The organism is Bacillus sp. B19-2 (assembly GCF_022832475.1).
In the GTDB taxonomy this organism is placed as follows: Bacteria; Bacillota; Bacilli; order Bacillales; family Bacillaceae; genus Bacillus; species Bacillus paralicheniformis.
Window position 1 is genome coordinate 1 of the sequence record NZ_JALHKQ010000009.1, and the last position, 56,261, is coordinate 56,261.

Genomic DNA, 56,261 nt, shown 5'->3' on the forward strand with positions numbered 1-56,261 from the left:
TCAGGTTGATAGGTCTGAGGTGGAAGTGTGGCGACACATGGAGCTGACAGATACTAATCGATCGAGGACTTAACCTAAATATTTTTGTGAATTGTCTGACCGTTATCTAGTTTTGAGAGAACACCTCTCAGAAAGCCAAAGGCAAGGACACTCGGCTAAAGGCCCTCACATCCTGTGAGGAACGCCCAGTACCTTCGTCCTGAAGGCAAATAGTTTGGTGGCGATAGCGAAGAGGTCACACCCGTTCCCATGCCGAACACGGAAGTTAAGCTCTTCAGCGCCGATGGTAGTTGGGGGCTTCCCCCTGTGAGAGTAGGACGCCGCCAAGCACTTAAAAAAGACCAGCTTATATAAGCTGGTCTTTTTTGTCGGAACTTCATTGATACAAACACCTAACACTTCCCGGCTACATATACTAATCTAACCTTCAAAAACATTCTTAATTTTGTATACAAATGTTGTTCTTTGGGAATACTGAAACCCATGGAGGTGGAATGGATGAGTAAGTCTAATCATGGGGAAACGTGTATCATTTGCGAGGAAAATAAAACCGAAGGCATTCACCTTTATACGAAATTTTTATGTTCGGATTGTGAGAAAAAGATTATATCTACATCAACATCAGACCCCGAGTACTCTGACTATGTCAAAAAATTAAAGAGTCTCCGGACGCCGCCATTATATTCTTAGACCGTTTCAGGTCTTTTTTTTTAGCCTTTTAGTCTGTATGGATGAAAGGTATAATGAAAGTGATGAAGACACGGTTAAGGTGTCTTTTTTGCTATACACACGATTTTCGAGCTGAAACTTTGTTTAGCTGATATCCGTATTAGAAAGTAGTATAAAGAAACGACCGCTTTATCATAAAAAAGAAATTTATATATTAGGAGTAGTGGTGTAATGAAACCGATTCTTCATTTTATGCTTCGTGCAACTGCTGCAAGTGCATTGTCCGTGCTCCTTTGGTTCACCAGCTTCTTCGCGCTTAACCAGACTTTTCTGCTATCTTCCGCTTATGCAGCAGGAACCTGGGTTGCCGTTTATCTTGGCGGGAAATGGTACGGAACCTATTTGTTTTTAAAAGAAAACCAGCTTACACGGCGGGAATATGCCTATATAAAGCAGAATCTGCGGGAAGCTAAGCTGAAAATCGCCCGGTTAAGGAAAGCCTTATTCGCAGTCAAAAACATTCAAACGATTAAACAAAATATAGAAATCCTTCGTATCGTCAGAAAAATTTACAGCATCACAAAGAACGAACCAAAGCGTTTTTACCAGGTTGAACGCTTTTATTATCAAAGTCTTGATTCAATTGTTGAACTGACGGAAAAGCATGCGTTTTTGGCGTCACAGCCAAAGCGTAATGCGAAGCTTGAAGTTTCTTTAAGCGAAACGCGTATGATGATCGATAAGCTTGCCAAGCAATTGGAAGACGACCTTTATGACTTGCTGAAAACAGACATTGATCACTTGGAGTTTGAACTGGACGTCGCGAAGCATTCAATGAAAAAAGGCTGATGGAGGAAAGCTGAAAATGAGCGAATATAAACCATCGTTACACAAAACTGGCGTACAGCTTGAAATTGATGATTTGCTTTCCGATCCTTTTGGACAAGGAGAAAAGTCTGTCACCGGCATGGAGGAAGAACACAGCGGCCAGCAAGTAAATCTGGTCGATACGTTATCCGAAGAAAAACGCCGGCAGGCATTCCAACTGGCCGAACAGATCGATCCAAAACAACATGACAGCATGACTCTGTATGGAACGCAAGCTCAATCCAAGCTCTTGAATTTTTCACACGAGATGCTTGAGCACGTCCAAAAAAAAGATATCGGTGAAATTGGGCAGGTCTTAAGCGACCTAATGAAAAAGCTTGAACAGGTCAGCCCTGATGAATTGAAAACTGAAAAAAGGAACTTCTTTTCCCGTTTTTTCGGAAGAGTATCCCATTCTGTTCAAGAAGTCTTATCAAGGTATCAAAAAACCGGCGCCCAAATAGACAGAATCAGCGTAAAACTTGAGCATTCCAAAAGCGCGCTGATCAATGATAATAAGATGCTCGAACGGCTGTATGAAAAAAATAAAGAATATTATGAAGCGCTGAATGTCTATATTGCAGCCGGCCAGCTGAAGCTTGAAGAGTTAAAACATCAAACCATTCCTGAATTAAAAGAGAAATCGAAAACAGAACATCATCATATGGCCGTGCAGGATGTAAACGATATGATTCAGTTTGCCGACCGGCTGGAAAAGCGGGTTTATGATTTAACATTGAGCAGACAAATTACGTTGCAGAGCGCCCCGCAAATCCGTTTGATCCAACATACAAATCAAGTGCTGGCGGAAAAGATCCAATCTTCGATTATGACAGCAATTCCCCTTTGGAAAAATCAGGTTGCTATTGCGCTCACTCTGTTGAGGCAGCGCCGAGCCGTAGAAGCTCAAAAACAGGTGTCAGCCACTACAAACGAACTGCTCTTGAAAAATGCCGAGATGCTGAAAGCCAACACGATCGAAACGGCCAAGGAAAATGAGCGCGGTTTTATCGATATCGAAACATTGAAACAAGTGCAGGACAATCTGATCGGAACACTTGAGGAGACGCTTAAAATTCAAGAAGAAGGCCGTTCCAAGCGCGTTCAGGCAGAAGAAGAAATAAGGGCAATGGAAGATGGTCTCAAGGCTAAGCTGCTGGACATGAAAGAAAACCAAAACCGTTTATCATAAGCAAGATAAACATTTACCAAAACGTCCGCCCTTTATGTAATCCGCCTTGAAGGGTATAATAAATGCAGAATGTCATACCGTCACGCAGGTGACGAAGAAAATAGAGAAGATGACTAAAGGATCGGTTTATATGAAGACACCTTTATATACAGCATTGGTGAACCATGCTGAAGGACATCATTATTCTTTTCACGTTCCGGGACATCACAATGGAGATGTCTTTTTTGATGAAGCGAAAACTTTTTTCAAAACGATTCTCAAAGTCGATCTGACTGAACTGACGGGTCTGGATGATTTGCATGAGCCATCAGGCGTCATCAAAGAAGCGCAGGATTTAGTTTCGCGGCTTTACGGCGCGGAAGAAAGTTTTTTTCTCGTCAATGGTTCGACCGTCGGGAATCTGGCGATGATCCTGGCTGTTTGTCAGCCGGGCGACACGATACTCGTTCAGCGGAACTGCCATAAGTCTGTATTTCATGCGATTGAACTTTCAGGCGCCCATCCGGTTTTTTTGACGCCGGAAATTGATGAGGCGATGGCCGTTCCCACACATATACTGTACGAAACGGCAAAAGATGCAATTTCACAATATCCGCACGCTAATGGAATCGTGTTGACATATCCCAATTACTACGGACATGCTGTTGATCTGAAGCCGATCATAGAAGAGGCCCATCAACATGACATTCCCGTTCTAGTCGACGAGGCTCACGGCGCTCATTTTGTGCTGGGCCATCCATTTCCCCAGTCGTCGCTGAAAGCGGGCGCCGATGTTGTCGTTCAGTCTGCGCATAAAACGCTCCCGGCGATGACGATGGGGTCTTATCTGCATCTTAACAGCGGCAGGATCAACAGGGACAGACTGGCATACTATCTCTCCGTGCTTCAAAGCAGCAGTCCTTCCTACCCAATCATGGCATCTTTGGATATAGCCAGGGCATACGCCGAAGATATCATGAAAACAAATCGAACAGCCGATATTGAGAAAGAGCTCATCAACACGAGAGAAGTCTTTTCTCAAATGAACGGAGCCGAGATCGTCGAGCCGGCTGATGCCGGTATCCAGCAAGATCCGCTTAAGCTGTCTGTCAGATCAGCGTATGGCCACTCCGGTTTTGAACTGAAATCCATATTTGAAGCAAACGGCATCCATCCTGAATTGGCAGATGAAAGGCAAGTCCTGCTGGTCCTGCCGCTTGAAGGAAAAAATAAGCCTGCGCCGGAACTGATCAGCACAATCGGCAAAGAAATCAAAGATACAGCTGTTCAACACGATCATCCTGCCGGAATCGGAATCCCTTCTGAAAAAGTCACAGCTTTGCCTTACCGGAAAAGCAAGTTGTCAGCCTTTAAAAAAGAATCGGTGCCTTTTGCGGAAGCCGCGGGCAGAATAAGCGCAGAACCGGTCATACCTTACCCTCCGGGTATTCCGTTGATCATGGCGGGTGAGAGAATAACAAAAGAGACGATCAGCCTGCTGACGCGGCTCGTCGATCTGAATGTACACATTCAGGGCAGCAATCAGCTCAAACAAAAGCAATTAACTGTATATATAGAAGAGGAGAAATCATGAACGGATTATTTATTACTTTTGAAGGGCCTGAAGGTGCGGGGAAAACGACAATCCTTCAGGCTGCGGCAGACCAATTGACGAAAAACGGCTATTCTGTTCTTGCGACAAGAGAACCGGGCGGCATTGAAATATCTGAACGAATTCGCGAGGTTATTTTAAATCCAAGTCATACGGCTATGGACCCGAAAACAGAAGCCTTATTATATGCAGCCGCCAGAAGGCAGCACCTTGTCGAAAAAGTAAAACCGGCGCTTGAAGAAGGAAAAATCGTCTTATGCGACCGGTTCATCGACAGCTCGCTTGCTTATCAGGGGTATGCCAGGGGACTTGGCATTGATGAAGTATTTTCTGTTAATCAATTTGCGATCGGCAGTATGATGCCGAATATGACGATTTATTTCGACATCGACCCGAAAGAGGGAATGAAGCGGATCAATTTAAATCATGCCAGAGAAAAGAACCGGCTTGATCTGGAAAAACTCCATTTTCATCAGCTTGTTCAAAAAGGCTATGAAGAAGTTATGAACCGGTTTCCGGGCCGATTTCGGATCGTGGATGCCAGTCAGAATGTTGAACATGTGTTAAAAAGGGTAAATAACATCATTGAGGAAGCATTAAAAGAAAATCAGTTGTGACCTGTTTACCATTCATTGTTATAATGGTAGCAAGAGTATCCTTAAGTGTTTCCATCCAAAAGGGGGCTTTTCAAATGAAGTTAATTATCGCTGTTGTTCAAGACCAAGACAGCAACCGGCTTTTAAAGGCTTTGACCGATCACAATTTTCGCGTGACTAAACTGGCGTCAACCGGCGGCTTTCTGAAATCGGGAAACACAACCTTCATGTTGGGTGTAGATGATATTCGAGTAGACAAAGCTTTAAGCTTGATAAAAGAAAACGGAAGCAAGCGCGATCAGCTGATTGCCCCTGTTTCTCCAATGGGCGGAAATGCCGATTCATATGTTCCTTATCCCGTTGAGGTTGAAGTGGGCGGAGCAACAGTTTTTGTACTGCCGATCGAGCAATTCCATCAATTTTAAGGGTTGAGGATATGAAAATAAGTCAAGAACTGCGTACAATGATAGAGAAACAACAGACTCCGCCTGCAAGAGGAGAAAACGTTTCTGCTTCATTTAAAGAGAAGATGAATATACAAAGCGGCAAGCTTCGAGTTGAACAGCTGACAATGCTTTTAACAGATATTGAAGCGTTCGGAAAACGCCTGTCAAAGTCGAGAAACTTCAAAGATTTGGCCAGGTTCAAAGGCTTGATCAAACGATTTGTAAAAGAGACCGTTGAAAACGGTCTGACGGTGGAGAATTCAAGAAGCTTCGATCTGTACGGAAACAGCAGGACATTGAGCATTGTAAAAGAACTGGACGAAAAGCTTGTGCAATTAACAGAGGATCTGATGGACCAAGAAAAATCCTCTATCGAACTTTTAGAACGCATTGGCGAAATCAAGGGTTTACTGATAAACCTTTACACATAGAGAGTGATGGTATGGCTACAACCTGGACAGAAATGCAGAAGCTTCAGCCACGTGTCATGAAGCTTTTGCAAAATAGTATAGAAAGAAACCGGCTCGCCCACGCCTATTTATTTGAAGGGCGCAAAGGGACGGGCAAATTAGACGCAGCAACCCTTCTCGCAAAAAGCTTTTTTTGCCTTGAAGACGGAGCGGAGCCATGTGAGTCGTGCAGGAACTGCCAGCGGATTGAATCAGGAAACCATCCGGACGTTCACGTTGTGCATCCGGACGGACTTTCCATTAAAAAGGGACAAATTCAGGCGCTTCAGGAAGAGTTTTCAAAGACCGGTTTGGAATCGCATAAAAAGCTGTACATTATCTCCCATGCGGATCAAATGACGGTCAATGCGGCGAACAGCCTTCTGAAGTTTTTAGAGGAGCCGAGCAGCGATACAATCGCTGTTCTTTTAACGGAACAGCCGCAAAAATTGCTCGATACGATCATATCGAGATGCCAGGTTTTATCCTTTCAGTCGTTGCAGCCCGAATCAATTGAAAAAGAACTGATCAAACAAGAGGTCTTACCGAATATGGCAGCCCTTTTGTCGAATATGACAAATAATTTATCGGAAGCGCTCGAATTGAGTCGAAATGATCAGTTTGCAGAGTCGCGAGCGAAAGTGATAAAATTGTATGAAGTCTTACACCAGCGAAAAGGACATGCTTTTTTCTATATTCAAGATCAGTGGATGCCCTTTTTCAAGGAGAAAGACCATCAAGAAATGGGTCTTGATATGCTTTTATTTATATATCGCGACGTGTTGTCCATTCAGTTGGGACATGAAGATAAAATACTATTTCAGGACTTATTCCAATCATTAAAACAGCATGCGCTGCAAACAACACAACAAAGAGTGACAAACCAGATACTTGCTGTTTTAGAAGCAAAAAAACGGCTTTATTCCAATGTGAATGCTCAAGGATTAATGGAGCACTTGGTTTTAATGCTGCAGGAGGGATAAGCTTGTACAACGTTATTGGTGTCCGCTTTAAAAAAGCGGGCAAAATATATTATTTCGATCCGAACGGATTTCAGATAGATAAAGACAGCTGTGTGATCGTCGAAACGGTTCGCGGTGTTGAATACGGGCAGGTTGTCATCGCCAACAAGAAAGTAGACGAGAACGATGTCGTGCTGCCTTTAAGAAAAGTGATCAGAGTTGCTGATGAGCGCGACCGCCTGATCGTTGAAGAAAATCAAGAAGCTGCGCTGTCCGCCTTTGATGTCTGCCAGAAAAAGGTTAACGAGCACGGCCTTGAGATGAAGCTGGTCGATGTGGAATTCACTTTTGACCGCAACAAAGTCATTTTTTATTTTACGGCTGACGGAAGAGTCGATTTTAGAGAACTCGTCAAAGATTTGGCATCTATCTTTAAAACGAGAATCGAACTGAGGCAAATCGGCGTCAGGGATGAAGCGAAGATGCTGGGCGGCATCGGACCGTGCGGAAGAATGCTTTGCTGTTCCACATTTTTAGGTGATTTTGAGCCTGTGTCTATTAAAATGGCAAAGGATCAAAATCTGTCGCTGAATCCGACGAAGATTTCCGGACTATGCGGACGGCTGATGTGCTGTCTGAAATATGAAAACGATGAATACGAAACAGCAAAAGAACAGCTTCCGGATATCGGGGAAGTGATCGCCACGTCCAGCGGCCCGGCAAAAGTCGTCGGCTTGAATATTCTCGAACGCATTCTTCAAGTCGAATTGACAGACTGTGACAAAGTCGTTGAATATACGTGGGATGAGCTGTTGCAAGAAGGTGTCGTATCTGCACAAACCACAGATTAACGAGGTGTGAAACCTTGGATAAAAAAGAATTGTTTGATACAGTGATAAGTTTAGAAGAACAAATCGGGTCTCTTTACCGCCAGCTTGGAGATCTCAAGCAGCATATTGGGGAAATGATTGAAGAAAACAATCATTTACAGCTTGAAAACGAGCATTTGCGCAAGAGGCTGGAAGAAACGGATCAGAGGCTAAAAAACGCAAAATCCGATGAAAAAGAGATAAAAGCAGAAAAGACAGGGCATGCTGATATTGGAGAAGGCCATGATAATTTGGCGCGCCTGTATCAGGAGGGCTTCCATATTTGCAATATCCATTACGGAAGTGTTCGCAAAGAAGGAGACTGCCTGTTCTGCCTCTCGTTCTTAAATAAAAAATAAGAAAGGCTTCCGGCGGAACGGAAGCCTTTTTAACGGTACAATGTGTTTAGGAAAGGGAAAAGACATGATTCAACTAAAAGACGATGAACGACTGGATTATTTACTTGCTGAAGATATGAAAATCGTGCAAAGCCCGACAGTTTTTGCATTTTCCTTAGACGCCGTTCTGCTGTCGAAATTTGCATATGTTCCGATACAAAAAGGAAACATCATTGATCTGTGCACAGGGAACGGGATTATTCCGCTGCTTCTCAGCACCCGCACAAAAGCCGCCATTACCGGGGTGGAAATTCAGGAAAGGCTGTATGACATGGCCCTCCGCAGCGTGGAATACAACAATCTGCAAAAACAGATTCATCTCATCAGGGACGACTTGAACAATATGCCGCAGGTGCTCGGATACAATAAGGCTGATGTCGTCACATGTAATCCTCCTTATTTCAAGACGCCGCAAAAAACAGAGCAAAACTTAAATGAACATCTGGCCATTGCCAGACATGAAATTTACTGCACGCTTGAAGACGTCATTCGCGTCAGCAGCAAGCTGTTAAAGCAGGGCGGCAAACTTGCTCTCGTTCACCGGCCGGGGAGGCTGCTCGAAATCTTTGAATTGATGAAAGCCTTCCAAATCGAGCCGAAACGCGTCCAATTTGTTTACCCGAAAAAAAGCAAAGAAGCCAACACCATTTTAGTGGAAGGAATAAAAGACGGACGGCCTGACCTGAAAATTCTGCCTCCTTTATTCGTGTATGATGAACAAGATCAATATACACCTGAAATAAGGAAGATTTTATATGGAGACGAGTAGCCATTACTTTTACGTGCTTTCGTGCCGGGACGGCAGCTTGTATGCCGGCTATACAAACAATATCGAGAAGCGCCTGAAAACCCACAATGACGGGAAAGGCGCGAAGTATACGAGGGCAAGGCTGCCGGTTCAACTCCATTATGCAGAATGCTTTTCAACGAAGCGAGAGGCGATGCAGGCCGAGTACTATTTTAAAAAATTATCGAGAAAGAACAAAGAACGTTATATAGAAGAAAAAAGACGGGAGGGTGTTGATTATCAACCGGCAAAAGAGCTTTGACCAAAAATCAGACATGGGTATGTTATATCTCGTTCCGACACCCATCGGCAATTTGGAGGATATGACATTTCGAGCGGTTTCTGTGTTAAAAGAGGCGGACATTATCGCTGCGGAGGATACGAGACAGACGAAGAAATTGTGCCATGTATACGAAATCGATACACAGCTTGTCAGCTACCATGAACACAATAAAGAAAGCAGCGGACACAAAATTTTGGAATGGCTGAAAGAAGGTAAAAATGTCGCGCTGGTCAGTGACGCCGGAATGCCGACAATATCTGACCCCGGGGCTGAAATCGTCCGCGATTTTATCGAAATGGGCGGCTATGTCGTGCCTTTGCCCGGTGCAAATGCCGCTTTGACCGCACTGATTGCCTCAGGCATTGCCCCGCAGCCGTTTTTCTTTTTCGGTTTTTTGGACCGTAACAAACGGGAAAGGAAAAAACAGCTCGAGGCTTTGAAGAACAGACAGGAGACGATGATTTTTTACGAGTCCCCGCATCGGCTGAAAGAAACCTTGTCAGCCATCAGAGAGGTATTCGGCAACCGGCAAATCGCATTGACAAGGGAACTCACGAAAAAATTCGAAGAATTTATCAGAGGTTCGATCGAAGAAGCGCTCACATGGGCTGAACAGGAACAGGTGCGCGGAGAGTTTTGCCTTGTAATCGAGGGAAGCCGTGAAGAAACGATCGAAGAATCGTTCTGGTGGGAGCACCTTTCAGAAAAAGAACATGTCGAGCATTATATCAGCGAAGGATATCATTCAAAAGAAGCCATTAAAAAAACCGCGGTAGACCGCGGCGTTCCGAAGCGGAAAATTTATGACGCTTATCATATTCAAAACTAAAAAAACCGCCCTTGCTTCGGCAAGAGCGGTTTTTGTATAATCAATATAATTATTTTTGAGATTGAAGTTGTGCTTGAATTTCGTTAATGATTTGCTCAGCGCCTTCAGGGCTAAGAACCAATTTACCGCCTGCAAGTTTAAGGTTGTCATCAGAAACTTCACCTGTAACTTGGCAAGTCATGTTTGGTTTATATTTTTTCAAGATGATTTTTTCGTCATCTACATAGATTTCAAGAGCGTCTTTTTCCGCGATTCCAAGCGTACGGCGAAGTTCGATCGGAATCACCACGCGTCCTAGCTCATCAACTTTACGTACAATACCTGTAGATTTCATATTCATTCTCCTCCCGAAAGATTGTTATTTTTATAGGTGTTTATTATCTTCGTCATTATTCGACAAAATCCTTACAGTCCTAGCATAACAAGGTTTCCAATAAACGTCAATCATTTTCTTTTCTATTGTTTGTAAAAATTAGATCATATAGTCAAAAGACCTTGGAAGAACTGATGTAACAAGGGAAATGAAGATGATAAAACAGTAGGATCAATCAAAAAAAAGCCCTTAAATCAAGACTTTCGAACTAAGGTTTTTTCTCATATCGATTATATACGACATTATTCGACAATGAAAGCATTTTTTTGTCGAAGTATAATATTTCTTTCTGTTAAAAAATTTGTAATCGACCGTATTCATGATGGATCGACAATGTATATTTTCTTGAACTTGAAGGCTAAGATGGTATCATATAAAGAGGGATTATATATTGAGTATATACTGAATGAATACACATGCCGCTCTCGTCCTTTGGGCGGGAGTTTTTTGACATTTTAATTGGGAGGTTCCATCATGCCGCAAGAAAAAAATACGTTTTACATCACTACACCCATTTATTACCCGAGTGGAAAGCTACATATAGGACATGCCTACACAACCGTTGCCGGTGATGCGATGGCTCGGTATAAAAGACTGAGAGGCTTTGATGTCAGATACTTAACAGGTACAGATGAGCACGGACAAAAAATCCAGCAAACAGCGGAGAAGGAAAATATCACTCCGCAGGAATTGGTCGATCGTGCGGCAGAAGACATTCAGCAGCTTTGGAAAAAGCTCGACATATCCAATGACGACTTCATTCGGACGACAGAGGAACGTCATAAAAACGTGATCGAAAAGGTTTTTCAGAAGCTGCTTGACAATGGTGATATATATCTTGACGAATATGAAGGCTGGTACAGCATACCTGACGAAACGTTTTACACCGAAACCCAGCTCGTTGATGTTGAGCGAAACGAGAAAGGCGAGGTGATCGGAGGAAAAAGTCCTGACAGCGGCCATCCCGTTGAGTTAATCAAAGAGGAATCTTACTTCTTCCGCATGGGAAAATACGCGGACCGGCTGCTCGCTTTCTATGAAGAAAATCCTGAATTCATCCAGCCTGAATCCCGCAAAAACGAAATGATCAACAACTTTATCAAACCGGGTCTTGAAGATTTGGCTGTTTCCCGGACGACGTTCGACTGGGGAATAAAAGTGCCCGGCAACCCAAAGCATGTCATCTATGTTTGGATAGACGCGCTGTTTAATTACATTACGGCACTTGGCTTTAATACGGCAAACGATGAAAATTATCAAAAATATTGGCCGGCAGACGTTCATCTTGTCGGTAAAGAGATCGTCCGTTTCCATACCATTTACTGGCCGATTATGCTGATGGCATTGGATCTTCCGCTGCCGAAAAAAGTTTTTGCCCACGGATGGCTGCTGATGAAAGATGGAAAAATGTCTAAATCAAAAGGAAATGTGGTCGATCCAGTCACATTAATCGACAAATACGGGCTTGATGCATTGCGTTATTATCTTCTTCGCGAAGTGCCGTTCGGTTCTGACGGCGTATTTACACCGGAAGGATTTGTCGAACGGATTAACTATGATTTAGCGAATGATTTAGGCAATCTGGTGAACAGAACGGTCGCCATGGTCAACAAATACTTTGACGGCCAGGTTCAGTCGTACGAAGGCCCGATTACCGCTTTTGACGAAACGTTGTCATCATTCTCGCAAAAGACAATTGAAGCGTACGAACAGGCGATCGAAAATATGGAGTTTTCTGTAGCGCTTTCTTCATTGTGGCAGTTTGTCAGCAGAACGAATAAATACATCGACGAGACGGCCCCATGGGTACTGGCAAAAGATAAGGACAAAGAAAAAGATCTTCAATCGGTCATGTACCATTTGGCAGAGTCATTGCGTATCACTGCTGTATTGCTGCAGCCGTTCTTAACGCAGACGCCTGAAAAGATTTTTGCACAGCTCGGGGTTACGGATGCGTCATTGAAAACCTGGGACAGCATTAAAAGCTTCGGCCAGCTGAAATCGGTAAAAGTTCAAAAAGGAGAACCGTTGTTCCCTCGTCTAGAGGCCGAAGACGAAGTCGCTTATATCAAATCGAAAATGCAGGGGACGGCTTCAAAAGAAGAACCGAAGCAAGAGGAAAAAGCAACTGAAAGGCTTCCGGAAATCACGATCGACGATTTTATGAGCACGGAACTGAGAGTGGCTGAAGTCATCCATGCCGAACCCGTCAAAAAAGCGGACCGTCTGTTAAAGCTTCAGCTTGATTTGGGTTTTGAAAAACGCCAGGTCGTTTCAGGAATTGCCAAGCACTACAAACCTGAAGAGCTTGTCGGCCGGAAAGTCATTTGTGTAACAAACTTAAAACCGGTCAAACTAAGAGGAGAACTTTCTCAAGGGATGATATTGGCTGGAGAAGACAACGGCGTTCTGTCGCTTGCAGCGGTAGACAGTTCATTATCAAACGGAACGCGAATCAAATAAATGTTGGCAAAGGGTGTTCCACGTGTAACATTTCGTCGAACACCTTTTGTTTTTTCGACAATATCTAAAAAAAGGTGGCATTTTGATGTTATTTGATACACATGCACATTTAAATGCCGAGCAATTTAATGAGGATTTGGAAGAAGTCATTGCTCGGGCAAAGGAAGAAAAAGTGGAGCACATTGTTGTTGTGGGGTTTGATCGTCCGACGATCAAGCGCGCAATGGAATTGATTGAAGCATACGATTTTATCTATGCTGCCATCGGGTGGCATCCGGTTGATGCAATTGATATGACCGATGAAGATTTGGCTTGGATCAAAGACCTCTCGGCCCATGAGAAAGTTGTGGCGATCGGTGAAATGGGACTTGATTATCATTGGGATAAGTCGCCGAAGGACGTTCAAAAAGAGGTGTTCAGAAAACAGATCGCTTTGGCAAAAGAAATCGGCTTGCCTATTGTGATCCACAACCGTGATGCAACAGAGGATGTCGTTTCCATTTTGCGGGAAGAAGGGGCCGAGGAAGTCGGCGGAATTATGCACTGTTATACCGGAAGCGCCGAAATTGCACAAGAGTGCATTAATATGAATTTCTACCTATCTTTCGGCGGACCCGTCACATTTAAAAATGCCAAAAAGCCGAAGGAAGTGGTCAAACAAATACCAAATGACCGACTTTTAATTGAGACGGACTGCCCGTATTTAGCGCCGCATCCATACAGAGGAAAGCGGAATGAACCAAGCTATGTCAAGCTTGTCGCCGAACAGATTGCTGAATTGAAAGGGATGACTTATGAAGAAATAGCGGCCGTCACCACAGAAAATGCAAAAAAACTTTTCGGCATCAGCTGACACGATTTGATATCGAGCCTTGTTTAAGCTTGTCTCTTCGGGGGACGGTTCTAAAAAGTTCTACATGTCTGTTTGCACTCATAGGATATCTTTGTCGACAAGTCTTTCTTTCTTTTATGAGGTGGTTTTCCCATAATAAAAGAGATGGCGGGCTTGCGGAGAAATAGAGAGGAGGGTTGACAGGCTTGTAGATACTCTATATAATCTCCCCGAGGAGAAGGAGGCGTTTTTCATCATACAAAAAATGAAAAAGCTGTTTTCCGTAAAGCTTAGCAAAAGCAGATGGATACTGATTGCTGCTGGACTGCTTGTCGCAGGAAGCGGAACTGCTTACGGAGCACATGAGCTCGCTAAACAGCAAGTCACCATTTCGATAAACGGGAAAAAGCAGGATGTTCGCACGAATGCTGAATCCGTAGGTGAACTGCTGAAAAGCTTAGACATCGAGACGAGGAAAGAAGATCACATCTCTCCCGCTGAAGATACAAAATTAACGGCGAACATGAATGTTGAGTATGTTGCCGCAAAACCTGTTCATTTCGCGGTCGACGGACAGGAAAAAGAAATATGGACAACAGCGGGTACTGTCGGCAAACTGCTGAAAGATTTAAATCTAGAGTTGGCGGAACACGATCAAATTGAACCCTCAGTTGATAAAGAAATAACGAAAGATATGAAGCTGACTTTGCAAAGGGCTTTTAAAGTAACCGTAAAGGATGCCGGAAAACATAAAGATATATGGACGACTTCGACTACGGTCGCTGACTTTTTAAAACATCATAAGATCAGCATAAAAGGCGATGATGAAGTTAAGCCTGCGCTTGATAAAAAGCTGACAAAAGATCAGGCGATTCACATTACTCGTATCAAAAAAGTCACCGATGTAGTGGAAGAGAACATCCCTTTTGAAGTCCGGAAAAAAGAGGACGATTCACTTGAAAAGGGGAAAGAAAAAGTTGTACAGGACGGTAAACATGGCAAGCTTAAAAAGCACTATGCCGTTGTTATGAAAAACGGCAAGGAAGTTTCCAGAGAACTGGTTAAAGAGGAAACAGCAGCTGAAAGCAAAGCCAAAATCATCGCTGTCGGTACAAAGCAAGCCGCAGTGGCTACAGTCAGCGCGAATGTATCGCGCGGAAATCAATCCTCAGGAAAAGAATTTTATGTATCCTCTACAGCTTATACGGCAAGCTGCAACGGATGCTCTGGCCACACTGCGACCGGCGTTAACTTAAAAAATAATCCGGGCGCTAAAGTGATCGCTGTCGATCCGAGCGTCATTCCGCTGGGTTCTAAAGTACATGTAGAAGGATATGGCTACGCGGTTGCAGCGGATACAGGCTCAGCCATCAAAGGCCGTAAAATCGATGTATTCTTTCCGAGTAAGTCTACAGCTTACCGCTGGGGCAACAAAAGAGTTAAAATCAAGGTGTTGAACTAAATATCATTTATTATGCTTCTTATATAAGCAGAGGGATTTTGCGCCCTCTGTTTTTTTGGTTATAATAGATCCATCTTGTTTTCTAATAAATTAGACGGTTTTATTACAAAAAGGTTTCAATCATTTTAAAAATGTAATAAAAGGTTTTTCACCATACGGAGGAAGAAATGAAGATTAAAGAAATCATTGTTGTCGAAGGCCGTGATGACACAGCAAAAATCAAATCGGCTGTTGATGCTGATACGATTGAAACAAACGGATCTGCCATAGGGGAAGATGTCATCAAACGGATTCGGCTTGCCCAGGAAACGCGTGGGGTCATTATTTTAACCGATCCTGATTTCCCGGGGGAAAAAATCAGAAAAACGATTGCAGAAAAAGTCCCCGGCTGCAAGCATGCATTTTTGCCCAAGCATTTGGCAAAGCCTAAAAATAAGCGCGGAATCGGTGTTGAACATGCTTCGCTTGAGGCAATCCGCGAATGCTTAAAAACCGTTCAGGAGGAAATGGAGGCGACGGAACCTGAGATTGAGGCTCGGGATTTAATCGAAGCCGGCCTGATCGGAGGCCCTCTGGCAAAACAAAGGCGGGAGCGGCTCGGCGAGATATTGAATATCGGCTATACAAATGGGAAACAGCTTCAAAAGCGGCTGCAAATGTTTCAGATCAAAAAGAGTGATTATTTAAGCGCACTGGATGTTGTGCTGCGGGAGGAAGAGCATGAATAAAGATATCGCCACCCCAATTAGAACGAAGGAAATTCTCAATAAATACGGATTTTCATTCAAAAAAAGCCTGGGGCAGAACTTCTTGATTGACACGAACATATTGGACAGAATTGTCGACCATGCCGGGGTGACGGAGCGTACCGGCGTGATTGAAATCGGTCCGGGGATCGGGGCATTAACCGAGCAGCTGGCAAAGCGTGCGAAGAAAGTGACGGCCTTCGAAATCGACCAAAGGCTCCTGCCGATTTTAAAAGATACGCTTTCTCCGTATGATAATGTGACTGTCATTCACCAGGATGTCCTGAAAGCCGATGTCCGGGCGGTAATGGACGAGCAGTTTCAAGACTGCGATGAGGTGATGGTTGTCGCCAACCTCCCGTATTACGTCACGACTCCCATCATTATGAAGCTTTTAGAAGAAAATCTGCCGCTGAAAGGGATCGTCGTCATGCTTCAAAAAGAGGTGGCGGACCGAATGGCTGCGAAACCTTCTACAAAGGAATACGGGTCACTTTCTATCGCGGTTCAGTTTTATACGGAAGCCAAAACGGTCATGAATGTGCCAAAGACTGTATTTGTCCCTCAGCCTAACGTGGATTCTGCGGTCATCAGGCTGACGCTGAGGGGGGAACCGGCTGTCGCGGTTCAAGATGAAGCCTTTTTCTTTCAAGTCGTAAAATCAAGCTTTGCACAGCGCCGAAAAACGCTTTTCAACAACCTTGTTAACAACCTGCCGAATGGCAAAGAGAAGAAATCAGAAATTGAAAGAGCGCTTCAGGATTCACAAATCGACGGAAAGCGACGCGGGGAATCGCTGAGCATTGAAGAGTTCGCCGTCATATCTGACCGCTTGAAAGCAGTCCTTCTTTAATGGAGGGCTTTTTTTATTTGAAGCCGGGCTTTAAGCCTGATCAGGCTTGTCATCCGTTCACCACTTGAAGGGCGGGCACATAGGCTAAAGAAGCACCTTTACTTTTCATTGCTTTATATTCATCAGGATGGGGCTTAGTCTATGTGTGGAGTGAAAAGCATGCAATTTAAAATAGGCGATATGGTCGTCAGAAAATCTTATCGAAGAGATATTTTATTTCGAATCATACGAATTGATCAATTGGCAAATGGAGAACCTGTGGCTGTTTTGCACGGAGATGAGGTCAGATTAATCGCTGACGCGCATTTAACGGACCTGGAGATCGTCCGCGAGGCTGAGCGGCAGATGAGAAAGCAGGAAGAAGAATCGAGAATGAAGGAATCCCTCGATCTTCTCCGCCAGGATTACAAACTCCTTCACAATAAACATGAGTACCGCGCCACAAACCAATATAACAATCAACAGCAATACTTTCATATGCCCGGAAGAGTCCTTCATTTAGACGGGGATTCGGCTTATTTAAAAAAATGTCTGGCGCTCTATGAAAAGATCGGGGTTCCTGTATACGGTATTCATTGTTATGAAAAGAAAATGTCATCGGTCATTGAGGAACTGATCGATGAGTACCGCCCGGATCTTCTCGTCATCACCGGACACGATGCCTATTCTAAGCAGAAGGGTGATATTAACAATCTGGATGCCTACAGGCATTCAAAAGATTTTATCGAAACCGTTCAAAAAGCGAGAAAAAAAATTCCCCATCTTGATCAGCTTGTCATTTTTGCCGGCGCATGCCAGTCCCATTTTGAATCACTGATCAGAGCCGGTGCAAATTTTGCAAGCTCTCCGTCAAGAGTCAACATCCATGCGCTTGATCCGGTCTATATCGTCGCGAAAATCAGCTTCACTCCGTTTATGGACCGCATTAACGTCTGGGAAGTGCTCAGAAACACACTGACGAGAGAAAAGGGACTCGGAGGCATTGAGACGCGCGGCGTATTGCGAATCGGAATGCCATATAAAACAAAAGAAAACGATTAAACGAGCCCGCCGGATGGCGGGTTTTTGCCATGCAGCCGAATGTTTTTTACCTTTTTTTTAAAAAACATACATAATGAAACGAAAAATGAGGAAAATAAGGGAAAGTCGGCGTATAATTTGTCACAAATATTTTATTGACAGAGGCTTATGAACGTTGATATAATTTAAATTTTATTTGACAAAAATGGGCTTCTGGTGTATACTGAATATAGTGAGGTGGATGCAATGGCGAAAACGTTGTCCGATATTAAAAGATCGCTTGATGGACATTTGGGAAAAAGGCTGACGTTAAAAGCAAACGGTGGCCGCCGAAAAACGATTGAGCGTTCGGGCATTTTAGCTGAGACGTACCCTTCTGTTTTTGTGATACAACTAGACCAAGACGAGAATTCGTTTGAAAGAGTTTCATACAGTTATGCGGATATTCTTACTGAGACGGTTGAATTGAGATTTTCTGATGATAAAACCAGCTCAGTAGCCCTTTAATAAGCAGTGGACTTTATGTTTGCTGCTTTTTGTTTTGCCTTTTTTTATCCAGAATTTTTCGGGGAAGTTCTGCACAAATCGAGCAAAGCTAATACATGTCACTTGTTTTATGATGAGTCAGACGGATGGTATGATACTTGAAAGGGGCTGTTTCGCATGGGCAGACGTCGAAGCATCATGTCAGAGGAATTCAAAAATGAATTGGCTAAGGATCTTGGATTTTACGACACGGTAAAAACCGAGGGCTGGGGCGGAATTCGGGCCAGAGACGCCGGTAACATGGTGAAGAGGGCCATTGAATTAGCCGAACAGCATATGGCTCAAAATCAGCAAAATCATTAAAACAGTGACATACGGAGGGCGCTTCTGTCCTCCGTTTTTTTCATTGATCCGTTTTCAGCCGACCAGGTGCTGCAAGCGCCTTGAGGATTCACGGCAGAGGGCAATCGCGATCTGCCGAAATGGCCGCATGCTAAAGCCGCGACGTCCTGCACGGGCGCATGCATTTGTACTTGCAGGGAAGGACCGCATGCTAAAGTCGCGACGTCCTGCACGGGCGCATGCATTTGTACTTGCGAGGGATGACCGCATGCTAAAGTCGCGGCGTCCTGCGCGGGCGCATGCATTTGTACTTGCAAGAAATGACCGCATGCTAAGATCGCGGCGTCCTGCCGCAACGCATGCATTTGTACTTGCGAGGGATGATCGCATGCTAAAGTCGCGGCGTCCTGCCGCAACGCATGCATTTGTACGTCCTGTACTTCAAAATATGTTACAATGTGGATACTTATGTTTAGATGGAGAAGTAGGTGAATGGATTGCGTATTTTAGAGAAGGCGCCGGCTAAAATTAATTTGTCGCTCGACGTTCGCCGCAAACGTCCAGATGGGTATCATGAAGTAGAGATGGTCATGACGACAATTGATTTGGCGGATCGGATTGAATTAACCGAGCTGGCAGAAGATAAAGTAACGGTTTCGTCGCATAACCGCTTTGTTCCCGACGATCAGCGAAACCTTGCTTATCAGGCTGCAATGCTCATGAAAGAACGATACGGCATTAAAAAAGGTGTTTCTATATTTATTACGAAAGTGATTCCCGTTGCTGCGGGGCTTGCGGGGGGAAGCAGCGATGCGGCTGCCGTGTTCAGAGGGCTGAACCGGCTGTGGGATTTGAAGCTTTCGATGAATGAACTGGCTGAGCTTGGCGCTGAGATCGGATCTGATGTCTCCTTTTGCGTACATGGAGGAACGGCTCTTGCAACGGGAAGGGGAGAGAAAATCCGTCATATCGAGACTCCGCCGCACTGCTGGGTTGTGCTGGCAAAGCCGACGATCGGCGTATCAACTGCAGAAGTGTACAGGCAGCTGAAAGTCGACGAGATTGAACATCCGGATGTTCAAGGTATGATTTCTGCGATCGAAGAGAAGAACTTTCAAAAAATGTGCGACAAACTCGGCAATGTTCTCGAATCTGTTACATTGAATATGCATCCCGAAGTCGCGATGATCAAAAATCAAATGAAGCGGTTCGGCGCCGATGCTGTGCTGATGAGCGGGAGCGGCCCCACCGTGTTCGGATTGGTTCAATACGAATCAAAAGTACAAAGAATCTATAACGGATTAAGAGGGTTTTGCGATCAAGTTTATGCGGTGCGGATGATCGGAGAACAAAATGAACTTGATTAAATCCGTATGTTAAGTTATATTATTTTTAAAAATATTCGGATTTTGGAGGTAAGTGCATGAAGTTTCGTCGAAGCGGCAGATTGGTGGATCTGACAAATTATTTGTTGACCCATCCGCATGTCTTAGTGCCATTAACCTTCTTTTCAGAACGGTATCAATCTGCTAAATCATCCATTAGTGAAGATTTAACCATTATTAAGCAGACCTTCGAGCAGCAGGGAATCGGGACGCTTCAGACCGTGCCGGGAGCAGCAGGCGGCGTTAAATACATTCCAAAGGTAAAACGCGATGAAGCGGAGGAATTTGTAAAGTCGCTCGGTGAGTCATTGATCGATTCGGAACGGATATTGCCCGGCGGATATTTGTATTTAACCGATATCCTTGGCAAGCCCTCTGTATTAACGAAGGCCGGCAAGATTTTTGCTTCAGCTTTTTCAGACAGGGAGATCGATGTCGTGATGACGGTGGCGACAAAAGGTATTCCTCTGGCATATGCAGTAGCCAGCTACCTTGATGTGCCGACGGTGGTCGTCAGAAAAGACAATAAGGTAACTGAAGGTTCAACGGTTAGCATTAACTATGTGTCTGGATCTTCCAACCGCATTCAGACGATGTCTCTTGCAAAACGCAACTTGCAGACGGGCTCGCGTGTTTTGATTATAGACGACTTTATGAAAGCGGGAGGAACGATCAACGGTATGATCAATCTTCTCGAGGAATTCAATGCCCATGTAGCGGGCATCGGTGTTCTTGTCGAGGCTCAGGGAGTCAAGGAGCGGCTGGTCGATGAGTATATGTCCCTTTTGACTCTTTCTGAAATTGATATGAAGGAAAAAAAGGTGGAAATACAAAACGGAAACTTTCAGCGTTTTTTTGCAGACAATGAATAGGAAATGGGGAGTTTGAGATGACAAAGGTTGTTCAGACAAAAGAAGCACCGGCGGCGATCGGACCGTATTCACAAGGAATTGTTGTCAATAATATGTTTTACAGTTCAGGGCAAATTCCGCTGACCCCGTCGGGTGAAATGGTGACTGGAGACATCACAGAACAGACGCATCAAGTTTTCCGCAATTTAAAAGCCGTGCTGAAAGAAGCGAACGCCTCTCTGGAGACTGTCGTCAAAGCAACCGTGTTTTTGGCGGACATGAATCAGTTTACAGAGGTGAATGAAGTTTACGGCCAGTACTTCGATACCCACAAACCGGCGAGATCATGCGTTGAGGTGGCAAGGCTGCCGAAAGACGCGCTCGTTGAAATAGAAGTCATCGCATTAGTGAAATAGAAAAAACGCCGAAAAGATGGTTTTGATCTCAAAATCATCTTTTTTGTTTGGAAAATTTGTCAATTCAGTGTTTTTTTATCCCAATATTACAAAAATATTTTTAATTATGCAGGAAAACAAAAAAAACCGTTGAATAGTTACACTAATGTTTTTATATTGGGAAAAGGTGGTGAACTACTGTGGAAGTTACCGACGTAAGATTACGCCGCGTGAATACCGATGGTCGCATGAGAGCGATTGCATCCATCACGCTGGATCACGAATTTGTAGTGCATGATATTCGTGTAATTGATGGAAACAATGGTCTTTTCGTTGCGATGCCAAGTAAGCGTACACCTGATGGAGAATTTCGTGATATCGCTCATCCAATCAACTCAAGCACCCGCGGAAAAATTCAGGACGCGGTGTTAAATGAATATCATCGTTTGGGTGACGTTGAGGAAATAGAATATGAAGAAGCTGGAGCTTCTTAAAAAAAGAAGGGCTTATGGATAAGCCCTTTTTGTTTTGAAAAAAATAATCTTATCATAATAAAATGACAATATATGGTTGGTGATTGCGTATAACAGTAACAGAAGGTAAAACATATGACGTTTTGAGAATCCCATCCCGAAGGAATCAATTTGTCTCCCTGATCAGTGAATCCTAAATATACTCTGAATATCCAGAATATGCTGTCTTGATTTCCCGATTTCTCATTTTGGCTTGCTTGAAATCAACTCATATTTAGGATATATTTTTCTATGGATAATAGGGATAATGGAGGCCAATACATGGATAAGCGGTTTGCAGTTGTGTTAGCAGCTGGTCAAGGAACAAGAATGAAATCAAAGCTTTATAAAGTTCTTCATCCGGTTTGCGGAAAACCTATGGTCGAGCATGTTGTCGATGAAGCTTGCAAGCTATCATTAGAAAAACTTGTCACAATAGTTGGACATGGTGCGGAAGATGTCAAAAAACAGCTCGGGGAAAAAAGCGAATATGCCCTGCAGGCTGAACAGCTCGGAACAGCCCATGCCGTTAAGCAGGCCAAGTCGATTCTTGGAAGCGAAAAAGGAACGACAATCGTCATTTGCGGAGATACCCCGCTTTTAACTGCCGAAACGATGGAAGCCATGCTCACGGAGCATCAGAAAAAAGCAGCAAAGGTGACGATTTTAACCGCTGTAGCGGAGGATCCGACAGGCTACGGACGGATTATTCGCAATGAAAACGGCGATGTTGCAAAAATTGTCGAACATAAAGATGCAACAGACGAGGAAAGACTTGTCAAAGAAATTAACACAGGAACTTATTGTTTTGACAACGAAGCTCTTTTTCAAACGATCGAGCAGGTTTCCAATGACAACGTACAAGGGGAATATTATCTTCCGGATGTCATTGAGATCTTGAAAAATCAAGGTGAAACTGTAGCCGCTTATCAGACTGGCAACTTCCAGGAAACGCTCGGAGTCAATGACAGAGTCGCCCTTTCACAAGCCGAAATCTATATGAAGCAGCGGATCAATAAACGCCACATGCGAAACGGCGTCAGCTTAATCGACCCCGACAACACATATATTTCACCGGAAGCCGTCATCGGCAGGGATACCGTGATTTATCCCGGCACCGTTATTAAAGGGCGGGTTGTCATCGGTGAGGATACGGTCATCGGACAGAACAGCGAACTGGAAAACAGTACGATCGGCAGCAGAACGGTTATTAAGCAGTCCGTTGTCGTGAACAGTGAAGTCGGTGACGATGTTACGATTGGACCGTTTGCTCATATCAGACCCGATTCAAAGATCGGCAATGAGGTAAGGATCGGGAATTTCGTCGAAGTGAAAAAATCGGAATTTGGTGATCGCAGCAAAGCATCTCATTTAAGCTACATAGGGGACGCGGAAATCGGAACGGATGTCAATCTTGGCTGCGGGTCGATTACCGTAAATTATGATGGGAAACATAAGTTCAAAACGAAGATTGAAAATGGGGCATTTATCGGCTGCAACTCCAATTTGGTCGCTCCGGTGACAATCGGCGAAGGCGCATACGTAGCTGCGGGTTCAACGATTACCGACGATGTACCAGGCAGGGCTTTGTCTATTGCCAGAGCAAGACAAGTCAACAAAGAAGACTACGCTGAGAACATACACAAAAAATAATCCTAAATCGGAGGTTTACCATGTCTAAATATGAAGACGACAATTTGAAGATTTTTTCTTTAAACTCAAATCCGGGTCTTGCGAAGGAAATCGCAGATGCCGTCGGAGTTGAGCTGGGAAAGAGTTCTGTTAAACGCTTTAGCGACGGTGAGGTCCAAATTAATATTGAAGAAAGCATCCGCGGCTGCGACTGCTATGTCATCCAATCGACAAGCGCACCGGTGAACGAGCATATTATGGAGCTTTTGATTATGGTGGATGCGCTGAAACGCGCGTCTGCGAAAACGATTAATATCGTGATGCCTTACTACGGCTATGCCCGTCAGGACCGTAAAGCCCGTTCCCGTGAGCCGATCACAGCAAAACTGGTGGCAAACCTGCTGGAAACCGCCGGAGCTACCCGTGTGATTGCACTTGATCTTCACGCGCCGCAAATCCAAGGTTTCTTTGATATACCGATCGATCATTTAATGGGTGTTCCGATTTTAGGTAATTATTTTGAAGAGAAAAATTTCAAGGATGTCGTGATCGTGTCCCCTGACCACGGCGGTGTGACGCGTGCCCGGAAATTGGCAGACCGCTTGAAAGCGCCGATTGCGATTATCGATAAACGCCGACCTAAGCCGAATGTAGCCGAGGTTATGAATATCATCGGACATATTGAAGGGAAAACTGCCATTTTAATTGATGATATTATTGATACGGCAGGAACGATTACGCTAGCGGCCAATGCGCTCGTCGAAAGCGGCGCAGAGGAAGTGTATGCATGCTGTACACACCCGGTTCTTTCCGGTCCGGCAATCGAAAGAATCGACAATTCGAAAATTAAAGAGCTCGTTGTGACCAACAGCATTGAGCTTCCTGAAGAAAAGAAAATCGCGAAGTTCAAGCAGCTTTCTGTTGCACCGCTTCTGGCAGAAGCGATTATTCGTGTGCATGAAAAACAATCTGTCAGCTTCCTGTTCGATTAATTTGCTGATTCTGGTTTAAAGTTTTGTCGTTATGGGTATGGTTTTAGAAAGACCAATCTAACGATAGGATGGTGCTGAACATGGCAATTTTAAAAGCGGAAGAAAGAACGGATTCCAGACGGTCTTCTTTAAGGAAGATCCGGCAATCCGGGTATGTGCCGGGTGTCATTTACGGAAGAAACCTGGAAAACAAATCCGTTGCGTTAGACAGTATCGAGCTTTTAAAAATCTTGCGCGCTGAGGGCAAAAATACGATTATCAACTTGGATGTAAACGGAGACCAGCACTCTGTTATGGTGACTGAGCTGCAGACGGATCCATTAAAAGATTCAATCGTACATGCTGATTTTAAAGTGGTTGATATGGAAGCGGAAATGGAGGCGACGGTTCCTGTAAACCTTACGGGTGAAGCAGAGGGCATTAAACAGGGCGGTGTTCTTCAGCAGCCGCTTTACGAGCTGTCTGTCACAGCGAAGCCGAAGAACATTCCGCAAACGATCGAGGTCGATATTTCCAGTCTCGAAGTCAACGATGTTCTAACCGTCGGCGATATTCCGTCTAAAGGCGATTATTCATACAACCATGAGCCTGATGAAGTTGTTGCATCCATTCTTCCTCCTCAAAAGCAGGAAGAAACGGAAGCCGAATCAGCCGCTCAAGACGTTGAGGAACCAGAAAAAGGAACTGAAGAGGAAAAAGAAGAATAAATACGCAAGACGTAATCCTCCCGCGGTTACGTCTTTTGTGCTAGAATGAGGGGAAATTAGGATGCTCCCCCTCAGTATGCTGAGGCAGGGTTTTGCTTAAGGGAGGATATAGAATAATGCTTGTGTTTGCAGGATTGGGCAATCCGGGTAAAACATATGAAAATACGAGACATAATGTAGGATTTATGACAATCGACGAGCTCTCAAAAGAGTGGAACATTCCGCTTGATAAAACAAAGTTCAACGGTCAATACGGAATCGGATTTGTTTCCGGCAAAAAGGTTCTACTTGTTAAGCCGCTTACATATATGAATTTATCGGGAGAATGTTTGAGGCCGCTTTTGGACTATTATGAGATCCCTGTTGACAATTTGAAAGTGATTTACGATGACTTGGATCTTCCAACCGGAAGAATCCGTTTGAGGACGAAAGGAAGCGCAGGAGGCCATAACGGCATCAAATCGATGATTCAGCATCTGGGAACAACGGAGTTTAACCGGATCAGAATCGGAATCGGACGTCCGGTCAACGGCATGAAAATCGTCGACTATGTGCTTGGCGCTTTTACAGATGAAGAAGAGCCGGCGATACAAGAGGCCGTCAGACAATCGGCCAAGGCCTGTGAAGCTTCTTTGGAAAAACCTTTTTTAGAAGTTATGAATGAATTTAATGCAAAGGTATAAGGCAAACGGGAACGGAACATACTAGTTTTAAAAAGACTCGGTATGGAGGTTCCTTTATGGCTTTACATTATTATTGCCGGCATTGCGGCGTTAAAGTCGGAAGTCTTGACCATTCTTATGTAAACAGTGAACAGTTAGGCTTTAACCACTTAACAAACGATGAAAGAAACGATATGATTTCTTATATGGATAATGGGGATTTACACGTAAAGACGATATGTGAAGATTGTCAAGAAGCGCTTGAGCGAAACCCGGATTATCACCAATATCATTCGTTTATTCAATAAATAGCTTTGGTGTAGAGACTAGACCAAAGCATTTTTCTATTTGAGGAAGAGAGGAGGGGCTCATTTGAACAATATTCAATCCTATATTACACAAAGCGATGATTTTAAATCCATCGTCAACGGCTTAAACGAAGGGCTGAAGGAACAGCTGCTTGCGGGGCTCTCCGGATCTGCCCGGTCGTTATTTACAGCCGCTCTTACAAAAGAAACGAGACGGCCGGTATTTTTAATTACGCATAACCTTTATCAGGCTCAAAAAATTACAGATGACTTGACAGGGCTGATAAAAGATCAGCCTGTCCTTTTATATCCTGTCAACGAATTGATTTCTTCTGAAATTGCGGTGGCAAGCCCTGAGCTGCGCTCGCAAAGGCTTGATGTCTTAAATCGGCTTGCAAGCGGTGAAACGCCAATTGTTATTGCTCCGGCAGCAGCCGTCAGAAGAATGCTGCCCCCTGTCGAAGTATGGCAAAACAGTCAGATTCGCATTGAGACGGGGCGCGACATCGACCCGGAACAGCTGCTTCAGAAGCTTGTTCAAATGGGGTATGAGCGTACGGATATGGTGGCGGCTCCAGGCGAATTCAGCATTCGCGGAGGGATTATCGATGTCTATTCATTGACCGAAGAAAACCCTGTCCGGATTGAATTGTTTGATACAGAAGTTGACTCGATTCGTATATTCAATACGGATGATCAGCGCTCATTGGAAACGCGCGATGAAGTAACGATCGGCCCTGCGAAGGAACTGATCGTGCGGGATGAAGATCGGCAAAGAGCGCTTGAACAAATCGATAAAGGCCTTGCCAACAGTCTTAAAAAGCTGAAGCTTGATAAACAAAAGGAAATTCTTGACCAAAATATCGCGGAAGATAAAGAGCGGCTCAAGGAAGGGCATATCGGCCAGGAAATGGTTAAATACCTTTCTTATTTCTATGAGAAGCCTGCTAGTTTACTAGATTATTTCCCGAAAAATACTTTGCTGATACTAGATGAGATCAGCCGTATTCATGAAATGGAAGACCAGCTGCAAAAGGAAGAGGCAGAATGGGTGACGAGCCTGCTGGAAGAAGGGAAAATCCTTCATGATACGGCAATGTCATTTCCTTTTCACAGCCTCATTTCAAAACAGTCCCGCCCAATTTTGTATTACTCGCTGTTTTTAAGGCATGTGCAGCACACCAGTCCGCAAAACATCGTCAATGTTTCAAGCAAGCAAATGCAGAGCTTTCACGGACAAATGAATGTGCTCAAAAATGAGATTGAACGGTTTAAGAAATCGAAATATACAACGGTTTTTCTAGGGGACAGCAAAGAGCGCGTCGAAAAACTTGCGTCAGTATTGTCCGATTATGACATCGAAGCCGCCCAGGCCGACCAGGATGCAGCGCTTGCCCAAGGCCAGATTTACATTATGGAAGGCGGTCTTCAATCCGGCTTTGAACTTCCGATGATCAAGCTGGCCGTCATTACCGAGGAAGAGCTGTTTAAAAAGCGTGTCAAAAAGCAGGCGCGCAAACAAAAACTGACCAATGCCGAACGGATCAAAAGCTACTCGGAGCTTCAGATCGGCGATTATGTCGTCCATGTGAACCACGGTATCGGAAAGTATTTAGGGATCGAAACGCTGGAGATCAACGGCATTCATAAGGATTACCTGAATATTCACTACCAGGGAAGCGACAAGCTTTACGTACCGGTTGACCAAATTGATCAGGTGCAAAAATACGTCGGTTCCGAAGGCAAAGAGCCGAAGCTTTATAAACTCGGGGGAAGCGAATGGAAACGGGTTAAGAAAAAGGTTGAAAGCTCTGTCCAGGATATCGCCGATGACTTGATCAAGCTTTATGCCGAAAGGGAAGCAAGCAAAGGTTACGCGTTTTCTCCCGACCATGAAATGCAGCGTGAGTTTGAAGCCGCATTTCCTTATCAGGAGACAGAGGATCAGCTGAGATCGATCCATGAGATTAAAAGAGACATGGAAAAAGAAAGACCGATGGACCGGCTCCTTTGCGGCGATGTGGGCTACGGCAAAACCGAAGTGGCGATCCGCGCCGCCTTTAAAGCGATTGCAGACGGAAAACAGGTCGCGCTCCTTGTGCCGACTACGATCCTCGCACAGCAGCACTATGAAACGATAATGGAACGCTTCCAGGACTACCCGATTAATATCGGTTTGCTCAGCCGGTTCCGGACGAGAAAAGAAGCAAATGAAACGATCAAGGGCTTAAAAAACGGAACGATTGACATCGTAATCGGCACTCACAGGCTGTTGTCCAAGGATGTCGTGTACAAAGATCTTGGACTGCTTATCATCGATGAAGAACAAAGGTTTGGTGTCACGCACAAGGAAAAGATTAAACGCATTAAAGCGAATGTCGACGTTTTGACATTAACGGCAACTCCGATACCTCGAACCCTTCATATGTCCATGCTCGGTGTCAGAGATTTGTCAGTCATTGAAACGCCTCCGGAAAACCGCTTCCCGGTACAGACGTACGTTGTCGAATACAACGGAGCCCTGGTCAGAGAAGCGATAGAACGCGAGCTGGCCAGAGGCGGTCAGGTTTACTTTTTGTACAATCGGGTGGAGGATATTGAAAGAAAAGCGGAAGAAATCTCGATGCTTGTGCCTGACGCCAAGGTGGCCTATGCCCATGGGAAGATGACAGAAAACGAACTCGAATCGGTCATGCTGAATTTCTTAGAGGGAGAATCGGATGTGCTCGTCAGCACAACGATTATTGAAACGGGCGTTGATATTCCAAACGTCAATACCCTGATCGTATTTGACGCAGATAAGATGGGGCTTTCCCAGCTGTACCAGCTGAGGGGCCGCGTCGGCCGCTCAAACCGTGTAGCTTACGCTTACTTTACGTACCGGAAGGACAAAGTCCTTACGGAAGTGGCCGAAAAAAGGCTTCAGGCGATTAAAGAATTTACAGAACTCGGATCAGGATTTAAAATCGCGATGCGCGATTTGACGATCCGCGGCGCCGGAAATCTTTTAGGTGCGCAGCAGCACGGGTTCATCGATTCTGTCGGTTTCGATTTATATTCGCAAATGCTTAAGGAAGCGATAGAAGCTCGTAAGGGAGATGTACCGCAAGCTGAAAAATTTGAGCCGGAAATCGATTTGGAACTTGACGCATATATTCCGCAGACTTATGTGACAGACGGCAAGCAAAAAATAGATATGTATAAACGGTTCAGAGCGATTTCAACCATTGAAGAAAAGAGCGAGCTTCAAGATGAGATGATCGACCGCTTCGCCGAATACCCGAAAGAAGTCGAATATTTATTCGCCATCGCAGAGGCGAAGGTATATGCCATCACAGAACGCGTCGAGCTGATCAAACAGGATAAAGACGCCGTCAGACTGACGATTGACGAAAAAGCGAGTGCCGAAATTGACGGCCAAAAACTGTTTGAACTCGGCAGCAAGTACGGCAGACAAATCGGCCTCGGGATGGAAGGAAAGAAATTGAAAATTTCGATTCAAGTGAAAAACCGACAACCGGAAGAGTGGCTTGAAACGCTTCTCGACATATTGAAAGGCCTTCAAAACGTTAAAAAGCAAACGATCGCTTCATCATAAAAATTTGTTGTTTCTCGCGTATATTACATTTGATGTGAAGGATACTAAAACCAATCAAGAGTGGAGAGTGTTACATAAGTACACAGCTCTATTTATATCCACCAGATATATCATCAAATGAAAGAGAGGCAGCAGAGATGAAAGCAACTGGTATCGTACGTCGAATTGATGATTTAGGCCGGGTCGTGATCCCGAAGGAAATCCGCAGAACTTTGCGCATTCGTGAAGGAGACCCTTTGGAAATATTTGTGGACCGGGATGGGGAGGTTATTTTAAAAAAATATTCTCCGATCAGCGAGCTCGGCGACTTTGCAAAGGAGTATGCTGATGCGCTTTATGACAGCATGGGCCATTCCGTGCTGATTTGCGACCGGGATGTGTATATCGCAGTATCCGGGGGGTCTAAAAAAGACTATTTAAACAAATCAATCAGCGACATGGTCGAAAAGGCGATGGATCAGCGCAGTTCTGTTTTGGAAGGAGACGCGAAGACAATTCAGCTTATTGATGGTATTGACGAAGAGGTTGCTTCTTATACCGTCGGTCCGATTGTTGCAAACGGTGATCCGATCGGAGCGGTTGTCATTTTTTCGAAAGACCAGTCAATCGGCGAAGTGGAACATAAAGCGGTTGAAACCGCCGCCGGTTTTTTGGCCCGTCAAATGGAACAATAGGTCTCATTCCTTTTATTTTGACATTCCTGCTCGAACGAGCTGGAATGCCGAAAGCGTTTTTCTCAGCTTGAATCAGCATCAGCAGTTGGAACAGCACCTTTTGGGCTGTTCTTTTTTAGTTCACAGTTGCAGGCGGGGTACGAGCCCTGAATATGGTATAATAAGCACGTTTCGTGCGCTTTTTAGAAAGCGGAGAGAAAGCGCATTGGAAGGAGCTTAAAGGAATGGGGTTTTTAAGAGGCCAAAGACAATGGATTTGGCAAGGTGCCTTTGTATTATCATTGGCGGGGATATTATCAAAGATATTAAGCGCTGTATATAGAGTGCCTTTTCAAAATATAGTTGGAGATGTCGGTTTTTATATTTTTCAGCAGGTGTATCCGATGATCGGAATATCTGTGATGCTTGCCACCTCCGGGTTCCCGGTCATCATTTCAAAGTTGTTGAATGATTACGGGGCGGCAAACCGGGCAAAAATTCTCCGGGTGTCTATGATTTTTTTATCGGCTGTGGGCCTTGGCTTTTTTCTTCTCTTGTTTGCCGGAGCCGGAGCCATCGCAGGATTTATGGGTGATCCCGACCTTGCCGGGGTGATCCGCGCCGTGTCGTTTTCTTATTTGCTGCTGCCGTTCGTGTCTTCGCTGAGAGGCTATTTTCAAGGAGGCGAACAGATGCTTCCGACGGCACTTTCTCAAATTGGAGAACAGACACTCCGGGTTGGGGCGATCCTCATTTTGACGTGGTGGCTCGTCAAAAACGGCTTTTCCTTATATGACGCCGGGGCAGGGGCTGCTTTTGGCTCCCTTGTCGGCGGCCTTGCGGCGTTTTCCATTCTCGCCGTGTTTTGGGCCAAGCGTGAAAAGCATCCCGCGGCCGCCGGGATAGAGGCCGGTACAGGCGATATTTTGAAACAGCTGTGTCTGTACTCGGTTACGATTTGCACCGCCGGCCTCATGCTGATTCTCATCCAGCTCGTCGACGCATTGAACTTGTATTCATTGCTGGCCGGACAAGGAATGGACGAACTTCAGGCGAAACATACAAAAGGGGTGTATGACAGGGGACAGCCGCTTTTGCAGCTGGGAACCGTTTTTGCTGCGAGCATTGCGACAGCTCTTGTCCCGTCCCTTACAAAAGCGAAGAAAAAGGGAGAAACGGCGGTTCTGGAGGAAAAGATCCGGTATTCACTAAAAATGAGCTTCGTCATAGGGACTGGAGCAGCCGCCGGTCTGATATGCATTTTGGAGCCGGTGAATGTCATGCTGTTTAAGAACAGCGATGGAACGGCTGCTCTTCAAATTTTCAGCGTGTCGATTCTGTTTGCATCGTTGGCGATCACGATGACTGCTGTTTTGCAAGGACTCGGCCATACATGTCTTCCAGCTGTTTCCGTCTGCTGCGGCTTTTTTGTGAAAGTCGTATTGAACGAGCTCCTGATCCCCGGTTTCGGCATTTCCGGCGCCGCTTTTGCGACTATGATGTCATTCGCCACTGTCGCAGGGCTCAATTTTTTTCAGCTGAAAAGGAAAGGCTGGATCAAGCTGCCTGAATACAGGATTGCCGGTGTTTTGCTGTCGGCTGTGATCATGTCGGCTGCTCTGGCTATGTGGCTTTTTGCTTTTGAAGCGGCCATACCTCATAAAAGCAGATGGATCGCGGCGGCGGAAAGTCTTAGCGCCGTTTTCGTCGGCGGCGTTGTCTTTTTGTCCGGTATCTTCACATTACGCGTGTTTTCAGAAAAAGAACTTGAGCTTGTACCTTTTGGCAGCAAGCTCCTGACATTAAAACGAGAAAGGGGCGGCAGGCATGGCCGGTAAAATCACGGTAGTCGGCCTGGGGGCAGGCGATATGAATCAATTAACCCTCGGTGTTTATCAACGGCTTACACAAGCGGAGGTTCTTTTTGTCAGGACGAAAGACCATCCATTAATAGAAGACCTGAAAAAAGAAATAGCGGAAATTCATTTTTTTGATGAGATCTATGAAAAGCATGATCAATTCGAAGATGTTTACGAGGAGATCGTAGATAGGCTGTTTGAGGAGGCGAAGCAGCGGGATGTGCTCTATGCCGTTCCGGGCCATCCGTTCGTCGCTGAAAAAACGGTCCAGCTTTTGCTTGAGAGGCGGGGCGCTCATCAGGCCGACGTCGTTGTCGAGGGAGGCCACAGCTTTATTGATGCGACGTTAAATGCTTTGCAGATCGATCCGATTGACGGGTTTCAGTTTGTCGACGCCGTCCGGTTTTCCGCTGACGAAGTCGAGCTCCGTCATCATTTGATTATTTGCCAGGTGTATGATCAAATGACGGCATCAGAGGTCAAACTGACGTTGATGGAAAAGCTTCCTGATGACTATGAAGTCGTCATTGTCACAGCGGCAGGAAGCAGCATGCAAGACATTCGGACGGTGCCTCTTTACGAATTAGACAGGAGTGTCGGCATCAACAACTTAACGAGTGTCTACGTTCCGCCTGTCAAAGACGAAGAGATTCTGTACCAGGAATTTTCGATGTTCCGCAGCATCATCAGGAGGCTGCGCGGACCGGACGGCTGCCCGTGGGATCAAAAACAAACCCATGAATCGCTCAAAAAATACTTAATTGAGGAATGCTATGAGGTGCTCGAGGCGATTGATGAAGAAGATCCGGACCACCTTGTGGAAGAGCTCGGCGATGTGATGCTCCAGGTTCTGCTGCATGCGCAGATCGGCGAGGATGACGGCCTTTTTGCAATTGACGATGTGATTCGCGGGATCACCGCAAAAATGATCAGAAGACATCCGCATGTCTTCGGAGAAGTATCTGTTCGTGATGAGGCCGACGTCATGGTAAACTGGGAAGAGATCAAGAAGCAGGAGAAACAAGCGGACGATCCATCCCTCCTCGACGACATTCCAAAGCCGCTTCCCGCTTTGTCAAAAGCGAACAAGCTTCAGAAAAAGGCGGCAAAGACCGGATTCGACTGGTCGAATGTCCAGGATATTTGGGATAAAGTCCACGAGGAAATGAAAGAGTTTTCTTCAGAAATTTCCGAAGCCGAACAGACCAGCAAAAAAATGAAAGAAGAGTTCGGCGACCTTTTATTCGCGCTCGTCAACATCGGCCGGTTTTATAAAATTGAACCGGAAGAGGCCCTTGCGATGACAAATGCCAAGTTTTACAGAAGGTTCAGGCATATTGAACAATCTGCAAAGCGCATGGGCAAGGATCTGGAAAGTATGACGCTTGAAGAGATGGACGAATTGTGGAATGAAGCGAAAGACATTGAAAGGAGCTGACAAGTGATGAGACTCGACAAATTTCTCAAAGTATCAAGGCTGATTAAAAGACGGACGCTTGCAAAAGAAGTGGCTGACCAGGGAAGAATTTCGATCAATGGCCAGCAGGCGAAAGCAAGCTCTGTTGTCAAAGCGGGAGACGAGCTTGCGGTGCGTTTCGGCCAAAAGCTTGTAACCGTCAAAGTCAATGAATTGAAGGATACGACAAAAAAAGAAGAAGCCGCTGATATGTATACCGTTCTCAAAGAAGAGAAGCTGGGAGGAGAATAGGCTTGTTCTAAAAAAATCCCCCGTCTCATACAATGCAGTATCGAATCTTTAGTATGAGGATATGGGGGATGAATCGATGAATGTATATTATGATCAGCACAACCCTTCCGGCGGGGCATCTGGTCCTGAACATAATGTGACGATGAAGGGCCGCAAGCTGCTGGATATATCCGGTGTCAAACAGGTCGAGAGCTTTGACAATGAGGAATTCTTACTTGAGACGGTCATGGGCATGCTGGCGGTCAGAGGCGAAAACCTGCAAATGAAGAATCTCGATGTGGAAAAAGGCGTTGTCTCCATCAAGGGAAGAGTGCTTGATCTCGTCTATTTGGATGAGCAGCAGGGGGAGAAAGCTAAAGGATTTTTTAGCAAGTTGTTTAAATGACGCTGACCACGCAGTTCTATACGATGCTGGCCATGGCCGGAATGGGGGCATGGCTTGGCGCTTCCCTTGACACCTACACCCGTTTTGTCGTTCGCTCGAAAACAGCAAGGTGGCTGTTGTTTCTCCATGACTTTTTGTTTTGGGTGGTACAAGGTCTCCTTTTTTTCTATGTTTTGCTGAGCGTGAATGAAGGGGAATTCCGAATTTATATCTTTCTGGCGGTCATGCTTGGATTTGCCGCTTATCAAAGCCTTTTTAAGCAGATCTATATCAAGCTTTTGGAATGGATGATTTCCTTTTTTATATTCATCTCCAGGCTGGTCTCAAAGATGATGCGGATGATGGTGTTTCGGCCTGTTGTATGGACGTTTCAAGCTATTTTAGCCATCATTCTCTTTACAATGAGAAATATCTATGTTCTTTTTCGTTTTTTTGCGGTATGTTTATATAAGATATTAAAATTTGCAGGATATCCGATTTATTTTATACTATATCAATGCTGCAGGCTTCTTCCCGCCCCGGTTCGGGGATTGTTGAGACGCTTTTTGCAAAAAGGAGCAGGATTTTTCGAAAAGGGGAAGAAACTATTCATAACCATTAAGGCAAAACTTTTAAAAAAATGAAGGGAGGCCGTCTGGAATGAATGATCCCACGAGACGCAACATATCGCAAATACAGAACGAATACAAAGAGCAGATGGAGCGAAAACAGCAGCAGCTGATAAGAAAAAGACGCGGTCTATACAGACGGTTGATTGTTTTCGGCGCCGTTGTGCTGCTGTCGGCGATTGTGATTGTCAGTTCGCTTTGGTCGCAGACTTCGGATATCAGCGCGAAGCAAGAGAAGAAAGCAGAGCTTTTGAAACAATTGGAACAACTGGAAGCAAAAAAATCGGATTTGAAAGATGAGATCGTGAAATTAAAGGATGAGGACTACGTTGCAGAGCTTGCCAGAAAGGATTATTACCTCTCAAAAGATGGCGAAATCATCTTCAAGTTTGAAGATAAGAGCAAGTAGCCTTGTTGACACTTAATTTTTTCTTTATGTATAATTAAACAAATGATCTTTTTTAAGTCTAAGGAGGAGCACTTTTTTTATGTCGATTGAAGTTGGCAGCAAGTTGCAAGGGAAAGTAACAGGTATTACAAATTTCGGAGCGTTTGTTGAACTGCCTGGAGGATCAACAGGTCTTGTTCATATTAGCGAAGTAGCCGATAACTACGTGAAGGACATTAATGATCATCTGAAGGTTGGTGATCAAGTAGAAGTTAAAGTCATCAATGTTGAGAAAGATGGGAAAATCGGCTTGTCGATCAAAAAGGCTGTAGACCGTCCTCAATCATCAAGACCTGCGAGACCTAAAAATGATTTCCGCTCTAAAGAAACGTTTGAACAGAAAATGAATAAGTTTTTAAAAGACAGTGAAGATCGCTTATCGTCTCTAAAACGCAACACGGAATCAAAACGTGGAGGGCGCGGAGCAAGAAGAGGTTAACTTGCTGCTTTCTATATATACGAAAGGCATTCGTCTTATCCCAACGGATGCCTTTTTATTTTCTCTCATAAAATTTTTATTAAAATTTCTATTGACGGATAGGACAATCCTTTGTATTATAGAACTTGTGCGTTAAAAGAAATCAACAACATGGCGGTGTAGCTCAGCTGGCTAGAGCGTACGGTTCATACCCGTGAGGTCGGGGGTTCGATCCCCTCCGCCGCTACTTATATGAAGGCCCGTTGGTCAAGTGGTTAAGACACCGCCCTTTCACGGCGGTAACACGGGTTCGAATCCCGTACGGGTCATTCCGGAAACCGGCTTCTTCTGAAGCCGGTTTTTTTGCTGCATAAAAATACGCAAAATAACGGGAATGGACTCGACTTATCAAGAGTGATTGAAGCATGCTACAAAAAGCGTCGAACAGTTCTTTGAATTCATTACCTTCTTTTGACAAAATCCTATTTCATCTTTCGCTATAATGGCAAGCAACGAATAAACGAGTGGGAGATGAGAGCATGGAAAAAGCGGAAAGAAGAGTGAACAGCCCAATAGCTGGACCTGCTGTTCAAAAATTGTATTCATGGTTTGGCAGCACGACGAAGCTTGTGATGCAGCATTTATATTCCCTCTTTTTTTATAAAGGGCTGATCTATATGATCATCGGTTTTTTATTGGGACGAGCCTTCATTCTGTCAGAGGTCATTCCCTTTGCTCTTCCATTTTTCGGAGCGATGCTTTTAATTAAAAAAGATAAAGCTTTTCTTGCGTGCCTGGCGCTTCTTGCCGGGGCTCTGAGCATATCGCCTCAGCATTCGCTGTTCGTGCTTGCGGCTCTGGTTGCATTTGCGATATGTTCCAAAATGACGTCTCTTATTATAAAAGACCGCGTCAGAACGCTGCCTGTCGTTGTCTTTTTGGCGATGGCTGTGACAAGATGCGGATTCGTATATGCCGAATACGGAACGGTTTCGGGTTATCACTATATTATGGCTTTTGTTGAAGCCGGGTTATCGTTTATCCTCACACTGATTTTTTTGCAAAGCCTGCCGATTGTCACCTCAAAGCGGGCGAAACAGTCGCTGAAAATCGAAGAGATCATTTGTTTTATGATTTTAATCGCTTCTGTTCTCACAGGTTTGACAGGCGTTTCTTTTCAAGGCATGCAGGCTGAACTGATATTGGCCCGTTATGTCGTGCTCGCTTTCGCGTTCATCGGGGGCGCGAGCATCGGCTGTACAGTCGGAGTTGTGACCGGGCTGATCCTCAGCCTCTCAAATATCGGCAATTTATATCAGATGAGCCTGCTGGCTTTTTCAGGTCTTCTCGGCGGTTTGTTAAAAGAAGGAAAAAAGTTCGGTGCAGCGGTCGGCTTATTGATCGGATCTCTATTGATTTCTCTGTACGGAGAAGGTTCAGCTGAACTTGTGCCGACACTTTATGAATCACTGATTGCAATCGGCCTGTTCCTTTTAACCCCTCAGTCGATTACGAAAAAAGTGGCTAAGTATATACCGGGAACGACTGAACACGCTCAGGAACAGCAGCAGTATGCAAGAAAAATCCGCGATGTCACCGCGCAGAAGGTCGATCAGTTTTCGAGTGTTTTTCACGCATTATCCGAAAGCTTCGCTACCTTTTATCATTCGATTCCAGATGATGAAGGAAAAGAAAAAGAGATCGATTTGTTTTTGAGCACGGTGACAGAACACTCCTGCCAGTCCTGTTATAAGAAAAACAAGTGCTGGGTTCAGAACTTTGATAAAACATATGACTTGATGAAACGAGTTATGCAGGAAACAGAAGAAAAGCAATATTTTAAAAACCGCAAGCTGAAAAAGGAGTTTCATCAGCACTGCTCCAAATCAAAGCAAGTAGAAGCGCTGATGGAAGACGAGCTGTCTCATTTTAGGGCAAATCAGACATTAAAACAAAAGGTGCATGACAGCAGGCGTCTCGTCGCAGAGCAGCTGCTCGGAGTTTCTCAGGTTATGGCGGACTTTTCTCGGGAAATAAAAAGGGAGAGGGAGCAGCATTTTATTCAAGAAGAACAAATTCGGGATGCGCTGCAGCATTTCGGCATTGAAATTCAACAAGTCGAAATTTACAGTCTTGAGCAGGGCAACATCGATATCGAAATGAGTATCCCGTATTGCAACGGCCACGGGGAGTGTGAAAAAATCATCGCTCCGATGCTGTCCGATATTTTGGAAGAACAAATTATCGTCAAAGCGGAACAGTGTGCCGGCCATCCGAATGGATATTGTCATGTTGCTTTCGGTTCGGCGAAGTCATACAGGGTGGTGACGGGAGCCGCGCATGCAGCAAAAGGAGGAGGGCTTGTCTCCGGCGACAGCTACAATATGATGGAGCTCGGCACCGGCAAATATGCGGCCGCCATCAGCGATGGTATGGGAAATGGCGCAAGGGCCCATTTTGAAAGCAATGAGACGATCAAGCTGCTGGAAAAGATTCTTCAGTCGGGCATCGACGAAAAAGTGGCGATTAAAACGATCAACAGCATTCTTTCATTAAGGACGACAGATGAAATATATTCGACATTGGATTTATCGGTCATCGATCTTCAGGATGCGAGCTGCAAGTTTTTGAAAATCGGCTCTACCCCGAGCTTTATTAAAAGAGGCGATCAGATTATCAAAGTGCAGGCCAGCAATCTGCCGATCGGCATCATTACAGAATTCGATGTTGATGTAGTCAGCGAGCAATTAAAAGCGGGAGACCTTTTGATCATGATGAGCGACGGAATCTTTGAAGGGCCTAGACATGTTGAAAATCATGATCTGTGGATGAAGCGGAAATTGAAATCTCTGAAAACCGAGGAGCCGCAGGAAATCGCCGACTTGATCATGGAAGAAGTGATTCGGACAAGGTCGGGTCTGATTGAGGACGATATGACGGTGATTGTTATCAAGCTGGATCATAATACGCCAAAGTGGGCCTCCATTCCGGCGCCGTCTTTTTTCCAAAAGAATCAAGAGATTTCTTAGCTTTCGTATAAATCAAATTTCTTCTGGCGATGATGGAACTAAATCAAGATATCTTTGTCCAGGAGGAATAAAAACGATGAAAAAGGGGCACTTGAATCAAATCCTGCTTTTGACGGACGGCTGTTCAAACCGCGGCGAAGACCCGCAGGCCATGGCCGCCTTTGCGAAGGAGCAGGGGATTACCGTGAATGTGATTGGGATTATGGACGAGCATGAAATGGATCAGGAAGCGATGAAAGAAGTTGAAGGGATCGCTCTCGCAGGCGGGGGAGTTCACCAGGTTGTTTACGCGTCGCAGCTGTCGCAGACCGTTCAAATGGTGACAAAAAAGGCGATGACGCAAACCCTTCAAGGCGTTGTTAATAGTGAGCTCAAACAAATTCTCGGCAAGCATACCGAAATGGATGAACTGCCTCCTGATAAACGCGGTGAAGTCATGGAAGTCGTAGACGAGCTCGGCGAGACCGTACATCTTCATGTATTGGTTCTTGTCGATACAAGCGCGAGCATGAATCCGAAGCTGCCGACCGTTAAAGAAGCATTGATAGACCTTTCCATCAGTCTCAATTCAAGAATCGGCGAAAACGAATTTGCGATGCTTATATTTCCCGGGAAAAAACAAGAGGTCGAGCTTGTGCTTGATTGGACCCCGAAGTTTGAATCTCTTTCTTCGATATTTTCCAAGCTTTCAGCCGGCGGCATTACGCCGACAGGACCCGCAATACGAGAGGCGATTCAGCATTTTAACAAAATCGGCTCAAGAAGGAGAATGTTAGAAGACAATGAAAAACGCTTCGACGAGTTTGGCGGCTAGTCTAAAGCCGGGTGCAGCCGTTGTTGGAAAGTGGAACAATCATTCCTACAAGATCATCAGACATCTTGGAAAAGGGGCGAATGGCGTTGTGTATCTGGCCGATTCAGGAAAGGGCCGCGTTGCATTAAAAGTGAGCGATGACAGCCTGTCCATTACCTCGGAAGTGAATGTTCTGAAATCTTTCTCAAAGGCCCAGGCAAAAGCAATGGGGCCTTCTTTTTTTGATGTGGATGACATGGTTGTTGCGGGCACGGGCAAAAAACTCTCATTTTATGTGATGGAATATATTGAAGGTCCGCTTCTTCTAAGATATGTAAACGAAAAAGGCGAGGAATGGATTCCGGTGCTGATCAGCCAGCTTCTCTCAAGTCTGTCGGCCATTCATCGCGAAGGATGGGTGTTTGGGGATTTAAAGCCCGAGAATTTAATCGTGACGGGCCCGCCGCCGCAAATCCGCTGCATTGATGTGGGCGGGACGACAAAAGAAGGCCGGGCAATCAAGGAATATACTGAGTTTTTTGACAGAGGCTATTGGGAATTCGGAACCCGTAAGGCTGAGCCGTCGTATGATCTGTTTTCAGTCGCCATGATTATGGTGAACTGTGCGGTGAAAAAAGAATTTAAAAAGACAGCAAGACCTCAGGAACAGCTTATGTCAGTCATCGACGGACAGCCGTTTTTAAAGCGGTATAAGCCGGTTCTTGCTTCTGCTTTAAAAGGAAGCTATCGAACAGCTGATGAAATGAAGGGAGACCTCCTGGAAATCGGCCGGCCTGCCCGAATGCAAAGCAGCCGCCAGTCGAGAACCGCCCGTTCTTCATCGGCATCCGCCCCGTCTCAAGGCCCGCGGCATAAGCGGGGGACGCCTCAGCAGCAAAGGTTAAGGAGCGGGCGTAGAAAGCAAAGAAACAGTTCTAAATCCGGCGGTGTTTTTGAAACGCTGCTAATCGTCGTAAGCGTTCTTGCCCTTTACTTTGCGTATATCGTTCTCTTTTTTATTTAGCTCTGCTTTGCCGGCGGATAGCTCTTCTTTGCAGGGACCGATTGAAAGTGTTAGGATATTTATATCTTTTGAAATACACCCTGCTCTTAGTGGGAGGACATTGTGAAAAGTATTGAAGATTTCATGAAAAAATACGAACTGTCATTTGATGGATCGACACTGGTTGCAGGTGTCTCCGGCGGGCCTGATTCGATGGCGCTGCTGCATGCTCTGCACCGTACGGTTCCTGCCTCGGCGACGCTGATTGCCGCACACGTCGATCATATGTTCAGAGGCGAAGAGTCTGAGCAGGATATGCGGTTCGTTCAGGACTACTGCGAGGCGGAAGGCATACAATGCGAGGCGGTGCAAATCGATGTCCTGACATTTGCCGCGGAAAACAATCTGAATAAACAGGCTGCTGCGAGAGAATGCCGGTATGCGTTTTTTCAAGAGTTAATGAAAAGGCGTCGGGCTGAATATCTGGTTCTGGCTCATCACGGAGATGATCAGGTGGAAACGATGCTGATGAAGATGGCAAAAGGCACTGTCGGGCTCGGGCTTGCGGGAATTCAGCCAAAGCGCCGTTTTGACAGCGGCTGGCTGCTCAGGCCGTTTCTAAGGCTGTCAAAGGATGATCTTTTGGCTTACTGCAAAGAGAATCGAATACCGTATAGAACCGATCCGAGCAACAGTGAGGATGATTACACCAGGAACCGGTTCAGGCACCATGTTCTCCCTTTTCTGAAGAAAGAGTCGGAAGATGTCCATAAAAGGTTTCAATCCGTCAGTGAATTCCTGACAGAAGACGAATTATACTTACAGGCATTAACGAAAGATAAAATGAATACAGTAATCACAAGCAAGTCAAGTTCCGGTGTCGAAATCAGCATCGATCGGCTTCTTGCACTCCCTATGCCTTTACAAAGAAGGGGAGTTCATCTAATATTAAACTATCTTTATGAAAACGTTCCATCAGCGTTTTCAGCCCATCTTATTCAAGTGTTTCTGGATTGGATTTCACAAGGTGGACCATCCGGTTCCCTTGATTTTCCGAATGGGTTAAAAGTTGCAAAATCTTATCATACATGTTTGTTTACATTTCAGCGTTTACAATGTGAAAATGTTTCCTATCATTATGAAATAAGCGGGGCAGACGAAGAAGAACTGATGCTTCCCGACGGCTCCTCCCTTCATGTGAGCGGACCCGGTTCAACCCGGAAGCTGCAAGGAAACGATGTTTTTGCAACAAGTCCCAAGCAGGTTCAATTTCCCCTTTATGTACGGACAAGGCAAAATGGAGACCGAGTCAAACTTAAAGGGATGAACGGCTCAAAAAAGGTTAAAGATATATTTATTGATGAAAAAGTGCCTCTTGCGAAAAGAGACAGCTGGCCCATTGTAACAGACGCGGTTGGAAACATTATTTGGATACCTGGTCTGAAAAAAACCATTTTTGAGGAACTTGATGTTACAAACAATGATCGCATTGTATTACAATATAGACAGCATGAAAAGTGTAGGGGGCTAGCAAAGAATGAAACATGATATTGAAAATATCTTGATCTCAGAAGAAGAGATCCAAAAGAAAGTCAAGGAGCTGGGCGCGACTCTGACAGAAGAGTACAGCGGCAAGTTTCCGCTGGCAATCGGTGTGTTAAAGGGAGCCATGCCGTTTATGGCTGATCTTTTGAAGCATATTGATACATATTTGGAAATGGATTTCATGGATGTATCAAGCTACGGCAGTTCAACGGTTTCTTCCGGAGAGGTAAAAATCATTAAGGATTTGGACACATCTGTAGAGGGCCGTGACATCTTAATTATTGAGGATATCATCGACAGTGGGCTGACCTTGAGTTATCTTGTAGAGCTTTTCCGATACCGCAAAGCTAAATCGATTAAGATTGTAACCCTTCTTGATAAACCAAGCGGACGAAAAGCGGATATCAAAGCGGATTACGTCGGCTTTGAAGTTCCCGATGCTTTCGTTGTCGGATACGGTCTCGATTATGCTGAACGCTATCGTAACCTTCCGTACATCGGAGTGCTGAAACCTGCGGTTTATGAGAGCTGATTCGGGCTTGTTAGCGAAAGGGATATCTGTTGTATTGGAACGATTTTCTATGATACTATTGAACATAGTTGTGCTTACTGTGGGAGGAGGTAAGGAATGAATCGGGTCTTCCGTAATACCATTTTTTATTTACTTATTTTATTAGTTGTGATCGGAGTTGTGAGCTACTTCCAAACCGCAAATCCGAAAACAGAAAATATGACGTATAGTGACTTTGTTTCAAACCTAGATAACGGGAAGGTTGAAAATGTCTCCATCCAGCCTGTCAGGGGTGTGTACGAGGTTCGGGGGCAGCTGACGACCTATGAGAAAGATCAATATTTCCTGACCCATGTTCCTGAAGGAAAAGGGGCAGATCAAATCATTGATCAAGTGAAAAAAACGAAGATACAAGTAGAACCTGCACAGGAAGCAAATGGATGGATGACGTTCTTTACCACCATCATCCCTTTTGTTATTATCTTCATTCTTTTCTTCTTCCTGCTTAATCAGGCTCAAGGCGGCGGAAGCCGTGTTATGAACTTTGGAAAAAGCAAGGCGAAGCTCTATACAGAAGAAAAGAAACGCGTCAAATTCAAAGATGTGGCAGGAGCGGATGAAGAAAAGCAAGAGCTTGTGGAAGTCGTTGATTTCCTCAAGGATCCCCGCAAATTCGCCGAACTCGGAGCAAGGATTCCGAAAGGCGTGCTTTTGGTCGGACCTCCGGGTACCGGTAAAACATTGCTGGCGAAAGCTTGTGCCGGTGAAGCAGGGGTGCCTTTCTTCAGCATCAGCGGATCTGACTTCGTTGAAATGTTCGTCGGGGTTGGTGCATCACGTGTTCGCGACTTGTTCGAAAACGCCAAGAAAAATGCGCCTTGTCTGATTTTCATCGATGAAATTGATGCTGTCGGACGCCAGCGGGGAGCAGGCCTTGGCGGAGGGCACGATGAACGTGAACAGACGCTCAACCAGCTTCTTGTTGAAATGGACGGATTCAGCGCCAATGAAGGAATCATCATTATCGCTGCGACAAACCGCGCCGATATTTTAGACCCTGCATTGCTGCGTCCGGGACGTTTTGACCGTCAAATTACAGTTGACCGCCCAGATGTCAAAGGTCGTGAAGCTGTACTTCAAGTACACGCAAGAAACAAGCCGCTTGATGAATCCGTAAACTTAAAAGCGATCGCGATGCGGACGCCTGGTTTCTCAGGTGCGGATCTTGAAAACCTTCTAAATGAAGCGGCTCTCGTAGCGGCGCGTCAAGATAAGAAAAAGATCGATATGCGAGACATCGATGAAGCGACAGACCGCGTCATCGCCGGACCTGCAAAGAAAAGCAGGGTAATTTCGAAAAAAGAACGCAATATCGTGGCTTATCACGAGGCGGGACACACCGTAATTGGACTTGTCTTGGATGAAGCGGATATGGTGCATAAAGTAACGATCGTACCGCGCGGCCAAGCGGGCGGATATGCCGTCATGCTTCCTAAGGAAGACCGTTATTTCCAAACCAAACCCGAACTTCTTGATAAGATCGTCGGCTTGCTTGGAGGCCGTGTAGCTGAAGAAATCATCTTCGGTGAGGTCAGCACGGGTGCCCATAACGACTTCCAGCGCGCTACAGGCATTGCCAGACGAATGGTAACCGAATTCGGTATGTCTGAAAAGCTCGGTCCTCTTCAATTCGGACAATCGCAAGGCGGGCAAGTGTTCTTAGGACGCGATTTCAACAATGACCAGAACTACAGCGACGCGATTGCGTATGAAATCGATAAAGAAATTCAGCGCTTCATTAAGGAATGTTATGAACGTGCAAAAACAATCCTTACTGAAAATCGCGACAAACTTGAGCTGATCGCTCAAACGTTGCTGGAAGTTGAAACGCTCGACGCTGAGCAAATCAAACATTTGTCTGAGCACGGAAGACTTCCTGATCGCACATATTCTGATGATCAGGAAAAGACAGACGATGTGAAAGTTAACATCAATAAACGAGATGACGAAGAGAAAAACGAGGATGAAAAAGAGTAACGACTCTATTCCGTCTCTTCAAGAAAACTGCCAAGCGCTGCTTTTGGCAGTTTTCTTTTTTATGGTTGAAAAACCTCTTTGGAAAATCTTTGTTCACTACGATTTGATTCGTTTACAAACAGAATCGGCATCGTGTATTGTATGATGGTAGAATGTTTTATGCCCAAGTAAGAGAAACTAGTCAAAAGTGGTGATCAGAATGTTGCTTGTTATAGATGTGGGAAATACAAACACCGTCCTCGGCATCTACCACGAGGGAGAGCTCGAATATCATTGGCGGATTGAGACAAGCCGTCATAAAACGGAAGATGAATTCGGCATGCTTCTTCGTTCTTTATTTGATTATGTCGGACTGATGTTTGACCAGATCGAAGGAATTATTATTTCATCAGTTGTACCTCCGATCATGTTCTCCCTCGAAAGAATGTGTATTAAATATTTTCAGATCGAGCCTCAGATTGTCGGTCCGGGAATGAAAACAGGATTAAACATAAAATACGATAATCCGAAAGAAGTCGGAGCAGACCGCATTGTAAATGCAGTGGCGGCTATTCATCTCTATGGAAGCCCCCTGATTGTCGTTGATTTTGGAACCGCTACAACGTACTGTTATATTAACGAGCGCAAGGAGTACATGGGCGGTGCGATCGCGCCGGGCATCACGATTTCAACTGAAGCGCTTTATTCGAGAGCTGCCAAGCTTCCCAGAATTGAAATTGCACGGCCAGATCATATTGTCGGCAAAAGTACGGTCAGCGCGATGCAGTCCGGAATCCTTTACGGTTATGTCGGACAGGTTGAAGGCATTGTCAAACGGATGAAGTGGCAGTCCAAGAAAAATCCGAAAGTCATTGCGACGGGCGGTCTTGCTTCATTGATAGCAGACGAATCGGACTGCATCGATATCGTTGACCCGTTCCTTACGTTGAAGGGACTAGAGCTTATTTATGAACGGAATCGTGTTGAAAGTGTATAGGAGGATGAGGTATGGATTATTTAGTGAAAGCCATCGCATATGACGGCAAAGTGAGAGCATATGCAGCGAATACAACAGAAACGATTCATGAAGCCCAAAGAAGGCATAACACATGGCCTACCGCTTCCGCCGCTTTAGGAAGAACGATGACGGCGGCTGTCATGCTCGGTGCCATGCTGAAAGGCGAAGACAAGCTTACCGTCAAGATTGAAGGAGGCGGACCGATCGGCGCGATTGTTGCTGACGGAAATGCAAAAGGAGATGTCAGGGGCTACGTGTCCAATCCGCACGTTCATTTCGACTTAAATGAACACGGCAAACTGGACGTCAGAAGAGCCGTCGGTACGTCCGGCACACTAAGCGTAGTAAAAGATCTCGGTCTCCGCGATTTATTTACAGGCCAGGTTGAGATCGTTTCCGGAGAAATCGGCGAGGATTTTACATATTATCTTGTATCTTCTGAACAGGTTCCTTCTTCGGTGGGTGTAGGGGTGCTCGTCAATCCCGACAATACGATTTTAGCTGCAGGCGGATTTATCCTTCAGTTGCTGCCGGGCACGGACGATGAAACCATCACGAAGCTTGAAACAAACCTTTCTCAAGTGGAGCCCATTTCAAAGCTGATACAGAAAGGTCTGACACCTGAGGAAGTGCTGGCTGCGGTATTAGGAGAAAAACCGGAAGTACTGGAAACCGTTCCTGTCCGGTTTGCATGCAATTGTTCAAAAGAGCGTTTCGCAAGAGGCATCATCGGTCTTGGCAAAGATGAAATTCAACAGATGATTGATGAAGATGGCCATGCTGAGGCTCAATGCCATTTTTGCAATGAAACGTATCTGTTTACAAAGGAAGAGCTAGAAGCGATTCGAGATGAAATATAAGCCCGCTATGCAATAGCGGGTCTTTTACAATGGGGAAAGGGGAGACACCATATTGAAATCAAGAACACTTTGGCCGATTATTTTAGGTGCGATTTTTGTCAATTGTATCGTGATCGCGTATGTTTTGACGAAATCGCAGACAGCTTCTTCACCGTCCGCTCAAGAAGTCATTGCACATATCGGAAAAAACGGCATCACTCGTGAAGAATGGCTGAGCGAAATGGAAGAGCGCTACGGAAAATCAACGCTTGAAGATATGATCAACGACCGCGTTGTCACCCAAATGGCCGAAAAAAATAAGATCAAAGTGTCTGATGAAGACATTGAAAGAGAATTTCTGCTGATTAAAGCTGTATACAATTCCTTCTACGAAGACGAAGGCACGACAGAAAAAGAATGGAAAGAGCAGATTAAGCATAATATTCTTCTTGAAGAGCTTCTGACAAAAGATATTGTGATTTCTGACAGCGAATTAAAGTCATTCTATAACAAAAATAAGGACTTATATAAATTCGATGATTCTTATCGCCTCAAGCATATCGTTGTCAAAGATAAAGACGAAGCAGAACAAGTTCTTAAAGAGCTGAAAGAAGGATCCAGCTTTGAAGCGGCCGCGGCTGAACACTCGACTGACCGGTACACGGCTCCTTACGGCGGCGACCTCGGGTTCGTCAATGATCAGCACGAAAACATTCCGGCCGAATATTTAGAGAAAGCTCAGCAGCTAAAGGAAAATCAATGGGTGGATGAACCGATAAAAACGAGCCAGGGCTATGCAATCATCCAGCTCAAAGAGAAGCTCCCGGGGCAAGCTTTCACTTACAGCGAAGTGAAAGATCAAATCAGAAGACAGATCGCGATGGATCAATTAGGCGACAAAGCTTCGGTGAAGACGCTTTGGAAAGATGCGAAAGTATCTTGGTTTTATGACGATAAAAAATAAAGATTGACAAAATATTTTGATATTGATAAATTAGATATAATCCCAATAAAATTACTCGGAAATTGAGGTGTTCAAATGGTTCGCGTTGCAAACTCTGTTTATGACTTAATCGGAAATACACCTGTCGTTAAATTAAATCGACTAGTTGATGAAGACAGTGCTGAAGTATATGTGAAACTGGAGTATATGAACCCTGGAAGCAGCGTAAAAGACCGGATTGCGCTTGCCATGATAGAAGACGCTGAAGAGAAAGGCCTTCTGAAAGAAGGAGATACACTGATTGAACCGACCAGCGGAAATACGGGAATCGGACTTGCCATGGTCGCTGCAGCGAAGGGCATCAAAGCGATTCTTGTTATGCCTGATACAATGAGTTCTGAGCGCCGCAACCTTCTGCGTGCATATGGAGCTGAGCTTGTGCTGACTCCGGGTGCAGAAGGAATGAAAGGCGCGATTAAAAAAGCGGAAGAACTGGCTGAGGAACACGGCTATTTTATGCCTCAGCAATTTAACAATCCTGCGAACGCAGAAGTTCACCGCCGCACGACGGGAAAAGAAATCGCCGAACAATTCGGAGACGGTTTAGATGCATTCATTGCAGGTATCGGAACCGGCGGAACGATAACAGGTGCCGGAGAAGTCCTGAAAGAAAAAAATCCGTCCATCAAGATTTTCGCGGTGGAACCGACTGATTCTCCTGTTCTTTCCGGTGGAAAACCAGGTCCGCACAAAATTCAGGGAATCGGAGCGGGATTCGTTCCGGAAATCTTGAATACGGAAATTTACGATGAAATCATCACAGTGAAAAACGAAGAAGCCTTTGAATTTGCCCGTAAAGCGGCGAGAGAAGAAGGTATTCTCGGAGGAATTTCTTCGGGCGCGGCGATTTATGCTGCTCTTCAAGTCGCTAAAAAGCTTGGGAAAGGCAAAAAAGTTCTCGCTGTGCTTCCTAGTAACGGAGAGAGATACTTAAGCACGCCTCTTTATCAATTTGAATAGGCTCCAGCTGAAACGGGAGGCTGCCGACGATGTCGGCGGCCTTTTGTTATTCACGGGCGAGGCCATTTTAAAAGCTCGGTGTCCTTGAGTGAACATGCTCAAGGACTTTTTTCTATATTGGAAATGAAATTCTCTTTTCCTAGAAAAAAGATATGCATTACAATAAGGACATTAGACTAACGGCAGAGGAATGATATGATGAGACAACGAAGGCCTGTAGCCAGAGCGTTCCCATTTTCCAATCAAAGGTTTTTAGAGCAATTTGAAAGCCTGTCGAAAGGAAAGCAATACCGCGTTCTGCTCGAAAGCGCGAGAGGCGGAGAATACAGCATAGCCGGGCTCGACCCTGTCGCAATAGCAAAAGGGAAAGACGGCATCACGACGATTCAATACAAAGGGGACATCATATTCAAAGAGGGGGATCCGTTTCTGCAGTTTTCTCAGTGGTTTGAAACGCTGAAAACGGAGACGGTTGCAGATTTTCCCGACTTTCAGGGCGGGGCTGTCGGTTTTCTAAGCTATGACTATGCCCGATATATTGAGAAATTCAAAATCCTGTCTATCGATGATCTGCAAACGCCGGATTTATTCTTTCTCGTATTTGATGATATAGCCGTCTATGACCATAAGCAGCAGCAGCTTTGGGTGATTACCCACACCGATGAAGAAACGCCGGCCGCTGCGGAAGAGAAATTGGACAGGCTTGAGCAAATATGGAAGGCGGAACATCCGAAGACCGCTGGCGGTCATCAACCAAATGATAATAAAAGCCTGTCATTCGCGGCCTCATTTACAGAAGCCGGATTTTCACAGGCCGTTGAGAAAGTGAAGCAATACATTGCAAGCGGCGACGTATTTCAGGTGAACCTTTCTGTTCGCCAGTCGGAGCGCCTGTCTGCGCCTCCTTATGAGGTGTATAAGATGTTAAGAGAAATCAATCCTTCTCCGTACATGTCCTACTTGGAAACCCCGGATTTTCAAATCATCTGCGGGTCGCCCGAACTGCTCATTAAGAAAAAGGGCACCAGGCTTGAAACAAGACCGATTGCCGGGACGAGATCCCGCGGGGCGAATGAAGCGGAGGATGAAGCGCTCGCGAACGAACTGATCATGAATGAAAAAGAGCGCGCCGAACATGTAATGCTCGTTGATTTAGAGCGTAATGACCTCGGCAGGGTCTCCAAGTACGGTTCGGTCAGGGTCGATGAATTCATGCTGATTGAGAAGTATTCCCACGTTATGCATATCGTCTCTAACGTGTGCGGTGAACTAAGGGACGAATGCGATGCCGTGGATGTCATCCATGCCGTGTTTCCCGGCGGTACGATTACAGGAGCGCCGAAAGTCAGAACGATGGAAATTATAGAGGAGCTTGAGCCGACGAGACGGGGGCTTTATACTGGTTCTATAGGATGGTTCGGATATAATCAGGATATGCACTTTAATATCGTTATCCGAACGATTTATGTGAAAGCGGGCCAGGCGTTCATGCAGTCCGGAGCTGGAATCGTCATCGATTCCAACCCTAAGCATGAATATAAAGAGTCAATTAAAAAGGCCCTGGCGATGAAAAAGGCGCTGCAGTTGAGTGAAGAAGAGAAAAAAGAGCAGAGGAGAGCTGAGATATGATTCTAATGATCGACAATTACGATTCATTTACGTACAATTTGGTTCAGTATTTAGGCGAGCTTGGCGAGGAGTTAGTCGTCAAGCGGAACGATGAGATCACGCTTCAGGAAATAGAGGATATGTCGCCTGACTTTTTGATGATATCTCCCGGTCCTTGCAGTCCGGATGAGGCCGGGATCAGCCTTGAAGCGATCCGCCATTTTGCCGGGAAGATACCGATTTTCGGAGTCTGTCTCGGACATCAGTCGATCGCCCAGGTTTTCGGCGGCGATGTTGTCAGGGCGGAACGGTTAATGCATGGGAAAACTTCCGAGATTTTGCACGACGGGTTGACGGTCTTTAAAGACTTGGAACATCCGCTCACGGCCACGAGGTATCATTCGTTGATCGTAAAACCGGATACGCTGCCCGGTTGTTTTGTGACATCGGCTTGGACGGAAGAAGGGGAGATTATGGCCATCAGGCATAAAGAACTGCCCATTGAAGGCGTTCAGTTCCATCCGGAGTCGATTATGACTGCCTCCGGAAAAGAAATGCTGAAGAATTTTATTGAGACTTACCGAAAGAAAGTGAACACATGATCATTTACATGAACGGTCAATATGTGAAGGAGGAGGAAGCAAGACTTTCTCCTTTTGACCATGGTTTTTTATACGGAATCGGGGTATTTGAAACGTTCCGCCTTTATGAAGGGGAGCCCTTCCTTTTAGACCGTCATATGGACAGACTGAACAACGCTTTGGAACAGCTGAGAATTGAGCTGGAGCTGACAAAAAGCGAAGTGCTTGCCATTCTTGACAGGCTGCTTCAGTTGAATCAGCCCCCGAATCTGGATGCCAAGGTCCGGTTAAATATATCTGCCGGTCCCGGCGGCTCAGGCCTTTTTCCTGATTCATACAAAAAACCCGGTGTTATGGTGATGATGAATCCTTTTCATCCTGCATCGGTTCCGGTTGAAAAGGAAGGCGTCATCTTACAGGTCCGCCGCAATACGCCAGAAGGTCCGTTCCGCTTGAAATCACATCACTTTTTAAATAATTTGTTCGGAAAAAGGGAGCTCGGACCCGACCCTGCCAAAGAAGGGATTTTTCTTACCGAAGGCGGAGCTGTAGCCGAAGGGATCATTTCCAACATTTTTTGGCAAAAAGACGGTTGTGTATATACACCTTCTCTTGATACCGGCATATTAGGCGGCGTCACCCGGCGTTATGTCATCGAGCGCCTTGAAGATATGGGAATCGAAGTCATGCAGGGAGTATACCCTTTAAAGGAGCTTCTCTTTGCGGACGAAGCATGGATGACCAATTCCGTACAGGAAATCGTTCCATTCCGGAGAATCGGCAGCACTGAATTTCCGGGAAAGGATGGAAATTTGTCGAAACGTCTGCAAGAGGCATACACTAACGATAGAAAAGCAGCAAAAGACTATATTTCAATTAAAGGGTGAAGGATATGGCGCTTCAAACAGCGGTGCGTTCAAAGAAGCTGATCGCAAAGCAATACACATTGTCTTATGAAGATAAAACATTGATCATGGGGATTTTAAATGTGACGCCCGATTCTTTCTCAGACGGCGGAAAATATAACAGCATCGACCGCGCCGTCATTCATGCAAAGCAAATGATCGAAGACGGCGCCCATATCCTTGATATCGGAGGAGAATCGACAAGGCCGGGAGCGGAAAAGGTTTCTCTCGATGAGGAGCTGTCAAGGGTCATACCTGTAATTGAAAAACTTGTTCAGGAAATCGACGTGCCGATTTCCGTTGACACTTATAAAGCAAAAGTGGCGGATGAAGCGCTTAATGCCGGTGCAGCGATTATCAATGATGTCTGGGGAGCGAAAGCAGACCCTGACATGGCCCGGGTTGCGGCCGCTCATAATGTGCCGATTGTCTTGATGCATAACCGCGAGGAACGGAATTATAACGACTTGATCCCGGACATGCTGTCTGATTTGATGGAATGTGTGAGCATCGCAAAATCAGCAGGCGTTCAAGATCATCACATCGTCCTTGATCCCGGTATCGGCTTTGTCAAAACGTATCATGACAATCTGGCGGTCATGAACCAGCTTGAGAAATTCAGCGAACTCGGATACCCGGTTTTATTGGGGACGTCACGCAAAAAATTTATCGGCCGCGTCCTGGATCTTCCGCCTGAGGAGAGGGCGGAAGGCACGGGCGCGACGGTATGCCTCGGTATTCAAAAAGGGTGCGATATCGTCAGGGTGCATGACGTCAAGCAAATTTCCAGGATGGCAAAAATGATGGATGCCATGATTGATAAAGGAGGCGTTTATCATCGATAAAGTGTATGTAGAGGGCATGGAGTTTTATGGATATCACGGTGTTTTCAAAGAAGAAAACAAACTTGGCCAAAGATTCCGCGTTGATCTGACAGCTTTTCTAGACTTAAGCGAAGCCGGAAAAACGGATCGTATTGATGCCACCATTAACTATGCAGATCTGTATAAGCTGTGCAAAGAGGTTGTGGAGGGAGAGCCGGTTAACCTTGTCGAGACCCTCGCAGAAACGATTGCCGCAAAGGTGCTGAAGCATTTTGAAGCGGTTCAGGAATGTACGGTCAAAGTCGTCAAGCCTGATCCGCCTATACCGGGACACTATAAATCGGTGGCCATCGAGATGACGAGGAAACGACAATGAACAACACGGCATATATAGCGCTCGGCTCGAATATCGGCCAGCGGGAAGAATATTTAAAAAAAGCTGTCTCTCTCCTCCATCAACATCCGTCTGTACAGGTGACGGACATCTCGTCGATTTATGAAACAGATCCTGTCGGGTATACAGAACAAGATCTATTTTTAAACATGGCTGCAGCTGTTAAAACATCTCTTTCACCGTTTGAATTGCTTGAGTTGACTCAGCGTATTGAAAAAGAACTCGGCCGCAAACGCGACATCAGATGGGGGCCGAGGACTGCAGACCTTGACATTTTGTTGTATAATCGTGAAAATATTGAGACAGAGCAACTTATCGTTCCTCATCCTAGAATGCATGAACGTTTGTTTGTGCTCATCCCGCTGCTGGAGATTTATCCGGAGCTTGAGGGAGCTGTCAATCATGCGAAAAATCAAGAAGGTGTAAGAGTATGGAAGCAGAAATCTGGGGTAGACGAATTCGTGCATATCGAAAGCTGAAGGGTTATACTCAAGAAGGGTTTGCAAAAGCATTGGGTATATCCGTTTCTGTGCTTGGTGAAGTAGAACGCGGGAATCGTTTGCCGTCGGAAAGCATGCTCAGGGATGTAGCCAATACTTTAAATATAACAGTGGAGGAATTATCTCCATCAGAAGAATAAGAAAGGAGGACTAGAAATGTTTAAAATCGGTGATATAGAATTAAAAAACAGGGTTGTGCTTGCGCCGATGGCCGGTGTCTGCAACTCCGCCTTCCGCTTGACGGTTAAGGAATTCGGAGCGGGGTTAGTCTGCGCCGAAATGGTCAGCGATAAAGCGATCCTTTACAATAATGCAAAAACGATGGGAATGCTTTATATCGATGAACGTGAAAAACCGCTCAGCCTGCAGATCTTCGGCGGCGAAAAAGAAACGCTTGTCGAAGCGGCGAGGTTTGTTGATCAAAACACAACTGCGGATATTATTGATATAAACATGGGATGTCCGGTGCCAAAGATCACAAAATGTGATGCAGGAGCCAAATGGCTGCTTGATCCGAATAAAATTTATGAAATGGTTTCAGCAGTAGTGGAGGCCGTTGACAAGCCGGTGACCGTCAAAATGAGAATGGGCTGGGATGAAGACCATATCTTTGCCGTTGAGAATGCGAAAGCTGTAGAGCGCGCCGGCGGAAAAGCCGTCGCTCTTCACGGACGGACCCGCGTGCAAATGTACGAAGGAACGGCGAACTGGGATATTATCAAAGAAGTGAAGCAGTCCGTTTCAATACCGGTAATCGGAAACGGTGATGTCAAAACTCCGCAAGATGCAAAACGCATGCTTGATGAAACAGGGGTTGACGGTGTCATGATCGGCCGTGCAGCGCTGGGTAACCCGTGGATGATTTACCGTACGGTTCACTATTTGGAAACAGGCGAATTGAAAGATGAGCCAAAAGTGCGTGAGAAAATGTCTGTCTGCAAACTTCACCTTGACCGATTAATCGGGCTGAAAGGAGAAAATGTTGCGGTCCGCGAAATGAGAAAGCACGCAGCCTGGTATCTAAAAGGCATAAGAGGAAACGCAAAGGTCCGGAATGAAATCAACCATTGCGAAACGAGGGATGAGCTCGTTCAGCTTTTAGACGCGTTTACGATTGAAGCCGAGGCAAAAGAGCTTCAGGATGCAAAAGTAGGATAAATCCGACCTCTGCTCACTGCCAGTTTTCACTGGCAGTTTTTCTGCTTTTTTCCTGAAAGACTAAAAGTAACGGAGTGATATATGATGAGTCATGAAGAGCATAACCATGAAGAATTAAACGACCAGCTGCAAGTCAGGCGCGATAAAATGAATCAATTGAGAGAAAACGGGAAAGATCCTTTCGGGCAGCGTTTTGACCGCACCCATCAATCAACTGATCTCATTGAATCGTATAATGAATTCTCAAAAGAAGAATTAGAGGAAAAAGCAATTGAAGTGACGATTGCCGGCCGGATGATGACAAAGCGCGGAAAAGGAAAAGCGGGATTCGCGCACATTCAGGATTTAAAGGGCCAGATTCAGATCTATGTCAGAAAAGACAGTGTCGGTGAAGAGCAGTACGAATGGTTTAAAAGCTCTGACCTCGGGGACATCGTCGGCGTTACAGGCGTTATGTTTAAGACGAATGTAGGCGAATTGTCTGTAAAAGCTACATCTTTTGATTTATTAACAAAAGCACTTCGTCCGCTTCCGGACAAATATCACGGATTAAAAGACATCGAACAGCGTTACCGTCAGCGTTATTTGGACTTGATCGTAAATCCGGAAAGCAAAAATACGTTTATTACGCGCAGCAAAATCATTCAATCGATGAGAAGATACTTAGATGACCACGGATACTTAGAAGTTGAGACGCCTACGATGCACGCGATTCCGGGCGGAGCGTCTGCCCGTCCGTTCATTACGCATCATAATGCGCTTGATATGCCGCTTTACATGAGGATCGCTATCGAGCTCCATTTGAAAAGGCTGATTGTCGGCGGATTGGAAAAAGTCTATGAAATCGGACGTGTATTCCGAAATGAAGGTGTTTCCACACGGCACAATCCTGAATTTACGATGATCGAACTTTACGAAGCTTATGCTGACTATAAAGATATTATGAGCTTGACGGAAAACCTTATCGCTCATATTGCACAAGAAGTGCTTGGCACTACAACCGTTCAATACGGAGATTATGAAGTTGACCTCAAGCCTGAATGGAAGAGACTTCATATGGTCGATGCTGTTAAAGAAGCCACCGGTGTGGACTTCTGGAAGGAAGTATCGGTTGAAGAAGCAAGAGCATTCGCGAAAGAACACGGAATTGAAATTTCTGAAAGCATGTCAGTAGGACATATCATTAATGAGTTCTTCGAGCAAAAAGTTGAAGAAACGTTGATTCAGCCTACTTTTATATACGGACACCCTGTGGAGATTTCTCCACTCGCTAAGAAAAACCCTGAAGACCCTCGATTTACAGACCGTTTTGAGCTGTTTATCGTAGGCCGTGAACACGCGAATGCATTTACTGAATTAAATGATCCTATCGACCAAAAAGAACGCTTTGAAGCGCAATTAAAAGAACGTGAAGAAGGAAACGATGAAGCGCATATGATGGATGAAGACTTTGTCGAAGCACTGGAGTACGGAATGCCTCCTACCGGCGGTCTTGGAATCGGCATTGACAGACTGATTATGCTTTTGACGAATTCTCCTTCAATCAGGGACGTTTTACTATTCCCGCAAATGAGACATCGTTAATTGACGTTTGGGCAGCAGCCGCGTAACAAGCGGCGGCTGCCCATTTAAAACAAATTAAATTTTTTCTCAAAAAAGTATTGCACAATCATAAATACGGTGGTATATTATTATTCGTTGCCGCAAAACGGCGGCGAAAGAAAAAAAGAACTTAAAAAAAGTTCTTGACTTAATATACGAGATTGGATATAATATAAAAGTCGCTTTAATAATGATCTTTGAAAACTAAACAAGACAAACGTACCTGTTAATTCATTAAATAAATCGCACATGCGAATGTGCGTAGTCATTATCAAACTTCATGGAGAGTTTGATCCTGGCTCAGGACGAACGCTGGCGGCGTGCCTAATACATGCA

Annotated in this window: 58 protein-coding genes, 2 tRNA genes, 2 rRNA genes and 1 pseudogene; 62 read left to right on the forward strand and 1 reads right to left on the reverse strand. The window is 45.2% G+C overall.

What is annotated here, in order from left to right:
* The first annotated feature begins 213 nt into the window (after window positions 1-213).
* From rrf to rsmI, 14 genes are all read left to right on the forward strand, one after another.
* Window positions 214-329: ribosomal RNA gene (gene rrf / locus MST20_RS20355) — 5S ribosomal RNA — on the forward strand.
* Window positions 330-498: 169 nt separating this feature from the next.
* Window positions 499-690: a sigma factor G inhibitor Gin gene (locus MST20_RS20360; RefSeq protein WP_020449787.1), complete on the forward strand. Its 192-nt coding sequence runs from the start codon at window positions 499-501 to the stop codon at window positions 688-690.
* Window positions 691-900: 210 nt separating this feature from the next.
* The gene (locus MST20_RS20365; RefSeq protein ID WP_075752576.1) at window positions 901-1,518 is read left to right on the forward strand and encodes a 5-bromo-4-chloroindolyl phosphate hydrolysis family protein; all 618 of its coding nucleotides are present in this window, start codon (window positions 901-903) and stop codon (window positions 1,516-1,518) included.
* A 16-nt stretch (window positions 1,519-1,534) separates the two neighbouring features.
* Window positions 1,535-2,728 carry a toxic anion resistance protein gene (locus MST20_RS20370; protein ID WP_243944455.1) on the forward strand — a complete coding sequence of 398 codons (1,194 nt, stop codon included), beginning with the start codon at window positions 1,535-1,537 and terminating at the stop codon, window positions 2,726-2,728.
* Between the two features lie 130 nt (window positions 2,729-2,858).
* Window positions 2,859-4,301 (forward strand): aminotransferase class I/II-fold pyridoxal phosphate-dependent enzyme, encoded by a 1,443-nt coding sequence (locus MST20_RS20375; protein ID WP_243944457.1) that lies wholly within the window; start codon window positions 2,859-2,861, stop codon window positions 4,299-4,301.
* Entirely contained in the window at window positions 4,298-4,936 is a 639-nt protein-coding gene (gene tmk / locus MST20_RS20380) for a dTMP kinase (protein ID WP_243944458.1), read from the forward strand. Before MST20_RS20375 ends, tmk begins: the two co-directional genes overlap by 4 nt.
* Before the next feature lie 74 nt (window positions 4,937-5,010).
* A complete protein-coding gene (locus MST20_RS20385) occupies window positions 5,011-5,340 on the forward strand; it encodes a cyclic-di-AMP receptor (RefSeq protein WP_003178156.1) in 330 nt (109 codons plus the stop codon).
* Window positions 5,341-5,351: 11 nt separating this feature from the next.
* Window positions 5,352-5,792 carry a YaaR family protein gene (locus tag MST20_RS20390; RefSeq protein ID WP_003178158.1) on the forward strand — a complete coding sequence of 147 codons (441 nt, stop codon included), beginning with the start codon at window positions 5,352-5,354 and terminating at the stop codon, window positions 5,790-5,792.
* Between the two features lie 11 nt (window positions 5,793-5,803).
* Complete coding sequence (holB, locus tag MST20_RS20395) at window positions 5,804-6,793, forward strand: DNA polymerase III subunit delta' (RefSeq protein WP_243944459.1); 990 nt, start codon at window positions 5,804-5,806, stop codon at window positions 6,791-6,793.
* 2 nt (window positions 6,794-6,795) lie between these two features.
* Window positions 6,796-7,623 (forward strand): competence/sporulation regulator complex protein RicT, encoded by an 828-nt coding sequence (ricT, locus tag MST20_RS20400; protein ID WP_003178162.1) that lies wholly within the window; start codon window positions 6,796-6,798, stop codon window positions 7,621-7,623.
* 14 nt (window positions 7,624-7,637) lie between these two features.
* Window positions 7,638-8,000: a DNA replication initiation control protein YabA gene (gene yabA, locus MST20_RS20405; protein WP_020449795.1), complete on the forward strand. Its 363-nt coding sequence runs from the start codon at window positions 7,638-7,640 to the stop codon at window positions 7,998-8,000.
* Window positions 8,001-8,064: 64 nt separating this feature from the next.
* Window positions 8,065-8,808, forward strand: a complete 744-nt coding sequence (locus tag MST20_RS20410) for a tRNA1(Val) (adenine(37)-N6)-methyltransferase (RefSeq protein ID WP_243944460.1) — start codon at window positions 8,065-8,067, stop codon at window positions 8,806-8,808.
* Window positions 8,795-9,088: a GIY-YIG nuclease family protein gene (locus tag MST20_RS20415; RefSeq protein WP_075752584.1), complete on the forward strand. Its 294-nt coding sequence runs from the start codon at window positions 8,795-8,797 to the stop codon at window positions 9,086-9,088. Before MST20_RS20410 ends, MST20_RS20415 begins: the two co-directional genes overlap by 14 nt.
* On the forward strand, window positions 9,063-9,938 hold the full coding sequence (rsmI, locus tag MST20_RS20420; protein WP_243944503.1) for a 16S rRNA (cytidine(1402)-2'-O)-methyltransferase: 876 nt from the start codon (window positions 9,063-9,065) through the stop codon (window positions 9,936-9,938). The genes MST20_RS20415 and rsmI overlap by 26 nt, the downstream gene beginning before the upstream one ends.
* A gap of 49 nt (window positions 9,939-9,987) precedes the next feature.
* Here the strand turns inward: rsmI and MST20_RS20425 are convergent, their stop codons facing one another.
* On the reverse strand, window positions 9,988-10,278 hold the full coding sequence (locus MST20_RS20425) for an AbrB/MazE/SpoVT family DNA-binding domain-containing protein (protein WP_085959887.1): 291 nt from the start codon (window positions 10,276-10,278) through the stop codon (window positions 9,988-9,990).
* A gap of 507 nt (window positions 10,279-10,785) precedes the next feature.
* Between MST20_RS20425 and metG the strand changes: the two genes are divergently transcribed.
* The 48 genes and pseudogenes from metG to MST20_RS20665 form a co-directional block, all read left to right on the forward strand.
* Entirely contained in the window at window positions 10,786-12,774 is a 1,989-nt protein-coding gene (metG, locus tag MST20_RS20430) for a methionine--tRNA ligase (protein WP_243944461.1), read from the forward strand.
* A gap of 85 nt (window positions 12,775-12,859) precedes the next feature.
* Complete coding sequence (locus MST20_RS20435; protein WP_243944462.1) at window positions 12,860-13,627, forward strand: TatD family hydrolase; 768 nt, start codon at window positions 12,860-12,862, stop codon at window positions 13,625-13,627.
* Between the two features lie 244 nt (window positions 13,628-13,871).
* Window positions 13,872-15,068: a G5 and 3D domain-containing protein gene (locus tag MST20_RS20440; protein WP_243944463.1), complete on the forward strand. Its 1,197-nt coding sequence runs from the start codon at window positions 13,872-13,874 to the stop codon at window positions 15,066-15,068.
* Window positions 15,069-15,235: 167 nt separating this feature from the next.
* Window positions 15,236-15,796, forward strand: coding sequence for a ribonuclease M5 (gene rnmV, locus MST20_RS20445; protein ID WP_020449802.1), 561 nt, complete (start codon window positions 15,236-15,238; stop codon window positions 15,794-15,796).
* Entirely contained in the window at window positions 15,789-16,667 is an 879-nt protein-coding gene (gene rsmA, locus MST20_RS20450; protein ID WP_243944464.1) for a 16S rRNA (adenine(1518)-N(6)/adenine(1519)-N(6))-dimethyltransferase RsmA, read from the forward strand. Before rnmV ends, rsmA begins: the two co-directional genes overlap by 8 nt.
* A gap of 159 nt (window positions 16,668-16,826) precedes the next feature.
* Window positions 16,827-17,708, forward strand: coding sequence for a sporulation peptidase YabG (yabG, locus tag MST20_RS20455; protein WP_243944466.1), 882 nt, complete (start codon window positions 16,827-16,829; stop codon window positions 17,706-17,708).
* A gap of 225 nt (window positions 17,709-17,933) precedes the next feature.
* Entirely contained in the window at window positions 17,934-18,194 is a 261-nt protein-coding gene (gene veg / locus MST20_RS20460) for a biofilm formation stimulator Veg (protein WP_003178187.1), read from the forward strand.
* A 156-nt stretch (window positions 18,195-18,350) separates the two neighbouring features.
* Entirely contained in the window at window positions 18,351-18,536 is a 186-nt protein-coding gene (locus tag MST20_RS20465) for a small, acid-soluble spore protein, alpha/beta type (RefSeq protein WP_003178189.1), read from the forward strand.
* A 476-nt stretch (window positions 18,537-19,012) separates the two neighbouring features.
* Window positions 19,013-19,882: a 4-(cytidine 5'-diphospho)-2-C-methyl-D-erythritol kinase gene (gene ispE / locus MST20_RS20470; protein WP_165428598.1), complete on the forward strand. Its 870-nt coding sequence runs from the start codon at window positions 19,013-19,015 to the stop codon at window positions 19,880-19,882.
* 56 nt (window positions 19,883-19,938) lie between these two features.
* Window positions 19,939-20,792, forward strand: a pseudogene (gene purR, locus MST20_RS20475) (pur operon repressor); the annotation flags it as partial.
* Window positions 20,790-21,167: a 2-iminobutanoate/2-iminopropanoate deaminase gene (ridA, locus tag MST20_RS20480; protein WP_243944467.1), complete on the forward strand. Its 378-nt coding sequence runs from the start codon at window positions 20,790-20,792 to the stop codon at window positions 21,165-21,167. The pseudogene purR and the gene ridA, both read left to right, overlap by 3 nt.
* Before the next feature lie 179 nt (window positions 21,168-21,346).
* Entirely contained in the window at window positions 21,347-21,640 is a 294-nt protein-coding gene (gene spoVG, locus MST20_RS20485; protein ID WP_003178198.1) for a septation regulator SpoVG, read from the forward strand.
* A gap of 300 nt (window positions 21,641-21,940) precedes the next feature.
* Window positions 21,941-23,311, forward strand: a complete 1,371-nt coding sequence (glmU, locus tag MST20_RS20490; RefSeq protein WP_243944468.1) for a bifunctional UDP-N-acetylglucosamine diphosphorylase/glucosamine-1-phosphate N-acetyltransferase GlmU — start codon at window positions 21,941-21,943, stop codon at window positions 23,309-23,311.
* Window positions 23,312-23,331: 20 nt separating this feature from the next.
* Window positions 23,332-24,282: a ribose-phosphate diphosphokinase gene (locus tag MST20_RS20495; RefSeq protein WP_043926224.1), complete on the forward strand. Its 951-nt coding sequence runs from the start codon at window positions 23,332-23,334 to the stop codon at window positions 24,280-24,282.
* A gap of 80 nt (window positions 24,283-24,362) precedes the next feature.
* On the forward strand, window positions 24,363-24,989 hold the full coding sequence (locus MST20_RS20500; RefSeq protein ID WP_243944470.1) for a 50S ribosomal protein L25/general stress protein Ctc: 627 nt from the start codon (window positions 24,363-24,365) through the stop codon (window positions 24,987-24,989).
* Window positions 24,990-25,105: 116 nt separating this feature from the next.
* Window positions 25,106-25,672: an aminoacyl-tRNA hydrolase gene (gene pth / locus MST20_RS20505; protein ID WP_025809572.1), complete on the forward strand. Its 567-nt coding sequence runs from the start codon at window positions 25,106-25,108 to the stop codon at window positions 25,670-25,672.
* Between the two features lie 56 nt (window positions 25,673-25,728).
* Window positions 25,729-25,959: an anti-sigma-F factor Fin gene (gene fin / locus MST20_RS20510; protein WP_003178210.1), complete on the forward strand. Its 231-nt coding sequence runs from the start codon at window positions 25,729-25,731 to the stop codon at window positions 25,957-25,959.
* Between the two features lie 64 nt (window positions 25,960-26,023).
* Window positions 26,024-29,557: a transcription-repair coupling factor gene (mfd, locus tag MST20_RS20515; protein WP_243944472.1), complete on the forward strand. Its 3,534-nt coding sequence runs from the start codon at window positions 26,024-26,026 to the stop codon at window positions 29,555-29,557.
* A 137-nt stretch (window positions 29,558-29,694) separates the two neighbouring features.
* On the forward strand, window positions 29,695-30,231 hold the full coding sequence (spoVT, locus tag MST20_RS20520; RefSeq protein ID WP_065643997.1) for a stage V sporulation protein T: 537 nt from the start codon (window positions 29,695-29,697) through the stop codon (window positions 30,229-30,231).
* A gap of 224 nt (window positions 30,232-30,455) precedes the next feature.
* The gene (locus MST20_RS20525; protein ID WP_243944474.1) at window positions 30,456-32,048 is read left to right on the forward strand and encodes a putative polysaccharide biosynthesis protein; all 1,593 of its coding nucleotides are present in this window, start codon (window positions 30,456-30,458) and stop codon (window positions 32,046-32,048) included.
* On the forward strand, window positions 32,038-33,507 hold the full coding sequence (yabN, locus tag MST20_RS20530; RefSeq protein WP_243944476.1) for a bifunctional methyltransferase/pyrophosphohydrolase YabN: 1,470 nt from the start codon (window positions 32,038-32,040) through the stop codon (window positions 33,505-33,507). Before MST20_RS20525 ends, yabN begins: the two co-directional genes overlap by 11 nt.
* Before the next feature lie 6 nt (window positions 33,508-33,513).
* Complete coding sequence (locus MST20_RS20535) at window positions 33,514-33,777, forward strand: RNA-binding S4 domain-containing protein (protein ID WP_003178218.1); 264 nt, start codon at window positions 33,514-33,516, stop codon at window positions 33,775-33,777.
* 76 nt (window positions 33,778-33,853) lie between these two features.
* Complete coding sequence (gene yabP, locus MST20_RS20540; RefSeq protein ID WP_011197470.1) at window positions 33,854-34,162, forward strand: sporulation protein YabP; 309 nt, start codon at window positions 33,854-33,856, stop codon at window positions 34,160-34,162.
* Entirely contained in the window at window positions 34,159-34,785 is a 627-nt protein-coding gene (gene yabQ, locus MST20_RS20545) for a spore cortex biosynthesis protein YabQ (RefSeq protein ID WP_243944478.1), read from the forward strand. The genes yabP and yabQ overlap by 4 nt, the downstream gene beginning before the upstream one ends.
* 16 nt (window positions 34,786-34,801) lie before the next feature.
* Window positions 34,802-35,179 carry an FtsB family cell division protein gene (locus MST20_RS20550; RefSeq protein WP_243944480.1) on the forward strand — a complete coding sequence of 126 codons (378 nt, stop codon included), beginning with the start codon at window positions 34,802-34,804 and terminating at the stop codon, window positions 35,177-35,179.
* A 79-nt stretch (window positions 35,180-35,258) separates the two neighbouring features.
* Window positions 35,259-35,657, forward strand: a complete 399-nt coding sequence (locus MST20_RS20555; protein WP_003178226.1) for a S1 domain-containing RNA-binding protein — start codon at window positions 35,259-35,261, stop codon at window positions 35,655-35,657.
* A gap of 152 nt (window positions 35,658-35,809) precedes the next feature.
* Window positions 35,810-35,883 (forward strand) — tRNA-Met (locus MST20_RS20560).
* Between the two features lie 10 nt (window positions 35,884-35,893).
* Window positions 35,894-35,965 (forward strand) — tRNA-Glu (locus tag MST20_RS20565).
* 210 nt (window positions 35,966-36,175) lie between these two features.
* Window positions 36,176-38,665 (forward strand): stage II sporulation protein E, encoded by a 2,490-nt coding sequence (spoIIE, locus tag MST20_RS20570; protein WP_243944482.1) that lies wholly within the window; start codon window positions 36,176-36,178, stop codon window positions 38,663-38,665.
* A 76-nt stretch (window positions 38,666-38,741) separates the two neighbouring features.
* Window positions 38,742-39,479: a vWA domain-containing protein gene (locus MST20_RS20575; protein WP_243944484.1), complete on the forward strand. Its 738-nt coding sequence runs from the start codon at window positions 38,742-38,744 to the stop codon at window positions 39,477-39,479.
* On the forward strand, window positions 39,448-40,482 hold the full coding sequence (locus tag MST20_RS20580) for a protein kinase domain-containing protein (protein ID WP_243944486.1): 1,035 nt from the start codon (window positions 39,448-39,450) through the stop codon (window positions 40,480-40,482). Before MST20_RS20575 ends, MST20_RS20580 begins: the two co-directional genes overlap by 32 nt.
* 102 nt (window positions 40,483-40,584) lie before the next feature.
* Complete coding sequence (gene tilS / locus MST20_RS20585; protein WP_243944488.1) at window positions 40,585-42,009, forward strand: tRNA lysidine(34) synthetase TilS; 1,425 nt, start codon at window positions 40,585-40,587, stop codon at window positions 42,007-42,009.
* Window positions 41,999-42,538 (forward strand): hypoxanthine phosphoribosyltransferase, encoded by a 540-nt coding sequence (gene hpt, locus MST20_RS20590; protein WP_243944490.1) that lies wholly within the window; start codon window positions 41,999-42,001, stop codon window positions 42,536-42,538. The genes tilS and hpt overlap by 11 nt, the downstream gene beginning before the upstream one ends.
* A 96-nt stretch (window positions 42,539-42,634) precedes the next feature.
* Entirely contained in the window at window positions 42,635-44,554 is a 1,920-nt protein-coding gene (gene ftsH, locus MST20_RS20595; RefSeq protein WP_065644004.1) for an ATP-dependent zinc metalloprotease FtsH, read from the forward strand.
* 199 nt (window positions 44,555-44,753) lie between these two features.
* Complete coding sequence (locus tag MST20_RS20600; protein WP_003178242.1) at window positions 44,754-45,530, forward strand: type III pantothenate kinase; 777 nt, start codon at window positions 44,754-44,756, stop codon at window positions 45,528-45,530.
* 11 nt (window positions 45,531-45,541) lie between these two features.
* Window positions 45,542-46,411 carry an Hsp33 family molecular chaperone HslO gene (hslO, locus tag MST20_RS20605; protein ID WP_243944491.1) on the forward strand — a complete coding sequence of 290 codons (870 nt, stop codon included), beginning with the start codon at window positions 45,542-45,544 and terminating at the stop codon, window positions 46,409-46,411.
* 52 nt (window positions 46,412-46,463) lie between these two features.
* Entirely contained in the window at window positions 46,464-47,354 is an 891-nt protein-coding gene (locus MST20_RS20610; RefSeq protein WP_243944493.1) for a peptidyl-prolyl cis-trans isomerase, read from the forward strand.
* 75 nt (window positions 47,355-47,429) lie between these two features.
* On the forward strand, window positions 47,430-48,353 hold the full coding sequence (gene cysK, locus MST20_RS20615; protein ID WP_065644008.1) for a cysteine synthase A: 924 nt from the start codon (window positions 47,430-47,432) through the stop codon (window positions 48,351-48,353).
* Between the two features lie 198 nt (window positions 48,354-48,551).
* Window positions 48,552-49,982 (forward strand): anthranilate synthase component I family protein, encoded by a 1,431-nt coding sequence (locus tag MST20_RS20620; protein WP_243944505.1) that lies wholly within the window; start codon window positions 48,552-48,554, stop codon window positions 49,980-49,982.
* Window positions 49,979-50,563, forward strand: a complete 585-nt coding sequence (gene pabA, locus MST20_RS20625) for an aminodeoxychorismate/anthranilate synthase component II (RefSeq protein ID WP_023855970.1) — start codon at window positions 49,979-49,981, stop codon at window positions 50,561-50,563. Before MST20_RS20620 ends, pabA begins: the two co-directional genes overlap by 4 nt.
* Complete coding sequence (gene pabC, locus MST20_RS20630; protein ID WP_243944495.1) at window positions 50,560-51,429, forward strand: aminodeoxychorismate lyase; 870 nt, start codon at window positions 50,560-50,562, stop codon at window positions 51,427-51,429. The genes pabA and pabC overlap by 4 nt, the downstream gene beginning before the upstream one ends.
* A gap of 5 nt (window positions 51,430-51,434) precedes the next feature.
* Entirely contained in the window at window positions 51,435-52,292 is an 858-nt protein-coding gene (gene folP / locus MST20_RS20635; protein WP_243944497.1) for a dihydropteroate synthase, read from the forward strand.
* Window positions 52,285-52,647 (forward strand): dihydroneopterin aldolase, encoded by a 363-nt coding sequence (folB, locus tag MST20_RS20640; RefSeq protein ID WP_023855968.1) that lies wholly within the window; start codon window positions 52,285-52,287, stop codon window positions 52,645-52,647. Before folP ends, folB begins: the two co-directional genes overlap by 8 nt.
* On the forward strand, window positions 52,644-53,144 hold the full coding sequence (folK, locus tag MST20_RS20645) for a 2-amino-4-hydroxy-6-hydroxymethyldihydropteridine diphosphokinase (protein WP_243944499.1): 501 nt from the start codon (window positions 52,644-52,646) through the stop codon (window positions 53,142-53,144). Before folB ends, folK begins: the two co-directional genes overlap by 4 nt.
* Window positions 53,096-53,305 carry a helix-turn-helix domain-containing protein gene (locus MST20_RS20650; RefSeq protein ID WP_243944501.1) on the forward strand — a complete coding sequence of 70 codons (210 nt, stop codon included), beginning with the start codon at window positions 53,096-53,098 and terminating at the stop codon, window positions 53,303-53,305. Before folK ends, MST20_RS20650 begins: the two co-directional genes overlap by 49 nt.
* Before the next feature lie 16 nt (window positions 53,306-53,321).
* Window positions 53,322-54,323, forward strand: a complete 1,002-nt coding sequence (dusB, locus tag MST20_RS20655; protein ID WP_020449833.1) for a tRNA dihydrouridine synthase DusB — start codon at window positions 53,322-53,324, stop codon at window positions 54,321-54,323.
* A gap of 84 nt (window positions 54,324-54,407) precedes the next feature.
* Window positions 54,408-55,907 (forward strand): lysine--tRNA ligase, encoded by a 1,500-nt coding sequence (gene lysS / locus MST20_RS20660; RefSeq protein ID WP_026578986.1) that lies wholly within the window; start codon window positions 54,408-54,410, stop codon window positions 55,905-55,907.
* A gap of 295 nt (window positions 55,908-56,202) precedes the next feature.
* Window positions 56,203-56,261, forward strand: a 16S ribosomal RNA gene (locus MST20_RS20665); the annotation flags it as partial.

What these genes read in the sequence shown, in the direction of transcription:
- MST20_RS20360 (WP_020449787.1), top strand. Translation starts at nt 499, where the DNA reads ATGAGTAAGTCTAATCATGGGGAAACGTGTATCATTTGCGAGGAAAAT.
- MST20_RS20365 (WP_075752576.1), top strand. Translation starts at nt 901, where the DNA reads ATGAAACCGATTCTTCATTTTATGCTTCGTGCAACTGCTGCAAGTGCA.
- MST20_RS20370 (WP_243944455.1), top strand. Translation starts at nt 1,535, where the DNA reads ATGAGCGAATATAAACCATCGTTACACAAAACTGGCGTACAGCTTGAA.
- MST20_RS20375 (WP_243944457.1), top strand. Translation starts at nt 2,859, where the DNA reads ATGAAGACACCTTTATATACAGCATTGGTGAACCATGCTGAAGGACAT.
- tmk (WP_243944458.1), top strand. Translation starts at nt 4,298, where the DNA reads ATGAACGGATTATTTATTACTTTTGAAGGGCCTGAAGGTGCGGGGAAA.
- MST20_RS20385 (WP_003178156.1), top strand. Translation starts at nt 5,011, where the DNA reads ATGAAGTTAATTATCGCTGTTGTTCAAGACCAAGACAGCAACCGGCTT.
- MST20_RS20390 (WP_003178158.1), top strand. Translation starts at nt 5,352, where the DNA reads ATGAAAATAAGTCAAGAACTGCGTACAATGATAGAGAAACAACAGACT.
- holB (WP_243944459.1), top strand. Translation starts at nt 5,804, where the DNA reads ATGGCTACAACCTGGACAGAAATGCAGAAGCTTCAGCCACGTGTCATG.
- MST20_RS20410 (WP_243944460.1), top strand. Translation starts at nt 8,065, where the DNA reads ATGATTCAACTAAAAGACGATGAACGACTGGATTATTTACTTGCTGAA.
- MST20_RS20415 (WP_075752584.1), top strand. Translation starts at nt 8,795, where the DNA reads ATGGAGACGAGTAGCCATTACTTTTACGTGCTTTCGTGCCGGGACGGC.
- MST20_RS20425 (WP_085959887.1), bottom strand. Translation starts at nt 10,278, where the DNA reads ATGAATATGAAATCTACAGGTATTGTACGTAAAGTTGATGAGCTAGGA.
- metG (WP_243944461.1), top strand. Translation starts at nt 10,786, where the DNA reads ATGCCGCAAGAAAAAAATACGTTTTACATCACTACACCCATTTATTAC.
- MST20_RS20435 (WP_243944462.1), top strand. Translation starts at nt 12,860, where the DNA reads ATGTTATTTGATACACATGCACATTTAAATGCCGAGCAATTTAATGAG.
- MST20_RS20440 (WP_243944463.1), top strand. Translation starts at nt 13,872, where the DNA reads ATGAAAAAGCTGTTTTCCGTAAAGCTTAGCAAAAGCAGATGGATACTG.
- rnmV (WP_020449802.1), top strand. Translation starts at nt 15,236, where the DNA reads ATGAAGATTAAAGAAATCATTGTTGTCGAAGGCCGTGATGACACAGCA.
- rsmA (WP_243944464.1), top strand. Translation starts at nt 15,789, where the DNA reads ATGAATAAAGATATCGCCACCCCAATTAGAACGAAGGAAATTCTCAAT.
- yabG (WP_243944466.1), top strand. Translation starts at nt 16,827, where the DNA reads ATGCAATTTAAAATAGGCGATATGGTCGTCAGAAAATCTTATCGAAGA.
- veg (WP_003178187.1), top strand. Translation starts at nt 17,934, where the DNA reads ATGGCGAAAACGTTGTCCGATATTAAAAGATCGCTTGATGGACATTTG.
- MST20_RS20465 (WP_003178189.1), top strand. Translation starts at nt 18,351, where the DNA reads ATGGGCAGACGTCGAAGCATCATGTCAGAGGAATTCAAAAATGAATTG.
- ridA (WP_243944467.1), top strand. Translation starts at nt 20,790, where the DNA reads ATGACAAAGGTTGTTCAGACAAAAGAAGCACCGGCGGCGATCGGACCG.
- glmU (WP_243944468.1), top strand. Translation starts at nt 21,941, where the DNA reads ATGGATAAGCGGTTTGCAGTTGTGTTAGCAGCTGGTCAAGGAACAAGA.
- MST20_RS20495 (WP_043926224.1), top strand. Translation starts at nt 23,332, where the DNA reads ATGTCTAAATATGAAGACGACAATTTGAAGATTTTTTCTTTAAACTCA.
- MST20_RS20500 (WP_243944470.1), top strand. Translation starts at nt 24,363, where the DNA reads ATGGCAATTTTAAAAGCGGAAGAAAGAACGGATTCCAGACGGTCTTCT.
- pth (WP_025809572.1), top strand. Translation starts at nt 25,106, where the DNA reads ATGCTTGTGTTTGCAGGATTGGGCAATCCGGGTAAAACATATGAAAAT.
- fin (WP_003178210.1), top strand. Translation starts at nt 25,729, where the DNA reads ATGGCTTTACATTATTATTGCCGGCATTGCGGCGTTAAAGTCGGAAGT.
- spoVT (WP_065643997.1), top strand. Translation starts at nt 29,695, where the DNA reads ATGAAAGCAACTGGTATCGTACGTCGAATTGATGATTTAGGCCGGGTC.
- MST20_RS20525 (WP_243944474.1), top strand. Translation starts at nt 30,456, where the DNA reads ATGGGGTTTTTAAGAGGCCAAAGACAATGGATTTGGCAAGGTGCCTTT.
- yabN (WP_243944476.1), top strand. Translation starts at nt 32,038, where the DNA reads ATGGCCGGTAAAATCACGGTAGTCGGCCTGGGGGCAGGCGATATGAAT.
- MST20_RS20535 (WP_003178218.1), top strand. Translation starts at nt 33,514, where the DNA reads ATGAGACTCGACAAATTTCTCAAAGTATCAAGGCTGATTAAAAGACGG.
- yabP (WP_011197470.1), top strand. Translation starts at nt 33,854, where the DNA reads ATGAATGTATATTATGATCAGCACAACCCTTCCGGCGGGGCATCTGGT.
- yabQ (WP_243944478.1), top strand. Translation starts at nt 34,159, where the DNA reads ATGACGCTGACCACGCAGTTCTATACGATGCTGGCCATGGCCGGAATG.
- MST20_RS20550 (WP_243944480.1), top strand. Translation starts at nt 34,802, where the DNA reads ATGAATGATCCCACGAGACGCAACATATCGCAAATACAGAACGAATAC.
- MST20_RS20555 (WP_003178226.1), top strand. Translation starts at nt 35,259, where the DNA reads ATGTCGATTGAAGTTGGCAGCAAGTTGCAAGGGAAAGTAACAGGTATT.
- spoIIE (WP_243944482.1), top strand. Translation starts at nt 36,176, where the DNA reads ATGGAAAAAGCGGAAAGAAGAGTGAACAGCCCAATAGCTGGACCTGCT.
- MST20_RS20575 (WP_243944484.1), top strand. Translation starts at nt 38,742, where the DNA reads ATGAAAAAGGGGCACTTGAATCAAATCCTGCTTTTGACGGACGGCTGT.
- MST20_RS20580 (WP_243944486.1), top strand. Translation starts at nt 39,448, where the DNA reads ATGAAAAACGCTTCGACGAGTTTGGCGGCTAGTCTAAAGCCGGGTGCA.
- hpt (WP_243944490.1), top strand. Translation starts at nt 41,999, where the DNA reads ATGAAACATGATATTGAAAATATCTTGATCTCAGAAGAAGAGATCCAA.
- ftsH (WP_065644004.1), top strand. Translation starts at nt 42,635, where the DNA reads ATGAATCGGGTCTTCCGTAATACCATTTTTTATTTACTTATTTTATTA.
- MST20_RS20600 (WP_003178242.1), top strand. Translation starts at nt 44,754, where the DNA reads ATGTTGCTTGTTATAGATGTGGGAAATACAAACACCGTCCTCGGCATC.
- hslO (WP_243944491.1), top strand. Translation starts at nt 45,542, where the DNA reads ATGGATTATTTAGTGAAAGCCATCGCATATGACGGCAAAGTGAGAGCA.
- cysK (WP_065644008.1), top strand. Translation starts at nt 47,430, where the DNA reads ATGGTTCGCGTTGCAAACTCTGTTTATGACTTAATCGGAAATACACCT.
- MST20_RS20620 (WP_243944505.1), top strand. Translation starts at nt 48,552, where the DNA reads ATGAGACAACGAAGGCCTGTAGCCAGAGCGTTCCCATTTTCCAATCAA.
- pabA (WP_023855970.1), top strand. Translation starts at nt 49,979, where the DNA reads ATGATTCTAATGATCGACAATTACGATTCATTTACGTACAATTTGGTT.
- pabC (WP_243944495.1), top strand. Translation starts at nt 50,560, where the DNA reads ATGATCATTTACATGAACGGTCAATATGTGAAGGAGGAGGAAGCAAGA.
- folP (WP_243944497.1), top strand. Translation starts at nt 51,435, where the DNA reads ATGGCGCTTCAAACAGCGGTGCGTTCAAAGAAGCTGATCGCAAAGCAA.
- folK (WP_243944499.1), top strand. Translation starts at nt 52,644, where the DNA reads ATGAACAACACGGCATATATAGCGCTCGGCTCGAATATCGGCCAGCGG.
- MST20_RS20650 (WP_243944501.1), top strand. Translation starts at nt 53,096, where the DNA reads ATGGAAGCAGAAATCTGGGGTAGACGAATTCGTGCATATCGAAAGCTG.
- dusB (WP_020449833.1), top strand. Translation starts at nt 53,322, where the DNA reads ATGTTTAAAATCGGTGATATAGAATTAAAAAACAGGGTTGTGCTTGCG.
- lysS (WP_026578986.1), top strand. Translation starts at nt 54,408, where the DNA reads ATGAGTCATGAAGAGCATAACCATGAAGAATTAAACGACCAGCTGCAA.